The 57,671-nt window shown below is 42.7% G+C and carries 46 protein-coding genes and 1 tRNA gene (1 of these 47 cut by a window edge); 35 read left to right on the forward strand and 12 right to left on the reverse strand.

Annotated elements, in window-relative coordinates; translation table 11 throughout:
- Positions 1–6: 6 nt before the first annotated feature.
- From QVO88_RS01055 to QVO88_RS01065, 3 genes are read left to right on the forward strand one after another with little or no spacing between them, the layout of a single operon-like run.
- Positions 7–8,892: a hypothetical protein gene (locus tag QVO88_RS01055; RefSeq protein WP_022286679.1), complete on the forward strand. Its 8,886-nt coding sequence runs from the start codon at positions 7–9 to the stop codon at positions 8,890–8,892.
- A 26-nt stretch (positions 8,893–8,918) separates the two neighbouring features.
- The gene (locus tag QVO88_RS01060) at positions 8,919–9,614 is read left to right on the forward strand and encodes a hypothetical protein (RefSeq protein WP_022286680.1); all 696 of its coding nucleotides are present in this window, start codon (positions 8,919–8,921) and stop codon (positions 9,612–9,614) included.
- 32 nt (positions 9,615–9,646) lie between these two features.
- Positions 9,647–10,621 (forward strand): hypothetical protein, encoded by a 975-nt coding sequence (locus tag QVO88_RS01065; protein WP_022286681.1) that lies wholly within the window; start codon positions 9,647–9,649, stop codon positions 10,619–10,621.
- Positions 10,622–10,715: 94 nt separating this feature from the next.
- On the opposite strand, the gene QVO88_RS01070 is transcribed toward QVO88_RS01065, so the two are convergent.
- From QVO88_RS01070 to QVO88_RS01090, 5 genes are all read right to left on the reverse strand, one after another.
- Positions 10,716–10,961, reverse strand: a complete 246-nt coding sequence (locus tag QVO88_RS01070; RefSeq protein WP_022286682.1) for a TIGR03905 family TSCPD domain-containing protein — start codon at positions 10,959–10,961, stop codon at positions 10,716–10,718.
- A gap of 12 nt (positions 10,962–10,973) precedes the next feature.
- Entirely contained in the window at positions 10,974–12,146 is a 1,173-nt protein-coding gene (locus QVO88_RS01075) for an NADP-dependent malic enzyme (RefSeq protein ID WP_022286683.1), read from the reverse strand.
- Positions 12,147–12,237: 91 nt separating this feature from the next.
- Entirely contained in the window at positions 12,238–13,110 is an 873-nt protein-coding gene (locus QVO88_RS01080; protein ID WP_022286684.1) for a PHP domain-containing protein, read from the reverse strand.
- 206 nt (positions 13,111–13,316) lie between these two features.
- Complete coding sequence (locus tag QVO88_RS01085) at positions 13,317–14,288, reverse strand: RluA family pseudouridine synthase (protein WP_022286685.1); 972 nt, start codon at positions 14,286–14,288, stop codon at positions 13,317–13,319.
- 8 nt (positions 14,289–14,296) lie between these two features.
- Positions 14,297–14,713 carry a hypothetical protein gene (locus tag QVO88_RS01090; RefSeq protein WP_022286686.1) on the reverse strand — a complete coding sequence of 139 codons (417 nt, stop codon included), beginning with the start codon at positions 14,711–14,713 and terminating at the stop codon, positions 14,297–14,299.
- 586 nt (positions 14,714–15,299) lie between these two features.
- Here QVO88_RS01090 and uvrB point away from each other — a divergent pair.
- The 13 genes from uvrB (at position 15,300) to thrC (ending at position 30,665) form a co-directional block, all read left to right on the forward strand.
- On the forward strand, positions 15,300–17,270 hold the full coding sequence (gene uvrB, locus QVO88_RS01095; RefSeq protein ID WP_022286687.1) for an excinuclease ABC subunit UvrB: 1,971 nt from the start codon (positions 15,300–15,302) through the stop codon (positions 17,268–17,270).
- Between the two features lie 106 nt (positions 17,271–17,376).
- Positions 17,377–20,199: an excinuclease ABC subunit UvrA gene (gene uvrA / locus QVO88_RS01100; RefSeq protein WP_022286688.1), complete on the forward strand. Its 2,823-nt coding sequence runs from the start codon at positions 17,377–17,379 to the stop codon at positions 20,197–20,199.
- Positions 20,200–20,816: 617 nt separating this feature from the next.
- Positions 20,817–21,269: a peptidase M50 gene (locus QVO88_RS01105; RefSeq protein WP_022286689.1), complete on the forward strand. Its 453-nt coding sequence runs from the start codon at positions 20,817–20,819 to the stop codon at positions 21,267–21,269.
- Positions 21,270–21,434: 165 nt separating this feature from the next.
- Positions 21,435–23,288 carry a TIGR03960 family B12-binding radical SAM protein gene (locus QVO88_RS01110; RefSeq protein ID WP_022286690.1) on the forward strand — a complete coding sequence of 618 codons (1,854 nt, stop codon included), beginning with the start codon at positions 21,435–21,437 and terminating at the stop codon, positions 23,286–23,288.
- Positions 23,275–23,976 carry a TIGR03936 family radical SAM-associated protein gene (locus tag QVO88_RS01115; protein ID WP_022286691.1) on the forward strand — a complete coding sequence of 234 codons (702 nt, stop codon included), beginning with the start codon at positions 23,275–23,277 and terminating at the stop codon, positions 23,974–23,976. Before QVO88_RS01110 ends, QVO88_RS01115 begins: the two co-directional genes overlap by 14 nt.
- Before the next feature lie 191 nt (positions 23,977–24,167).
- Positions 24,168–24,512: a 50S ribosomal protein L19 gene (gene rplS / locus QVO88_RS01120; RefSeq protein ID WP_022286692.1), complete on the forward strand. Its 345-nt coding sequence runs from the start codon at positions 24,168–24,170 to the stop codon at positions 24,510–24,512.
- Positions 24,513–24,960: 448 nt separating this feature from the next.
- Positions 24,961–25,803 (forward strand): DUF6291 domain-containing protein, encoded by an 843-nt coding sequence (locus tag QVO88_RS01125; protein WP_022286693.1) that lies wholly within the window; start codon positions 24,961–24,963, stop codon positions 25,801–25,803.
- Positions 25,804–25,921: 118 nt separating this feature from the next.
- Positions 25,922–26,557: a signal peptidase I gene (gene lepB, locus QVO88_RS01130; protein WP_022286694.1), complete on the forward strand. Its 636-nt coding sequence runs from the start codon at positions 25,922–25,924 to the stop codon at positions 26,555–26,557.
- A complete protein-coding gene (gene lepB / locus QVO88_RS01135) occupies positions 26,554–27,123 on the forward strand; it encodes a signal peptidase I (RefSeq protein ID WP_022286695.1) in 570 nt (189 codons plus the stop codon). Before lepB (QVO88_RS01130) ends, lepB (QVO88_RS01135) begins: the two co-directional genes overlap by 4 nt.
- Before the next feature lie 20 nt (positions 27,124–27,143).
- Positions 27,144–28,040: a ribosome biogenesis GTPase YlqF gene (ylqF, locus tag QVO88_RS01140; protein WP_022286696.1), complete on the forward strand. Its 897-nt coding sequence runs from the start codon at positions 27,144–27,146 to the stop codon at positions 28,038–28,040.
- Position 28,041: 1 nt separating this feature from the next.
- Positions 28,042–28,656 carry a ribonuclease HII gene (locus QVO88_RS01145; protein WP_022286697.1) on the forward strand — a complete coding sequence of 205 codons (615 nt, stop codon included), beginning with the start codon at positions 28,042–28,044 and terminating at the stop codon, positions 28,654–28,656.
- Complete coding sequence (locus QVO88_RS01150; RefSeq protein ID WP_242991939.1) at positions 28,634–29,026, forward strand: YraN family protein; 393 nt, start codon at positions 28,634–28,636, stop codon at positions 29,024–29,026. The genes QVO88_RS01145 and QVO88_RS01150 overlap by 23 nt, the downstream gene beginning before the upstream one ends.
- A gap of 148 nt (positions 29,027–29,174) precedes the next feature.
- Entirely contained in the window at positions 29,175–30,665 is a 1,491-nt protein-coding gene (gene thrC / locus QVO88_RS01155) for a threonine synthase (RefSeq protein ID WP_022286699.1), read from the forward strand.
- A 72-nt stretch (positions 30,666–30,737) separates the two neighbouring features.
- Here thrC and QVO88_RS01160 read toward each other — a convergent pair whose 3' ends face one another.
- Positions 30,738–30,902 carry a DUF1540 domain-containing protein gene (locus QVO88_RS01160; protein WP_022286700.1) on the reverse strand — a complete coding sequence of 55 codons (165 nt, stop codon included), beginning with the start codon at positions 30,900–30,902 and terminating at the stop codon, positions 30,738–30,740.
- A gap of 96 nt (positions 30,903–30,998) precedes the next feature.
- Here QVO88_RS01160 and QVO88_RS01165 point away from each other — a divergent pair, with 96 nt between their 5' ends.
- From QVO88_RS01165 to QVO88_RS01225, 13 genes are all read left to right on the forward strand, one after another.
- Positions 30,999–31,709, forward strand: coding sequence for a metallophosphoesterase (locus QVO88_RS01165; RefSeq protein ID WP_022286701.1), 711 nt, complete (start codon positions 30,999–31,001; stop codon positions 31,707–31,709).
- 72 nt (positions 31,710–31,781) lie between these two features.
- Entirely contained in the window at positions 31,782–33,062 is a 1,281-nt protein-coding gene (gene tig / locus QVO88_RS01170) for a trigger factor (RefSeq protein ID WP_022286702.1), read from the forward strand.
- Positions 33,063–33,125: 63 nt separating this feature from the next.
- Positions 33,126–33,716: an ATP-dependent Clp endopeptidase proteolytic subunit ClpP gene (gene clpP / locus QVO88_RS01175; protein ID WP_022286703.1), complete on the forward strand. Its 591-nt coding sequence runs from the start codon at positions 33,126–33,128 to the stop codon at positions 33,714–33,716.
- A gap of 14 nt (positions 33,717–33,730) precedes the next feature.
- A complete protein-coding gene (gene clpX, locus QVO88_RS01180) occupies positions 33,731–34,993 on the forward strand; it encodes an ATP-dependent Clp protease ATP-binding subunit ClpX (RefSeq protein ID WP_022286704.1) in 1,263 nt (420 codons plus the stop codon).
- A 424-nt stretch (positions 34,994–35,417) separates the two neighbouring features.
- Complete coding sequence (locus QVO88_RS01185; protein ID WP_022286705.1) at positions 35,418–35,708, forward strand: hypothetical protein; 291 nt, start codon at positions 35,418–35,420, stop codon at positions 35,706–35,708.
- A 23-nt stretch (positions 35,709–35,731) separates the two neighbouring features.
- Positions 35,732–36,994, forward strand: a complete 1,263-nt coding sequence (locus tag QVO88_RS01190; RefSeq protein ID WP_022286706.1) for a replication-associated recombination protein A — start codon at positions 35,732–35,734, stop codon at positions 36,992–36,994.
- 218 nt (positions 36,995–37,212) lie between these two features.
- A complete protein-coding gene (gene glyA, locus QVO88_RS01195) occupies positions 37,213–38,460 on the forward strand; it encodes a serine hydroxymethyltransferase (RefSeq protein ID WP_022286707.1) in 1,248 nt (415 codons plus the stop codon).
- A 156-nt stretch (positions 38,461–38,616) separates the two neighbouring features.
- On the forward strand, positions 38,617–39,552 hold the full coding sequence (gene metA / locus QVO88_RS01200) for a homoserine O-succinyltransferase (protein WP_022286708.1): 936 nt from the start codon (positions 38,617–38,619) through the stop codon (positions 39,550–39,552).
- Positions 39,549–40,229 (forward strand): YoaK family protein, encoded by a 681-nt coding sequence (locus tag QVO88_RS01205; RefSeq protein WP_022286709.1) that lies wholly within the window; start codon positions 39,549–39,551, stop codon positions 40,227–40,229. Before metA ends, QVO88_RS01205 begins: the two co-directional genes overlap by 4 nt.
- 431 nt (positions 40,230–40,660) lie before the next feature.
- A complete protein-coding gene (locus QVO88_RS01210) occupies positions 40,661–41,410 on the forward strand; it encodes a DeoR/GlpR family DNA-binding transcription regulator (protein WP_022286710.1) in 750 nt (249 codons plus the stop codon).
- A 1-nt stretch (position 41,411) separates the two neighbouring features.
- On the forward strand, positions 41,412–42,311 hold the full coding sequence (pfkB, locus tag QVO88_RS01215; protein ID WP_022286711.1) for a 1-phosphofructokinase: 900 nt from the start codon (positions 41,412–41,414) through the stop codon (positions 42,309–42,311).
- Between the two features lie 205 nt (positions 42,312–42,516).
- Positions 42,517–42,783 (forward strand): HPr family phosphocarrier protein, encoded by a 267-nt coding sequence (locus QVO88_RS01220; RefSeq protein WP_022286713.1) that lies wholly within the window; start codon positions 42,517–42,519, stop codon positions 42,781–42,783.
- A gap of 101 nt (positions 42,784–42,884) precedes the next feature.
- The gene (locus tag QVO88_RS01225) at positions 42,885–44,822 is read left to right on the forward strand and encodes a fructose-bisphosphatase class III (protein WP_022286714.1); all 1,938 of its coding nucleotides are present in this window, start codon (positions 42,885–42,887) and stop codon (positions 44,820–44,822) included.
- 273 nt (positions 44,823–45,095) lie between these two features.
- On the opposite strand, the gene QVO88_RS01230 is transcribed toward QVO88_RS01225, so the two are convergent.
- On the reverse strand, positions 45,096–46,016 hold the full coding sequence (locus QVO88_RS01230) for a S1 RNA-binding domain-containing protein (protein ID WP_022286716.1): 921 nt from the start codon (positions 46,014–46,016) through the stop codon (positions 45,096–45,098).
- 424 nt (positions 46,017–46,440) lie between these two features.
- Here QVO88_RS01230 and QVO88_RS01235 point away from each other — a divergent pair, with 424 nt between their 5' ends.
- The gene (locus QVO88_RS01235; RefSeq protein ID WP_022286717.1) at positions 46,441–47,319 is read left to right on the forward strand and encodes a fibronectin type III domain-containing protein; all 879 of its coding nucleotides are present in this window, start codon (positions 46,441–46,443) and stop codon (positions 47,317–47,319) included.
- Positions 47,320–47,439: 120 nt separating this feature from the next.
- Positions 47,440–48,222 carry an AraC family transcriptional regulator gene (locus tag QVO88_RS01240; protein ID WP_022286718.1) on the forward strand — a complete coding sequence of 261 codons (783 nt, stop codon included), beginning with the start codon at positions 47,440–47,442 and terminating at the stop codon, positions 48,220–48,222.
- 80 nt (positions 48,223–48,302) lie between these two features.
- Here the strand turns inward: QVO88_RS01240 and QVO88_RS01245 are convergent, their stop codons facing one another.
- Together QVO88_RS01245 and QVO88_RS01250 are read right to left on the reverse strand one after the other, a co-directional pair.
- Positions 48,303–49,841: an alpha-amylase family glycosyl hydrolase gene (locus QVO88_RS01245; RefSeq protein ID WP_022286719.1), complete on the reverse strand. Its 1,539-nt coding sequence runs from the start codon at positions 49,839–49,841 to the stop codon at positions 48,303–48,305.
- Positions 49,842–49,876: 35 nt separating this feature from the next.
- The gene (locus tag QVO88_RS01250; protein WP_038671682.1) at positions 49,877–51,067 is read right to left on the reverse strand and encodes an ATP-binding protein; all 1,191 of its coding nucleotides are present in this window, start codon (positions 51,065–51,067) and stop codon (positions 49,877–49,879) included.
- A gap of 215 nt (positions 51,068–51,282) precedes the next feature.
- On the opposite strand from QVO88_RS01250, the gene QVO88_RS01255 reads away from it, so the two are divergent.
- From QVO88_RS01255 to QVO88_RS01265, 3 genes are all read left to right on the forward strand, one after another.
- Positions 51,283–52,389 (forward strand): SGNH/GDSL hydrolase family protein, encoded by a 1,107-nt coding sequence (locus tag QVO88_RS01255; RefSeq protein ID WP_022286721.1) that lies wholly within the window; start codon positions 51,283–51,285, stop codon positions 52,387–52,389.
- Between the two features lie 98 nt (positions 52,390–52,487).
- Entirely contained in the window at positions 52,488–52,859 is a 372-nt protein-coding gene (locus QVO88_RS01260; RefSeq protein ID WP_022286722.1) for a zinc-ribbon domain-containing protein, read from the forward strand.
- 185 nt (positions 52,860–53,044) lie between these two features.
- A tRNA-Lys gene (locus QVO88_RS01265) sits at positions 53,045–53,120 on the forward strand.
- 208 nt (positions 53,121–53,328) lie between these two features.
- Here the strand turns inward: QVO88_RS01265 and eno are convergent.
- From eno to QVO88_RS01280, 3 genes are all read right to left on the reverse strand, one after another.
- Positions 53,329–54,624: a phosphopyruvate hydratase gene (gene eno / locus QVO88_RS01270; protein ID WP_022286723.1), complete on the reverse strand. Its 1,296-nt coding sequence runs from the start codon at positions 54,622–54,624 to the stop codon at positions 53,329–53,331.
- A 412-nt stretch (positions 54,625–55,036) separates the two neighbouring features.
- The gene (locus QVO88_RS01275; protein WP_022286724.1) at positions 55,037–55,744 is read right to left on the reverse strand and encodes a 2-C-methyl-D-erythritol 4-phosphate cytidylyltransferase; all 708 of its coding nucleotides are present in this window, start codon (positions 55,742–55,744) and stop codon (positions 55,037–55,039) included.
- 72 nt (positions 55,745–55,816) lie between these two features.
- Positions 55,817–56,962: a ribose-phosphate pyrophosphokinase gene (locus tag QVO88_RS01280; protein WP_022286725.1), complete on the reverse strand. Its 1,146-nt coding sequence runs from the start codon at positions 56,960–56,962 to the stop codon at positions 55,817–55,819.
- A 335-nt stretch (positions 56,963–57,297) separates the two neighbouring features.
- On the opposite strand from QVO88_RS01280, the gene murD reads away from it, so the two are divergent.
- On the forward strand, positions 57,298–57,671 hold the 5' portion of the coding sequence (murD, locus tag QVO88_RS01285) for a UDP-N-acetylmuramoyl-L-alanine--D-glutamate ligase (protein WP_022286726.1). The gene runs 1,018 nt beyond the window's last position; only the first 374 of its 1,392 coding nucleotides appear in the window; the start codon lies at positions 57,298–57,300; the stop codon falls past the right edge of the window.

The following is a 57,671-nucleotide window of genomic DNA, read 5'->3' on the forward strand; positions in this document are numbered from 1 at the left end:
GGAAAAATGAGTGATAGTGCAACGCTGAACATTGACAAGTGCAACACCTTGACAGATGTAAATGTATCCGCAAAAAACGCGGGTGGACTTGTGGGTAGTGCAGAGAATGCAGAAATAAATGTTGGCGAAGGTGTCACCCTTACCATGACCGGATGCGTTACAGGCTCTGTAACTGCGGGCGGTCTTTTCGGCTCTTATACATACAGTAAAGACAACGAAAAGACATTTGACATTTCAAAATTCAGTGGCATGAAAATGGCACTTGCTTGTTCATCAGGAGATACCGCTGACAGTGCGGCTGTTGGTTCTGTTTTCGGAGTGCTGACAAACAGCGCAGATAGTGCAAAAATTAGTATCACAGGCACCGCTAATGATATTATTACTTCAAACTTCAATGGCACTGTCAGGGCAGGCTTTTATGGTGGTATTGTCGGAAGATATTCTGCCAATGCTCTTAGCTCTGAACTAGCGCTAAGTGATATCACTGTAAATGTGACTGGCTTATGCAATGCCCTTGATTTTGGCGGCCTTATTGGTAAGATAGGTGATAACAGTAAGGCTTATGTAAGCGTCAAGAATACCACTATAAGTATTAATAATCCCACATCCTCACAAAATAATTATGGCGGACTTGTGGGCTATGCAGATCAGGCTTTTATTAATGTTGGCGGCAATGTTACAGTTACGGCAGCTGATGTTTCTGCAAACCAGAGCGTAGGTGGCATTGTTGGCAAATTTAATAAAAATGGCGTTGTAAGGCTTGGCGGTGAAACAGACCTTTCAGACTTTTATCCTAAAGACCCTAACAAAAACAGATGTCAGATAGTAGGAAATAGAGGCAATGCTTTGATCTATAGCTTAAGCGGCTGGTCATTTAAAAGGACATCTTCAAAAGTCATAGACGATATGGATTGGGGCGGAGTGCTTCGCCTTAATGATTCCGATCTGCTTGAGAGTGCTGACAGTGTTCTGTCTTTTGATGGATCGGGGCATACTGTTACAATAAATGGATTTCCTAATAATAATATAACCATAAGCAATAGGGCAGATTTTGCCCGTGCAGCTTTGATAATGCAGCATGAAAGCAATGATTTTGTTAAGTATAGCGGTGCTAGCAGGGCAGATATGCTTGCGGCAAATATCAGCCTTAGTGCAGATGTTGATATAAGCGACACAGGTCTAACCGGCTTTATGCGTGATAATGATGAGGGTACATTCACAGGCACTCTGAATGGCACTAGTCATAAACTTACCATGACAGTGGGAACAGAAAATGATAAGATAGTTTTCCATACTCACAACGGACTTTTTGCAAAGACAAGCGGTGCAAAAATAAGCAATATAATGCTTGTTTCAAACTTTAATATTGTCGGTGATAATGTTTCTGGCGGTGATGCTTGTTATATTGGTTCTGTATCTGCATACAACAGCGGAGCTTTGACTATTGACAGCGTGACCGCTGATGTGACCGCATCTCCAAGTGGTGCGTATACTAATTTTGTCGGAGGTCTGGTTGGATATGTTGCTGACGCCACAAGTGAAGTTTCGTTCACTAATTCTGCTGTAACAGCAAATCTTACATACGATAATAGCACAACAAAGGTAGATTGTACTTGTCTTGGCGGAGTTATCGGAATGGTAGGCGCTGTTACATCAACGCCTACAACCGGTATTAAGTTTGATAATGTCACTGTTGGCGGAAATATAACTGACAAACACACAGGAAGTAACTCTAGAGTTGGTGGACTTATTGCAGAGGTCGGTGCTAAGGATAATTCAGCTTCTGTTGTACCTAATAAGATATCTATCACCAATGTTAATATTAATGCTTTAACAATAAATTCTAGTGGTAAATCAAATAGCGGTGGATTTTTAGGGCATAACTGGTATAGAGTAGAAATTGATCTGAATAGTTTGAATGTAAACAATTCAAGATTAACAGTGAACAATGGCACAGAACTGGGCGGTCTTGTACTTTCCACAACAGGTTATTGGAGCATAAAAGATGTTAGCTTTGACGGTGTGACAGTGAAAGCAACAAAATGTATAAATTTCGGCATGCTTGCCTCAACTCTTTTTGGTAGAGATTATGACTCTTATGGCTTTGACTATTTTAAAGGTGAAAATGTCAATAATTACAGAAGCTCACGAGATGCAACTTATTTTGAACTTACTAAACCTAATGGATATAAGATCTCACAAGATACTAAGATAAATATAAGCCCAAGCTATTCGTATTTTGATGAGATAGCTCGTTGTAGTATTTATGCTTCAAATAGTCCTGTTTGCAATCGTCAAGCCATAATTTCAATTCCTGCTGTTACAGCGGACGGAGAGCGTTTGCTGTATATGGACGGAAAGAACTGCAATACCTATCAAAATCAAACAACAAATAATGGTGCTGTGTGGAAAAATAATTCTTGGGCAAGATATTATTATAACCTTGATGTATATAAAAACGGTAAAGCCACCACAGGCGGAGCTAAGGCTGTTGAGTGGAGTGCAAAGCTTTTTGCGGCAAATAATATAAAAGCATATATTAATAGTACAAATATAGATTTTCCAACAGATCCAGAAATAGATTTGACAGGATATTCATTTTATCCAGTTGATACAAATGGTTGTAATATAAAATCAAATTCAACTATTACTTTTGAAAATAATGGCTTTAATCAGTCTGAAATGGTATCAAGCAGTAATAGTGACAATTATGCCCGTACAACTGACGGCATAGATGGAACAAATTTAACTAATTACCATAATCAACATTACATGATGCAATGCGGACTTTTCAGAAATGAAAATGGAGCTGTTACCATAAGCGGCAAACTGACCTTTAAGGGAAATATCGGTAAGGTGAATGGTGGTTCAGGTGCATTGGTTTGCGGCTCGGTTGCTGACGACACCAATACTTCAAAAAAATCTGTCAAAATTACCGGCAGTATCGTTCTTGACGATTTGTATGTGAATGATACTTCTTTAAGTTTAAATGGTGAAAATTCTTACGCCCCTTTGCTTATAAATAAGATAGGCAACATGACAGAGATCACTATACAGAATGTGTCACAGAAAAAACACAGTATGACTACTGCTAAATATGATAAAGGCGGTCAGGATTATGCTGCAACAAGCCTTATAGGCGATGTAGGAAGCAAAAAGGGTCAAAATATATCTCTGACTTTCTCAAATATCAAGCTTGACGCAAGTAATGAAAATTCAATTTTCAAAAATGCTACTTTGCTTGAAAGCTTTCAGCATTCTGACGGAGCAGGCTCTTCTGCAATATACAACTATAAATGGGACGACGATTGGGGTAAAGACTCAGCTGGCAATATTAAGCATAATGTAACCTACGGAAAAGAAGTGTCTGACACCAAAAAGAATCGTGTAGATGATGTGAGCAGGCAGAATAAGTATCATGGCGATTGGAGTAGAGATGACAGGTATACTTCCCCTGTCAAAAATAACGCAACAGAGAAATATAGCTTTGCTGAATACAAGCCATATGTTGCTATATCGTATAATAAGGCTCAAAACTATGATGAGATAGACGTAAACCTTGAGCGACCATATCTTGACAAGGGTTGCGGAACATACTCTGATCCATATATCCTTGACGCTTCTACACTTGCAGAGGTCGCACGAGTTATCAATACAGCCGCACCTACAAATGGCTGGGAAGTAAACTATAATGCAAATGTTTCTGCCGATAAATCGACTGTTAATGCTAATAGTGCTTTTTGTAAAGGCACTAATCATAAAACTTATACTTATGATGGAACAGGCAATTTCGTAAGCGGAAAGGAAAAAGTTTCAAAAGATAACATGATCAAATATCTTTGCGAGGCTTATTACAAGATAAATGATGATATAGTTCTCGGCAGTTCTTTTGCAGGTCTTGGCGGAACATCAAACAGTTTCGTTTTCAGGGGCGTTATTGTTGGACAGCAGAGATCCGACGGAACATATCCAACTATCACCAATAATTCTGCAAGCCCTCTCATCAGGTTCAGCAGCGGAAGTGTTGTAAAAGATATCAATATAGTATATACCAATGAAGTAACGCTTTCAAAAAACAATAATAATAAATTAAACTATAGTACCAAAAAGACGGAGTATTATGGCGGTGTTATGGGCGTTGTGTTCGGTGGAGATAATATCATTGATAATGTCAAGGTAACAAATCCTAATATAAAATTTGCAAATAACGATAACAGCAAACAACATCTCATTACTGCAGGCGGATATGTTGGTGCCATAGTTTACGGCGGCGTTATTTTCAGAAATATGGGCAACGTTGCCAAATATAGTGCGCTTACAACCAACAATACTGAGGCAGTGGGTGAAGACGTATATACCAATCTTTTTATCAATCCATATATAGGCAGAGTTGTAAACGGCTTTGCTATCGAAGAGGGAACAACGTTTGGTAAGTCAACTAACCTTAACAATGGCAGGAAAAATTATCTCATCACGCAGTTTAAGAGTGAGCTAAGTGATGGTGAGAAATTAAATGTTATTGCCGGCACGACCAATACCATTGAAGTGCCTAATGCACAGGCGTTGTTTATGCTGTCTATCATATCACAGTCTGGTATGGGATATACAGACCGTAGAAACAATACTTGCGGATATGGTCACTATACTTTTACTCGAAATGCAGACTATTCAAAAGTTGGCACAGCTACATTGACTTCTGATGATAAAGATTACAAAACTGCGATCTCAGATTATCAAAGACTTGAAAAGGCTACAAGCAGGGAATATGAAAAGAAAAATTCTGTAATGCTAAAAAAATATACAAAGCCAAGTGAAAAAGGTCTTTATGAAGCAAAGTGGGCACACGAATTAAATAAGAACTTTACTGTTAAACTCACAGGAAATGGAACCTATGACCTCACCGGAACCGGTTTTCGTGGTATAAATCAGTTGTTTGATGCAACAAATAGTAACTTGGGCGACATTAAATGTGATTATACTTTGTCTTTGACAGCTATCGAGGGAAATGATCAGACTATAAAGCTCGATACAGATATAAAAGCCTATGCTGTGAAAATAACGGATAACAAGAGCGGTAACACTATTGAATTTCAAGATGTGGATAACTATAAATATCGTACCGCATTTGCCTCCGTAAAAGGAGTTGGGTTGATAAACTGTTCAACGTATGCTTTAACTGTAAATAACCTTAAGCTTTCCGGCAAGATCAGCGTTAAGACGTATAACAACGATGGACAATCGTATGTTAATGAAGACCTTTCTACAGGTGGTATCGTTGGCGGAGTACAGAGTTCTTGCAAGTTTATCGGAATAACATTGACTGATCTTGAAATATATGGTGCATATACTGTGGGAGGACTTATAGGAAAGTCAACAAATGATATCAATATAAGTAACGTTAAGTCTGAAAACAGTGGCGTTTATGTGTATGGCGGATTTGAAACAGGCGGTCTTGTGGGAAATTCTCAGAAAGGCAACGAATTCGCTGTTAAGGATTCTAAGATAAAAATTAATAAAGTTGAATTTGCTAATCTTGATAAAGGCACAAAAACTTGGTTTGGCGTAGGTGGAATCGCAGGTTCTGCAAATATCAAAACGACAATAAGCAATGTTCAGCTTACAGCCTATAATAAAGACAGCTTTATCGGTTCAAAAAAAGACAATAAACCCCTTGCAACCCAGACAATGAACGAGGGCGGTCTTATAGGACTGTCTAACGGAGCCTGCACAATAACAAACACAAGCGTCAGCGTCGATGTTTATGGTAGTAATGCCGGTGGATTCGTTGGAATAAACAAAAACCAGTTGTCTATCAAAGACTGTTACTATGGAGGAACATCTGAAACATCAGCTTGCGGTGTTTATGGCTATACAAGTTCAGGCGGAATGGTCGGCACACAGAATGCGGCTGCGACCTTATCAAAGTCTGCTGTAAAAAATGCAACGATAGGTATACCAATTGCTAAAACTGGTGATGCAGGTATCGGAGGTTATGTTGGTATAAAAGCTAATGGTGATCTGAAGATATCTGATTGTGAAGTCAACAATGTTACTCTGTCAGCAGAAGATAAGTCCAATGGTGCAGGTGCAGGCGGTGTGATCGGTCATAATGACCGTGGAAACACATATGCTTATGATATTCTCATAAATAAATTAGGCTATGTAAGAGGCAACAACAGCGTGTCTGTTTCTAACTTGATAGGTTGGAACAAGGATAAAAATCTATCATCTAAATTTATTGGAGTATCGGTAAATAACACGGATTGTTTACCTGATATACAGTATAATGCTTCACAGATACCTGCCAGCTTCACCGCAGTTCATGCTGACTATAACGGCGATCAGAATAATACTCAAAATATCGGTGATGGAAGCAGGACACACGTTGATATCTATTCACCTTATGTCAATATAAACCCAAGCGTTACTGTCGGCGGTAAGACTTTCGCAGGCGATCTTGTTGGCGGAAATATGCAGACTATCATCAGTGACGCTGCTTCTTATACGAATGGCACAAAGAAAAAATCCTATGGCATAAACAGTACCATAAAGACATATGCAGAGGATCTGGCTAATTCAAAGCTTACAACATTTCGTCAGGCCTCTGAGCTTGATGTTCAGGAGCTGAATGATCTTCCAGTTTTGCTTATAGATGATAACTCATCGTTGAATATCACACAAATGCTCGCAAAGTATATCTCAGTTCTGACAAATTGTGATGTTTGCGACAGCAGTTCAAATAAGCTGAAAACAACAGATCTTATGAATGTAAGCACAGCAACTTATGTGTATGATAACGACGTTTTGAAAAAATCAGACAAAAGCACTCTTACGTTTAACAGCAAGACAGGATATTTCAAGGTCACAGACGGTCAGTATGACAATGACGGCACAAACAGATTTACTGTCATTACTCTTGATTATATCGACCAAACGGGAAGTGGCAAAACTGCTCTTAGACTTCATATTCCTGTTTTTGTAAGAAAGGTGCTTGATTTCAGCTTTCAATCTTACGTTATCTCAGGCACAGACTTTAACCATTCTCACTATACGGATAAAACAAAGCTTGCTTTTGAGAGCTTTGATGCACCTGTTACTACTTATTTTAAGTATTCCTATTACAAATCCGCTAACGAATGGGAAAAAATGCTCAATAACGGTGACGGTCTGCTTTGGAGCTTTGATAAAAAGCTTTATCTTATTGGTGATAATGCCACTGACAGTGGTGTGCTTACCGATGATACAAAGCTAACTCTTGTTGATGCAAATAACAATGACAAGACTTATCATTCTACCGCAAGTGATGCTAAGTTTAATAAAACAACCGGTGAGCTTGACTTGACAAATATAAGTGGCTTTAAACCGGTTACAATGAATGATGTACTGTTAAGATATGCGTCGGTAACAGCTATAGAAGCATCTGACGGAACTCTTGTTGAAGCTGATGAAGCTACAGCTACTGTAAAAACGAGCGACGGCAAGTATTATAGACCTGCTGGTGAGAATGAAACAGGCACTTATAAGATAACTGTTTCAGCGAATAGTAATACACCAAAAAATGATAATGACGAAATGATAATAAGCGAGAACTATTATCTCACTATCAATATTCCGGAAACGGGAAGCACAAAAAAAGTCATCAAAAACTTTGTGAATTATTATAGCGGTAATAAGCCAAGAAAGCTCAATGGCAATATTCCTACAAATCTTGTCCAAGTGACAAATAATGACACTGGTGCATATGTTATTGCAAACTTTTTTACACAGCTAGTAAGTGTGACGGCTCATGACCCAGAGGAGATAACAGCGTCAAATAATTTTGTCCGTGCGACAATGACGTCAAAGATAAGCATTGATCAGAGCCTTAGAGATACATTTAATGGCTATAAGAGTGACGATTTCAATATGTATCAGGCGTTTAAATTCTCTATGAAGAACTTTGATGAAAACGATGCGGGAGCTAATGCAAAGATCATTGCAGGAACTTCGGTGAATGTTGATTACAGCATTTTAAACAGTTCAGACACAGAGTTATCAAACGCAAAAATAAGCAAGACTGAGACACTTTCAGAAGCTAAAGACAGCTATATGCTGATGTATCCCGATTCGGTCTACGATTATATCAATAGTGACACAAATGGCTCTATAACTGTCAAGGCTGATATCAGCTTAACTTATGGTACTGCAGGGATCATAGATCAGTTTCCTGAGCGTAAGGACGGGGATACCAAAACCGGTATAGGAGTAAATGCGGCGTCTTATGTTGCATATAGCCAGAACAATATTGAGAACAGCTCTATCTCTGCAAGTGGAGTTATGCCTGCCAGACGCTACTATAGAAAGGCAATGACGGTGGCACAGCTAAACTATAACGTTGCAGAGTCAACGGTTCTTGAGTCGAAGGATTCACCATTTTCGCAGCTTGGTATCAATGCCAAAGATATGACTACAGGAGAAATGGCAATAACAGCAAATGCTATCTATGATCTGTCTGCTTTGAGTCGATCAACAAAGGACAGCGGCAAAAAAATACAGTATACAATGAGGTTGTATGTTAAGGACAATAGTGGCGATTATAAGCAGACAAACGATATTAGTAAATACCTCAGTAGCTTTACTTTGGAAAACGCCACATCAAGCAGCGGCCTGAATGGTAAGGAGTGCGTTTTTACCGCTGACTATAATGGCGAAGAACAAAACACAGCCGTTACGAAATTTACAGTAAAAACAGGCAAGGCTTTTGAGGAGCAGGGACTTACCTATGCGAACTATAGAGTTGAGCTTACCGCAGTATTGCTTAATGACAACAACTCAGTTGTTAATGGAACTACCTCAAGCGACTATGTTGTTTACACAAACGCAAAAATAGAAACAGGCTTTATAAATTCATAATAAGCAGGCATTTTCAGGAGAAAATTATGACAAAAAGCATTTTTGGAAAATTCAGAAAATTAGAAAAAAAGAAGAAGCTCCAGCTAGTCATAGCAGTATCCATCTCGGTGGTACTGCTTGTGGCACTGCCTGTTTATGCGTGGTTTACTCACAAACGTTCTATTGCTCTTACAACAAAAATAAATGCCCCTACTCAGCTTTATATCACCGCAGGAAACAAAGAATCTGTGGCAAATCTTGAAATGGCAGATATAGACGTTGAGAACGGCAGTTATAAAGACTTTGTTTTCGGCATAGGCGGGGCAGACGTGCAACAATATCAAATACAGCTTGCACATACAACGAATATCCCTTTTGAGTATGAGATATATCGTGCGAAAAGCGTCAGTGAAACTGAAAAATCAGAAGCTGTCGTTTATGTTTCAGATAGTGACGGCACGTTTTATTATGATAAGTCAGGCGATAGTCCAATAAGCGGAAAGTATCTTAATAGAGACGGCTCGGAGATACTTGCTAACAGCACACTTCACGAAAAGTCCTATGACAGCTACGGCAATGTTCAGAAAAATTCCGAAGCACTTTATTGGCAATCGGATACACTGACGGTAATTGACAATAAAGATCCGTTTTGCGATTATTTTATAATCAGAGTAAAATGGAATAAAAACGTCCAAAACAATAAAGAAACTGATATGGTCTACCTGACAGTTCAGAGAAAGTAATAAATCACAAAATAGAGAGGAGGGTGGCTGTTATGAAAGACAAATTTATAAAAAAGCTTAAAAGATCGTGGCTTGCAATATGGATAGCTTTTGCGGCAGCCGCACTCAGTACTATTGGCGTCCTGGCGGCTTATACCAGCGTTTCAAGTGTAAAGCGAGTTGTGTCCACACAAAAGGGAGCTGGTATGCTGTTTTCATCTAATTATCTTACAACAGATGAAAATGATCTTCCAAGGACGATAACTTTTAGCAGTATGGAAAACTCGCCTTGTGTTACAGTCAATGTGTGCAACTATCCGCAAACATTGATAAAGCATAATGACAAGGATATCACATACACTTTGAAAGTCGAGCTTGTGGACAGCAACGGAAATGCCGTTACCGGAGAAGAAACTGCAAAATATTCAGTTGAATATAACGGTGAAAAAAAGACTTTTGGAAGCAATTCAAAAATAGAGTTTTCACTTCTGAAACTTATGGCTGACGATTTCAACAAGCATGAATTTGTGCTGACTTTTGATAAGTCACAGCTCACAAAGTCTGACATATACATGAGAGTGACAGCCACTCCTACAAATCAGGCAGAGTTGAAACCGCTCTCCGCAAAGCTTGGCGTTATTTATATAAATAATAACACATCAGCAACATGGACAGGCACATTCATCGACAATGCTACCTCGCCTAAAGATCTTGACAGCTTCAACTACCGCCTGTCAGGCAGTGGCGAGGGTACTGTCACCCTGACTTGGAATACGAACTATGTTGATATCAGCCCATGGTTTAAGAATACTTATGATCTGACTATTTCAAAGGACAGTTCTGGCATAGCCACTGCAACTTTGAAAGTCAATTCTGCTGAAAAAAATCAATATGACATTCAGTTCTATCGAACGAACGGCATTAACAGTGCAGAGCAGTGGTCTGACGGTAATCATACCAATATTACGGTGACTGGTACGGGATTTGTTTCAATGAGTTTCACTCAAAGCACAGCGACTGAAAATTAGAATATGTACAAAAAAACGGACTGCAAACAAAATGCAGTCCGTTTCCTTTTGTAGGGGCGAACAGTGTTCGCCCGTTTCTTGGTTTGGTGTTAAATTAGAGTGCAGACTTCAAAGCCTCAGCAAGCTGGGCAGGACATGATGTGCCACGTCCGTTGCAGTCGATGCCCTCAAGTCTGTCAATAACGTCTTGAACCTTCATGCCCTCAACAAGCTTTGATACACCCTGTGTGTTGCCGTTACAGCCACCTGTGAAATGCACTTTCTTTACGATACCGTCCTCGACCTCGATATCAATTTTTCTTGAACATACTCCCTTTGGAGTGTAGCTGATAGTTGCCATTTGAAAAACCTCCTAAATTCTTGCTACGCCTGTTTCTCTTGCAGCCTTTGCCACAGCCTCAGCCACAGCGACAGGTACTGACCTGTCAAAAGAGTTAGGCAGAATAAATTCCGCACTGAGCTTGTCCTCAGGCACACAGCCTGCGATAGCCTTTGCGGCAGCCATTTTCATTTCCTCGTTGATGTCAGAAGCCCTTACCGCAAGCGCACCCTTGAAAATGCCAGGGAATGCGATAACGTTGTTTATCTGGTTAGGGAAGTCTGAACGTCCTGTGCCCACGATAAACGCACCTGCCGCCTTTGCTTCGTCAGGCATTATCTCAGGAGTCGGGTTAGCCATTGCGAAAAGTATAGGCTTATCATTCATGGATTTAACCATGTCAGCGGTCACAAGCTTTGGCTTGGAAACGCCCACGAAAGCGTCTGCACCCTTGAGTGCGTCAGCAAGAGAGCCGTGGAGCTTGTTCTTGTTTGTGACCTTAGCCATTTCAGCGTGAGCCTCGTTAAGATAATCATCGCCCTCGCAGATTATTCCCTCACGGTCTACCATGATAAGGTTGCCGATACCAAGAGAAAGCAAAAGCTTTCCGATAGCACAGCCGGCCGCACCTGCGCCGTTTATAACAAGCGTGATATCCTCTATCTTCTTGTTTGCTACCTTGCAGGCATTCATAAGTGCCGCACCGACAACGATAGCAGTTCCGTGCTGATCGTCATGGAAAACAGGAATATCAACTTTCTCTTTAAGCTTAGCCTCTATCTCAAAGCACCTTGGAGCGGCGATATCTTCAAGATTTATACCACCGAAACTGTCTGATATCATAGCGATAGTGTTTACTATCTCGTCAACGTCATTGGACTTTATGCAAAGTGGAAAAGCGTCAACGTCTGCGAACTCCTTGAAAAGTGCGCATTTTCCCTCCATAACAGGCATACCTGCCAGACCGCCAATATTGCCAAGACCAAGCACAGCAGAGCCGTCTGTGATAACAGCCACAAGATTTGCACGTCTTGTAAGCTCATATGAAAGGTCAGGATCTTTCTGTATCTCAAGGCAAGGCTGTGCAACGCCTGGTGTGTAAGCCAGCGTCAGGTCTTTTGCATTGTTTACCTTTGCTCTTGAGCAGACCTCTATCTTGCCTTTCCATTCTCTGTGTTTCTGTAGGGATTCTTCCATTACGTTCATTTTATACAGTCCTCTCTATTACAGCCAAACTAGGCTTTGTTACGCATTAAAGGAACATTACCGCATGATAATGTCCCTTTATTATACCATATTATTTCTCTGTTTTCACAGCCGCTTTGTTAGCTTTTTGTGAATTTATATGAATGAGCTTGAACAGCTTATCAAGATTTTCCTTGTCAGTGGTCATGCTTCCGATATGTGTCATAGTCTCATTATACAGACCATGGAAGTCAGAGCCACCAGTCACTATAAGGTCATGTTCCTTTGCGATATCCACAAGCTTCTGCTGTTGAGTTGGAGTAGCAGAGTAATGATAAGCTTCAATTCCGTCAAGCTTGCCTGCCTCAATAAGTTCAAGAAGCAGCTCGGTGTTGTTGAACATAACAGGGTGTGCCATAACAGCAATGCCCTTTGCGGAGTGTATAAGGTCAAGCACAAAGTTTACGTCAGGATATTCACGGGTAACAAGACATTCGCCGTTTGGATATGCAAAAAGCTTGTCGTTCACAGAGCCGTAAAGCTCAGTGGCATAGCCGTAATTCACTAATGCTCTCATGATATGCTGCTTGAAAATGCTCTTTGAGCTTTTTGTGTAGTGCAGTACAGCATCGGCAGGGATAGGATATCTTGCCATTACCTTTTCTATCATTTCCTTTGCACAGTCTTTTCTTATCTGGCATGACTTCAGGCAAAGACCTTCCAGCCTGTCTGGCTTCTGCGGTGCATAGCAAAGAATGTGTACTTTTGAATTGCGCTTCTTGTCCCATGCGGAAAGCTCTACCGCAGGAATGACCTTGACCCCATAACGTTCGCCAAGTATTTGCGCTCTGTTTGATGATGAAAGAGTGTCATGGTCTGTTATCGCAAGAAAGTCAAGTCCCATTCTTTTTGCCTGAACAATGACCTCTTCTATACCAAGCGAGCCGTCAGACAGTGTTGTGTGACAATGCAGATCTCCTGTCATACCTTTGTTCCTCCAAATCTATAAAATATATCTGTCATTTTCTGTATATATAGTACAGCCGTTAAATTTGACTAAATAATTATAACATATTTTATATACATTTGCAAGCACTTTTGAACAATTTACACAAAATTTGCACGAAAATTATATTATTTTGTCGTATATGACAAATCCACAGTGTCGAAATAGTGCGATTTAACGAAACATCAGAGCTTATATCCGAAGAATTTTTCGCAAAACCATACGTCTTTAACCTGAAAGCTCTTGCCGTTTAGATATTCAAGTATACCTGCGTCAGTGGTGAATTTAAAGGTGAGCTTGTACGAATAAAGTGCCTGCGTTTTCACATTGTATGCACGGTTGACTTTATTTATTCCGTATTTGCCGTCACCAAGGAGAGGATGACCAATGTGAGCAAGGTGCGCCCTTATCTGATGCGTCCTGCCTGTGACAAGGTCAACTTCGAGAAGTGCAAGGTTATCAGCCTTGTTTTCCGCAAGCACACGATAAGAGGTTATCATGGTGCGGCTGCCCTCAAATTTCTTGTCAGATACCTTGACGGTCTTTGTCGCCTCGTCCTTTTGATGATAAGCCGTGAGCCGTGCAGACTTTTCCTTTGGTATGCCAACGGTCACGCAAAGATAAAGCTTTTCAAGCTCTCTGTCTTTAACTTTCTGATTAAGCACACGCAAACTTTCAGCATTTTTCGCACATATTACAATGCCGCCTGTGTTGCGGTCGATCCTGTTGCAAAGGGCAGGAGCAAAAGACAGCTCCTCCTCAGGACGGTATTCACCCTTTTCATAAAGATAGTGCTGTATCCTGTTTATAAGTGTGTCCGCCGAACCGCTTTCGTCCTCATGTACCACAAGTCCGCACTTTTTGTCGCAGAGGATAATATTCTCGTCCTCGTAAATAATATTCAAAGACGTTGGCGCACTGAGAAAAGCAGGTCTGTCAGCAACTTCGCCCTCGAAAAATTCGTCATTGATGTAAAGCTGCATAACGTCACCGCAAGCAAGCCGTGTGGATATCTCACAGCGTTTGCCGTTGACCTTGATACGCTTTAGGCGCAGATATTTGTACAGCAGATTTTTAGGCAGCTTCGGCACAGCCTTTGTGAGAAACTTGTCAACACGCTGACCTGCGTCATTCTGATTTATTATAAATTCTCTCATGTCATACCTCAGAGCTTCACACGAGCTGAGAATCCTCCGTCAATAAGCTCGTCAAGACCGGTGCTGTCAGCACCGCTTTCACGGAGAAGCAGAAGAATTTCTGACATATCGCAGGCTTTGCCTTTACGGCGAGATATCTCCTCTTCACATTTGATAGCATATTGTAAAGGCTTTTTGTCAGCAGGGAAGTTCACATCTGATCCTTGAGCGATGAGCCATTTAATGAAATCAACACTTCGTTTGTCGGGCTTGAGAACACCATCCTGCTCAACAAAGTCAGCACTTTCGATAGCAGTGAGCAGGAAAGTAAGCCCGTTGCTGTCAGTGTCGTTGTAGTCCACATCGTCAGAGATGAATAAGAATTTAAGCTCTTCCAGTTCACGCTTTGAGAGGGTGTAGTTGTATTCGTCATATGATCTATTCATGTTACGTCCTCCTGAAATTATTACTATAGTGATATTATAACCTAAAGTGTGGGAGAATGCAAGAGGGGGAGCGGTATTAAGTGAGGAGTGAGAAATGAGGAATGGGCAAAGCTGAACAGAGATGTGGACAAGCACCGAGCATAGCGATTTTGCGGCAGAAGAACCTCTCCAGAACAATCTGTAGGGGCGAACAGTGTTCGCCCGTGCTCAGGATTTGCTGTAAATTCAGAATTGTCGGGGAGAATTTTTTGCTGCCGAACCTTGTTGTTGCCGTGGGTTTATTACTTCGACGAGCGAACAGTGTTCGCCCGTGTTCAGGATTTGCTGTAAATTCTGAATTGTAGGGGTGCGGTGGGATAATTTTGTTTCTATATCAAAATGTTGTTACCGTGGGTTTGTTTCTTCGACGGGCGAACGGTGTTCGCCCCTACACATACATCGAGCTGATACCGCAGGTTGAGTAACAATACCAGTCCGAAAAATCGTACATATACGCAAATTAAAAAAATATTGATAAAAAAGCCTTTACAATTAAAAATAAATGTAATATAATAATTAAAACAACTGTTCGATTGAGGAGGCATTTATGGATAAGTTTCAGCTTGTTTCAGATTATAAGCTTTCAGGCGATCAGCCCGAAGCAGTGGATGCTTTAGTAAAGGGTATCGAAAGCGGTATGAGAGAGCAGACCCTTATGGGCGTTACAGGTTCCGGCAAGACCTTTACTATGGCAAACGTTATTGCTAGGATAAACCGTCCAACGCTCGTGCTTGCCCATAATAAGATACTTGCCGCTCAGCTTTGCTCTGAGTTCAAGGAGTTTTTTCCGAACAATGCCGTGGAATATTTCGTGTCCTACTATGACTATTATCAGCCTGAAGCCTATGTGCCTAGCAAGGACGTTTATATCGAAAAGGACAGCTCCGTTAATGACGAGATAGATAAGCTCCGCCATTCCGCTACATCCGCTATCGCCGAACGCCGTGACGTTATCATCGTCGCCAGCGTTTCTTGTATCTACTCCCTTGGTGACCCTGAGGAGTATAAGTCCATGGTGGTGTCTATACGTCGTGGTATGGAGAAATCCCGTGACAGACTTATCGCTGACCTTGTGGGTATCCAGTATGAGCGTAACGATATAAATTTCGTGAGAAACAAGTTTCGTGTCAGGGGAGATGTGGTGGAGATATTCCCTGCAAATTCTACAGACACTGCCATAAGAGTGGAGTTCTTCGGAGATGAGATAGACCGTATCACTGAAATAAACGTAGTGACTGGCGAGGTGCTTTGCTCACTTGCTCACGCTGCAATTTTCCCTGCTTCCCATTATATTGTCAGCCGTGATAAAATGCATGACGCTATCGAGGAGATAAAGCAGGAGCTTGACGAGCGTATCAAGTATTTCAAAGACAACGATATGCTTATCGAAGCTCAGCGTATCGCACAGCGCACCAACTATGATATTGAGATGTTGGAAGAGATAGGCTTTTGCAGCGGTATCGAGAACTATTCCCGTGTGCTTGCAAGACGTCCCGCAGGCTCTACGCCGTTCACTTTGCTTGACTTCCTACCTGAGGATTTTGTGCTTTTCGTGGACGAGTCACACGTTTCTCTGCCGCAGGTAAGAGGTATGTATGCAGGCGACAGAGCACGAAAACAGACCCTAGTTGACTATGGCTTCCGCCTGCCGTCAGCAATGGATAACAGACCGCTGACCTTTGATGAGTTTTATTCTCATATCAATCAGGCGGTGTTCGTGTCAGCTACCCCAGGACCTATTGAGCAGGAAAAGTCACAGCAGATAGTGGAGCAGGTCATAAGACCGACAGGTCTGCTTGACCCTGAGATAATCGTAAAGCCGACTGAGGGTCAGATAGAGGATTTGCTCAGCGAGATAAATATGCGTACCGCTAAAAATCAGCGTGTGCTTGTTACTACTCTTACAAAGAAAATGGCTGAGGATCTCACAAATTATCTCAAGAGCTTTGACGTAAAGGTGAGATATATGCACCACGATATCGACACTATCGAGCGTATGGAGATAATCCGTGACCTGCGACTGGGCGAGTTTGATGTGCTCGTTGGTATCAACCTTTTGCGTGAGGGTCTTGACCTGCCTGAGGTAACTCTTGTGGCTATACTTGATGCTGATAAAGAGGGCTTCCTGCGTTCTGAAAGCGCACTTATACAGACCATTGGCAGAGCCGCTCGAAACGCCGAGGGCAAGGTAATAATGTATGCCGACACCGTGACACGCTCAATGGAAAAGGCTATCACCGAAACGGAGCGCCGTCGTGCAATACAGATGAAGTTCAACGAAGAACACGGCATAGTTCCGAAAACTATCGTCAAGGATATAAGAGATGTAATAGAGATATCCACCAAGGAAGAGGTGGAATACGAGGCAAGGCAGAAAACAAAGCTTTCAAAGCAGGAAACTGCAAAGCTCATAGAAAAGCTCACCAAGGAAATGAAAGAGGCGGCAAAGCTGCTTGAATTTGAGCACGCCGCATTCTTGCGTGATAAAATTGCGGAGTTAAAGGGTGAGAAGAAATAAAAAGCCTTGCGAAACATAAAACGGATATATATCCACAAAACGTGTGTAGCCCGCCTGCATACCAATATGTGATTTTTCAATACCAAAAGGAGAGTAAAGAATACCAATGCCAATTAACGAGATAGTTATAAAAGGTGCAAGAGAGCATAATCTCAAAAATGTTGATGTTACCATACCGAGAGATAAGCTTGTTGTTATGACAGGTCTTTCGGGTTCGGGTAAATCTTCTCTTGCATTCGATACCATATACGCTGACGGACAAAGACGTTATGTTGAGTCGCTGTCATCTTATGCGAGAATGTTTTTGGGTCAAATGGATAAGCCTGATGTTGACAGCATAGAGGGACTTTCACCTGCTATATCCATAGATCAAAAGACTACCTCCAAAAATCCACGTTCAACTGTTGGAACAGTCACCGAGATATACGACTATCTCAGATTGCTTTACGCCCGTATAGGCGTGCCACATTGTCCTGTCTGCGGAAGAGAGATACGTCAGCAGACTGTTGACCAGATAGTGGATAAGATAATGGAGCTTGAAGAGGGTACAAAGATTCAGCTTTTAGCTCCTATCATCAGAGGACGCAAGGGCGAGCATACAAAAGAGCTTGACCGTGCAAGAAAGTCGGGCTATGTGAGAGTGCGTATCGACGGCATAACCTATGACCTTTCAGAAGAGATAAAAATAGAGAAAAATAAAAAGCACACTATCGAGATAGTCGTTGACCGACTTGTTATCAAAGAGGGCATAAAGTCCCGTCTTACCGACAGTATCGAAACTGTTTCATCGCTTACAGGGGGACTTGTAGGAGTTGACGTTATCGGCGGAGAGGAAATGCTTTTTTCACAGAATTATGCCTGCCCTGAGCATGGTGTTTCTATCGACGAGCTGACACCGAGAATGTTCTCATTCAACAATCCTTTCGGTGCTTGCGAAAAGTGTACAGGTCTTGGCGTGTTCAAGAAGATAGACCCTGAGCTTATTATCCCTAACAAGGACCTTTCCATAAGGCAAGGCGCAATCAAAGCCAGTGGCTGGAACAGCCTTGAAGAAGGCTCTATCGCCATGATGTATTTCAACGCAATTTCTGAGACCTACGGCATATCCCTTGACGAGCCTGTGAAAAATCTCGACAAGGACGCTATAGACATTTTCCTTTACGGCACGCAGGGTCAGAAGCTTCACCTAAAGCGTGGCAATAAGTTCTATAAGGCTGACTATCAGGCAGAATTTGAGGGCGTTATACCAAACCTTGAAAGGCGTTACAAGGAATCCAACAGCGATTGGGCAAAGGCTGATATAGAAGCTTATATGAGCGATGAGAAGTGTCCTGCCTGCCATGGTGAAAGGCTGAAAAAAGAAAGCCTGAGCGTTACAGTTGGCGGAATAAATATCGCAGAGCTTTGTCACAAATCGGTTGCAAAAGCCCTTGAATTTTTCGAAAACCTTGAGATAAGCGACCGTGACAAGCTTATCGGTGAGCAGATAATAAAAGAGATAAAGTCACGCCTTGGCTTTCTCAAAAGCGTTGGACTTGAATATCTCACCCTGTCACGTTCCGCAGGCACACTCTCAGGCGGTGAGAGCCAGCGTATAAGGCTTGCAACGCAGATAGGCTCATCACTTGTGGGTGTGCTGTATATCCTTGACGAGCCGTCTATCGGTCTGCACCAGCGTGACAATGACAAGCTTATCGCAACCTTAAAAAGGCTTCGTGATCTTGGCAATACCCTCATAGTGGTAGAGCATGACGAGGACACAATGCGTGCGGCAGATTTCGTGGTTGACGTTGGACCAGGGGCAGGCATTCACGGCGGCGAGATAGTCTGCGCAGGAACTGTTGACGATATAATGAAGTGCAAGCGTTCTATCACAGGACAGTATCTCAGCGGTGCAAAGAAAATACCTGTCCCTGAAACACGCAGACAGGGCAACGGCAAGTATCTGAAAGTTATCGGTGCAACACAGAACAATCTAAAAAACATAGATGTTGAGATACCACTGGGCACTTTCACCTGCGTAACAGGTGTGTCAGGCTCAGGCAAATCATCACTTGTGAACGAGATAATCTATAAGGAGCTTGCGGGCAGATTAAACCGTGCGAAGATACGCTCTGGAGCATTCAAGGAAATGCAGGGGATAGAGCATCTTGATAAGGTAATAGATATCGACCAGTCGCCTATCGGTAGAACGCCAAGGTCTAATCCTGCCACCTATACAGGCGTTTTCACTGATATCAGAGAACTTTTCGCTCAGACCGCTGACGCAAAGATGAAAGGCTACGGTGCAGGACGTTTCTCATTCAACGTCAAAGGCGGAAGATGTGAAGCCTGTGAGGGCGACGGTATAATCAAGATAGAAATGCACTTTTTGCCTGACGTGTATGTACCGTGCGAGGTATGCGGCGGAATGAGATACAACCGTGAAACGCTGGAGGTAAGATACAAGGGAAAGAACATCTATGACGTGCTTGAAATGACAGTGGAAGAGGGCGTTGAGTTTTTCAGTGCTATCCCTAAAATAAGCCGTAAGCTTGAAACACTGTATGAAGTTGGTCTTGGCTATGTGAAGATAGGGCAGGCGGCTACAACGCTTTCAGGCGGTGAAGCACAAAGAGTCAAGCTTGCCACAGAGCTTTCAAAAAGAGCCACAGGCAGGACGATATACATTCTTGACGAGCCGACTACAGGACTTCATACTGCTGACGTGCATAAGCTTATAGAGGTATTGCAGAAGCTTGCAGACGGGGGAAATACAGTGCTTGTTATAGAGCATAATCTTGATGTAATAAAGACCGCAGACCACATTATAGACCTTGGTCCTGAGGGTGGCGACGGCGGCGGAACTATCGTTTGCACAGGAACGCCTGAGGAAATTGCGGCTTGCGACAGGTCTTATACGGGACAGTATTTGAGGAAGATGCTGTAACAAATGAGGAATGAGGAGTGAGGAATGAGGAATTGGCATAGCTACACCTTGCGGCTCTTCAGCACGAGGTAAATGTATGCACTTTGTTTGTTCTGCTATATGGTGCAGAGGGGTGCAGAAATGAAACTACCAAACAAAAAATAATCAAAGCGGTGTCGAGAAATAAAACTCGCACCGCTTTTTCTATAACTCAAACAAAGCACCAGCAAAGAGCGTAGCGATTTTGCGGCAGTAGAACCTTTCCCGAATAAAATGTAGGGGACGACGCCCTCGGCGTCCCGCTATCCCTCGCCTGCGGAATTATTGGCAAACGTCACAATAATGTATCCCGAATAATTCGGCATCAGGGGTGTGATAATCACAGCGTTGCCCCTCCATTTAGCAACCAAAAAATCCCAATATCGAAGATATAACAGTTATGGTGTTATCTCTCCGAGCGGGACGTCGAGGGCGCCGTCCCCTACACATTATTTTAGCAAATACCGAATATAAATATCTCGGTGATGAACTTGTTTAAGCTAAAAATCAAAAATACGACTTATGGAATTTCATTCAGCTTTTTCTTTGTTATAGCCCTCGTGACGATATGCTCTGCGACCCAAACGGAAAAATTGCTCATGACCCTTGTTAGTTGCGCACTCCACGAACTTGGTCACCTCGTACTTATGACCGCTTTCGGAAGCTCACCGCAAGAAATTGTTGTCTATGGAGGCGGTATCCGCATTACTCCTGATAATAAACAGCTTTCTAAAAATCACGAGCTTGCTGTGCTTTTCGGTGGTGCAGCAGTAAATTTTGCTCTCTGCCTGCTGTCATATCTAACAAGTGGCGGTGGCTTTTTCTGTCAGGTGAATTTTCTTCTTGGTGTGCTGAACCTATTGCCATTTCGCTATTTTGACGGTGGCAGGATACTCGCCTTGCTTGCCAATGGCAAGGTCTGCGAGTTTTTCAGAGCGGTGTTTATACTGCTTACAGCGGTGGCTATGATACATATGATCCTCCACGGCACTGTGAGCGTTTCTTTTGCCGCAACTTTCTGCTTTATCGTCCTCTCCGAAGTCATATATTAACACTTTGCTTATTGCTTTTGTAATAAATTTTTGGTATAATAATATGAAATGCTTATGTATCTGTAGGGGCGAACAGTTCGCCCGTTTCACCTCACTTTGTGTATTGCTTTCGCTTTGCTGGGTGCGGTGAGATAGTACAGACATTCAATATCGGAGGATAAAACTTTGGAAGAATTAAAAAAGAAAATAGAAAAGTTGTTGCTTAAAGTGCAGCGTCCGTCTAGGTATATAGGCGGCGAGGTGGGCAGCGTTGTAAAGGATAAGGATAAGGTGGACGTGCGGTTCGCTTTCTGTTTTCCTGATACTTATGAGGTTGGTATGTCACACCTCGGCATGAAGATACTTTACGGTCTGAAAAATGCCCGTGAAAATTGGTGGTGCGAGCGTGTTTTCATGCCTGAGGAGGACTATAACAAACTCATGCGTGAGAACGATATCCCTCTTTACGCACTGGAGAGCCTTGACCCTATAAAGGATTTCGACTTCATCGGCTTTACGCTCATGTATGAGCTTTCTTATAATAATGTGCTTGAAATGCTCGACCTTGCAGGTGTGCCGGTGCTTGCAAAGGATAGAACTGAGCTTACACCACTTGTTATCGCAGGCGGTCCGTGTGCCTGCAACCCTGAGCCTATGGCTGACTTTTTCGACCTGTTCATTCTTGGCGAGGGTGAGGAAGTCAACGTTGAGCTTCTTGAACTTTATGAGAGAATGAAGCCTTTGAAGCCTACTAAGCAGGAGTTTCTAAGAGAAGCCGCAAAGCTGGAGGGTGTTTATGTTCCGTCTTTCTATGACGTGGATTACAATGAGGACGGTACTGTGAAGTCTATCACGCCAAACGTCCCTGAGGCACCTGCTAGGGTCAAAAAGCGTGTTATAAAGGATTTTGATAAGGTATATTACCCTGAGGGTTTTGTTGTGCCGTTCACTCAGATAGTCCATGACAGAGCGGTGGTTGAGGTACTGAGAGGGTGCATAAGAGGCTGTCGATTCTGTCAGGCAGGCTTTATCTACCGACCTTTCAGAGAGAAAAGCATCGACACCATAAAGAACGAAACAAAGTCCCTTTGTGAGCAGACAGGCTATGAGGAAGTTTCTCTTTCGTCACTGTCAACAAGCGACTATACAGAGATAAACAAGCTTTTGGAAAATCTTGTGGAATATACCGACGGCGAGCAGATAAACCTTTCACTGCCGTCGCTGCGAATAGACAATTTCAGTGAAGAGCTTTTGGAGAAAATAAAGTCCGTAAGAAAAAGCGGTCTGACCTTTGCTCCAGAAGCAGGCACTCAGCGTCTGCGTGACGTCATAAACAAAAACATCACCGAAGAGGAGATAATGCGTACCTGTCGCACTGCCTTTGAGGGCGGATACAGCACTGTGAAGCTTTATTTCATGCTTGGTCTGCCAGAGGAAACGCTGGAGGACGTTGAGGGTATCGCAAAGCTTGCGCAGAAAGTTCTTGACCTTTATTACGAAACACCAAAAGAAAAGCGTGGCAAGAGCGTGCAGATATCAGTTTCTACTGCAACATTCGTACCAAAGCCTTTTACTCCGTTCGAGTTCGAGCCACAGGCAACTCCCGAGGAGATAAAAGAGAAACAGGAACATCTTTTCAAAAGTCTTACAAGCCGTAAGATACGCCTTAGCACTCACCAATCCTATACATCTATATTGGAAGCAGTTCTTGCAAGGGGTGACAGACGCCTTGGTAAGGCGATATACACCGCATGGAAAAAGGGTTGCTATCTTGACGGCTGGGACGAGCATTTCAAGGCTGACAAGTGGCAGGAAGCATTTGAGGAGTGCGGGCTTGATACAAGCTTCTATGCTCACCGCAGACGTTCTTATGACGAGATAGCGCCATGGTCGCACCTTGATTATCTTGTGAGCCACGAGTTTTTCGTTCGTGAGAACAAGAAAGCACATCAGGCAGTGACTACACGAAACTGCAAAGAGGGCTGTTCAGGCTGTGGCATAAAATGCGAATACGGAGGTGTTTACTGTGGCAAACGCTGAGCCGAAGAATGTAAATCTCCGTTTGGAGAGATTTGAATACAGAGCGGTATTTTCAAAAACAGGCAGGGCGAAATACATTTCCCACCTTGACCTTATGAGAGCCTTTCAGCGAGTGTTCAAAAGGGCGCACCTGCCAATATGGCACACTCAGGGTTTCAATCCCCATGTGTATATAATGTTCCCGCTTGCATTGCCCCTTGGCACTGACAGCAGGGTAGAGATAATGGACTTTGCTCTCACCGAGGATATCCCATACAGCGAGGTTTTGGAGCGAATGAATGCACAAACGCCTGTTGGTCTGGAGATAGTGAGCGTTTCAAAGCCTGAGCATAAGCATACCGACATTACAGCGGCGGAGTATGTGGCAAGGCTGAAAACGGATAAGAGCGTACATGAAGTGGCGGAGCTTTTCGGCAACTTCATAGCACTTGACAAGATAGAGATAGAAAAGCGAACCAAGAAAAAGACTATCAATCTTGTGGATATAAAGCCACATATCACAGTGCTTGACAGCAAAGAGCTAGAGGACAGCTTTGAGGTGACATTAAGGCTGCCGTGCGGAAGCTCTTTCAATCTTAATGTGAACGTAGTCATAGACACGTTCTGTGAGCGTTATGGTATAGAAATATCGGAAATTTATACAGAACGTACAAAAATACTCATGACAAATGGCGAAAATTTTATATAAATATCCTTGCAAAAGGTTTTGAGATGTGGTATAATATTAAAGCATTTGAATTACCGTCGGTTCTTCCGACGAGAGTTAATGCCACGCCTTTGAACGAAAGGCACGACATTAAAGCGGGCAGTCCTCTGGCTTTGCAGCGATAGCTGCTATAAAGCGAATGAATGTCTGAAAATATTAAGGAGGAATTTAAAGTGGACGCTTTAAAGCAGATTTCTAATTCAAGCCTTAAATCCGAGGCACCTGTTATCAATGTTGGTGATACAGTAAAGGTACACGTAAGAATTACAGAGGGTGACAAGTCCAGAATCCAGGTATTCGAGGGCACAGTTATCGCTAAGAAGCACGGTGGAATCCACGAGACATTCACAGTTCGTAGAGTAGCTCACGGCTGTGGAATCGAGAGAGTTTTCCCTGTTCATTCACCTGTAGTTGAAAAGGTAGAGGTTGTACGTAGCGGTAAGGTTCGCCGTGCTAAGCTCTATTATCTCCGTGACAGAGTTGGTAAGGCAGCTAAGGTCAAGGAAGCTATCAGATAATTCTTTCTATAAAAAACGAGTCGGCTTTGGTCGGCTCTTTTTTTTATATCCACGACTGAGTTGTTCGCACGATATACGGTAGGGGCGAACAGCGTTCGCCTGCATATATCGCCCGACAATTTTATGATATTCGTACATTCGTTATATTTTCACAAACCATGTAGGGCGTCGTCCCTACAGTTCTGAATTTGTACAAGTTCTGAGCATGGGCGAACACTGTTCGCCCCTACAGATTATTTGGGATAGTTTGTCTTGCCGCAAAATCGCATGACATTTCACCGTCACATTGCACAAAATGTCGGTATTCGATTTGTGCAAACAAATGATTTATATTTTAATTTGGCAACATTTCTGCAATTGTTGCATTTTTTATGCAACAAAACGCCTTTTTTTCTGGATAAGTAGAGGGGGATAATTTCCTCTGCTTCACAGAGAAAGGACGATAAAAATGGCAAAGAATTTTCACACAGACAACAAAGCGTTCATGCTTTACAAAGACTGGGAGGACATTTTTCAGGCGCTTGACAGCAGCGAAGAGATAGGCGAGCTTGTCATGGCGCTGTTTGCTTATGCAAAGAGGGGAGAAACACCAAAGCTGTCAGGCGGAACAAAGATAGCGTTTCTTATGATGAGGGCCGCTATCGAGCGTGACGGCATTGCATGGGAAGAGATGTGTGCTCAAAGGAGCGAGTGCGGTAAAAAGGGCGGCAGACCTAAAAAGTCTGATGAGTCAGGGAATACTGATGAAAAAGCTGAGCAGACAGCTGCATCAGCAGATAATGCAGAAGAAAAACCTCAGGGTATAAATGATACCGCAGAAAAACCAAAAGCTTTTTCACAAACCAAAAGGTTTTCAGAAAAAGCAAAAAAAGCTGATAAAGATATAGATATAGATAAAGACAAAGATACAGATATAGATATAGACAAAGATACAGATAAAGACAAAGATAAAGCTATAGATAAAGAGAAAAAGAAAGACGCAGGGACAGCGAAGTCTGTCGTCAGGTCTTTCGGCACACACAAAAATATAATGCTCACATCAGAGCAGTATAACGAGCTTGAAAGCAGGTGTCGGTCTGTCGGTCTGTCTTTAGAGAGCTATATATCTAAATTATCTCAATGGCTGTTTACCAAGGGCAGGCACTGCACAGACCCATACCGCATAATCTCAGGCTGGCTTGACAATGATTCAAAGAGAAAGACTGCGGCAAAGCCCAAAGAAAGACAAGGCTGCGATCTGTCGTGGTATGATGACTTTGCCATGAATTTTGATCTGTCAAAGTTTTTTTAGGCAATATCAAAAAGAAATTTATCTCACCCCCTTGTAATTTGTTTTGAAATTTGATATAATAAATCTATATGAGTATTTGACGGCTTTTGCCGCCTTTGGATAAAGGATCGAGGCTTTTATGGACGATAATAAAAAATTCGGCGACGTTTCTCAGGAGGATATTGACAAGGCTAAAAAAGCCGCCCCTGACGACCTAAAGGAAAAACAGCCCGTGAATGTTATGGACGAGGTCTTTGAATGGGCTGAATCTTTCGTGTTCGCTATGTTTGTGGTGATCCTGATATTTACTTTTTTCTTCAGGATAGTTCTTGTTCAGGGTCCTTCTATGCGTGAGACCTTGCAGGATCAGGACAGACTTATAATCACTCACATAAATTATACACCCAAAAAGGGCGATATCGTTGTTATCAACAGCGAAAAGCTCGGCAAAACTATAATCAAGCGTGTTATCGGCACCGGTGGAGATAAGGTTGTCGTTGATTATAATAACAACACCGTTACAGTAAACGGTAAGGTCATTTCAAATGACAATATCAGGGAAGCTATGTATAACACAAATCTCTTTGATGAGAAATATGAAGTGGAAGAAAATGTTTTTGAGTATGACGTGCCTGAGGGCAAGCTGTTTGTCATGGGTGATAACAGAAATAATTCCACAGACAGCAGAAGGATAGGCTTTATCGACCCGTCTGACGTGCTTGGTAAGGCAGTTTTAAGGCTTTATCCATTTGACAGCTTTGGTAAGGTAAGTTGAAAAAGCAGGGTAAAAGAGCTGTTGATAATCTGTTCGACTTTCTTGAGATCATAGTCATGGCAATGTTCGTGGTCGTGCTTGTTTTTACTTTTGTGTTTAGAACAGTGAATGTACAAGGACAGTCAATGCAGGACACTCTTTTTGAAAATGATTCTCTTGTTATATCAAAACTGCTTTATACGCCAAAGCAGGGTGATATAGTTGTGGTCAACTCGTCTGTTCTTGACAATAGGATAATCAAACGTATCATTGCCTTAGAAGGGCAAAAGGTCGAGATAGACAACAAGTCGGCTATAGTCAAGGTCAACGGAGCAGTGCTTGATGAGAGCTATATTAAGTGCGACGGCAGCTTTGATGACGAGTATTTTGATGAAAGATACTATAATAAAGAAAGTGAAGTTTATGAATATGAAGTGCCTGCAGGATGTTGCTTTGTAATGGGCGATAACCGAAATCATTCCACAGACAGCCGTGTAATAGGATATGTGCCTTATGACGAGATAGTCGGCAGAGTTCTGTTTCGATTTGCGGCAGGCAATGATGAGGGCATTGGTAAGGTAGATTGAGTTAGAGTAAGGAGGAAGATATGAGCGAAGTATCTCACGTTCAGTGGTTTCCTGGACATATGGCAAAAACACGCCGCATAATGGCGTCAAATCTAAAGCTTGTGGACGCAGTTGTGGAAATAACTGACGCTCGTATCCCGTTTTCAAGCAGAAACCCTGAAATGAAGCGTATCGTAGGCTCAAAGCCAAGGCTTGTGCTTCTCAACAAGGCTGATTCAGCCGATCCGGAAGTAACGGCAATGTGGCTCGACTATTATGCAAAACAGGGGATCACAGCACTTGCTACAGATTGTAGGAGCGGCAAAAACGTAAGCAAGTTTTATGGAAAGCTCAAAGAGCTTTTAAAGGACGATATTGAGAAATGGAATGCCAAGGGTATGTCTGGCAGACCTATAAGAATAATGATAGTCGGTATACCAAACGTTGGTAAGTCGTCATTTATAAACAGACTTGCAGGGTCAAGGCTTGCAAAAGTTGAGGACAGACCCGGTGTTACAAGAGGTAAACAGTGGGTGAAGCTTGACGAGGGCTTTGAACTTTTGGATATGCCAGGTGTGCTGTGGCCTAAGTTTGAGGATAAGCTTGTTGGCGAAAGGCTCGCATTTACAGGTGCAGTCAAGGACGATATCATGGACATGGAATATCTTGCCTGTCGTCTGCTTGAGTTTTTGAAAGAGAACTATCCTGAGCTTATCGAGAAACGTTATGGCATCAGAACAGATGATATAGAGCCTGCTGACGAGGAAACCATCGGCTGTGTGGTAGGCTTTGAGCTTCTTGAAAGAATAGGCAGAAAGCGTGGCTTTTTAGTTTCTGGCGGAGAGATAAATACCGAAAGGGCAGCCATTACAGTTATGGACGAGTTCAGAAACGGTACTCTCGGCAGACTTACTCTTGAAAAGCCAAAGGGGTATTGATATGACGCTCAGCGAGTTTGACAACGAGATAAGAAAAGATCATAACGTGGTGTGCGGCTGCGATGAAGCCGGCAGAGGTCCTCTTGCAGGAGATGTGTTTGCAGCGGCTGTGATATTTGATAAGGACACAGTTATAGAGGGGATAAACGACAGCAAAAAGCTTACAGCGAAAAAGCGTGAGGAGCTTTTTGATGAGATAATGGAAAAAGCAGTTGACTTTTCTATACAGACCGCAACAGTGGAAGAGATAGAGGATATAAATATACTTAACGCCGCAATGCTTGCAATGAAAAGAGCGGTGGAGGATATGGACACAAAGCCTGACGTTTGCCTTATCGACGGGAACAAGACCCCTGAGGGGCTTGAATGTCCTGCCATAGCGGTGGTAAAGGGAGATGCCAAAAGTCAGGCAGTGGCGGCGGCTTCAATTCTTGCAAAGGTCGCAAGGGACAGGTATATGGAGCAAATGGCTGAACAATATCCTGAGTATCGGTTTGAGAAGCATAAGGGCTATGGCACAAAGCTCCACTATCAGATGATAGACCAGTATGGACCATGCGGTATACATAGAATGAGTTTTCTCAAAAAGTATTATGCAAAGAAAAATGGGCATTGACCATACCCAGCGCCGAAAGGCGGGCAATATCGGGGAGGACGCAGTTTGCGGCTTTCTTGTAAGACACGGGTATGAGATAATAAAGAGGAATTTTACCGTCAGAGGCGGTGAAATAGATATAATCGCAGAGAAAGCGGATATCATAGCCTTCGTGGAGGTCAAAACTAGGGAGCATGGCTCTCTTACCTCCGCTGAAGAGGCTGTTGATCCGGTCAAGCAGCGGCGTATCGTTCAGACAGCACAGGCTTTTTGTAAGGGGATTTTAGAGCCTGTGTGCTGTCGGTTCGATGTTGCGGCGGTGGAGCTGGAGAACGGCAGAGTCAAAAAGCTGAGATATTATGTGAACGCTTTTGATGCAAGTATGAAATAAAGACCATGGGTCGGATATGCCGAACGAACTGTGTCTGTAGGGGCGAACACTGTTCGCCCGTGACGTGGAATGTTAGACGTTATCTGAACAAATGGTCTGTAAATAGCCGACACCTGTCGGACATCTAAAACAAGAAGGGTTGTTGTTTATGTTTTACAAAAGTACAAGAAACAGCGAAGTAAAGGTTTCGTCTGCACAGGCGATAGCACAGGGCATTTCTGAGGACGGCGGTCTTTTCGTTCCGTCTGAGATACCTGCCATAACACTTGATGATATCAAGGCTCTTGGCGAAAAAAGCTACGCTGAGAGAGCATTTTTCGTTTTCTCAAAGTACCTCACAGATTTCACAGAGGCTGAGATACGCTACTGTGTAGAGGGTGCTTACAACACAAAGAATTTCGATACTGACAATATTGCAGAGCTTGCTCACCTTTTTGACGGCACTTATATGCTCGAACTGTGGCATGGTCCAACTTGTGCATTTAAGGATATGGCTCTCCAGATACTTCCATATCTGCTCACAACTTCTATCAAGAAGCTTGGCGTTGACAAGAAGGTAGTTATCCTCGTTGCTACATCAGGCGACACTGGCAAGGCTGCTCTCGAGGGCTTCAAGGACGTTGAGGGTACAGAGATACTCGTGTTCTATCCTGAGGACGGCGTTTCAGCTATGCAGAAAAAGCAGATGACAACTCAGGAGGGCGGCAACGTCGGCGTTTGCGCTATCAAGGGCAACTTTGACGACGCTCAGACAGGTGTTAAGACTATCTTCACAAGCAAGGAAACTGCCGACAAGCTTGCTGAGAACGGCATGATGTTCTCCTCTGCAAACTCTATCAACTGGGGCAGACTTGCACCACAGATAATCTATTATGTATCTACATACGCTCAGCTTGTTGCTGACGGCGAGATCGAGCTTGGCGACAAGATAAATATAGTTGTTCCAACAGGCAACTTCGGTAATATCCTTGCAGGCTACTATGCAAAGCATATGGGCGTTCCTGTTAATAAGCTTATCTGCGCTTCAAACGCAAATAACGTCCTCACAGACTTTATAAAGACAGGTATTTATGACAGAAATCGTCCGTTCCATACAACTATCTCACCTTCTATGGATATCCTTATCTCTTCAAACCTTGAAAGACTTCTCTATCACCTTAGTGGCTCTGATGACGCTCAGATAAGAGAGTGGTTCGGCAGCCTTTCTAAGACTGGCAGATATGAGGTAACAGACGAAGTGAAGAAGGCTATCGCTGACGAGTTCTATGCAGGCTGCTGCGACGATGAGCAGACAAAGGCTTGCATTAAGGAGATCTATGACGAGTATTCATACACTTGCGACACTCACACAGCCGTTGCAGTGAAGGTGTACAAGGACTATGCGGCTGCTACAGGCGACAAGACAAAGACTGTTATCGCTTCAACAGCAAGCCCATATAAGTTCTCAGGCTCTGTTCTCGCAGCTATCGGTAAGGATACAAACGCTGACGAGTTCGGTCTTGTTGACGAGCTTGCCGAGGTTTCAAAGATACCTGTCCCTGCTTCACTTGCTGCACTTAAGGATAAGGAAGTAAGATTCACAAAGGTAATCGACAAGGCTGATATGAAGGACTACATCTACTCAGCTCTGGGTATTTGATATGTACCCGTCCGACTATTGTCGGGCGGAGGTCAGCGCACAGCGTATGTCCACTGACCATGGCGAGGGGAATTAGCCTCTTGCCTTGAATGTCTTGCACTCTGTTTCGTCACAGCAGTTAGGGTCGGTGCAGGTACAGCCTACATTGATCTTGCCTGCGGTACATTCGCAGTTGTTGCTGTTGTAAACGCAGTTGTCTACGTTGCAGTGGATACCGTAAATTCTATCCTTCTCCATTTGTACATCGCTCCTTCTGCAGCTTTTTGCTGCAAAAGTAGTATGTGCATGAGTGGTCGGGATAATACATGAAGTTTCTGGAATGGAGGAAAAACCGTGAGCCTATTTGCCATTGCCGACTTGCATTTGTCGCTGGGTACAGATAAACCAATGGATATATTCGGTGGCTGGTCTGACTATGTGACAAAGCTTGAAACAAACTGGCAGAACAAAGTTCGTCCTGAGGATACTGTGGTGATACCGGGTGATATCTCGTGGGGAATGAATTTTGAGCAGTCGAAAAAAGACTTCGAGTTCATAAATAAGCTCAACGGCAGAAAAATAATATCCAAGGGCAATCATGATTATTGGTGGAACACCAAGAATAAAATGGATAAATTTTTCGCAGAAAACGGTTTTGATACCATAAATATCCTGCATAATAATCATTACAGCTATGATGGCTACGGCATATGCGGAACGAGAGGCTGGATAAGCGATAATGGTGAACCTGCAGATCAGAAGGTTCTGGCAAGGGAAGCAGGCAGACTTGCACTCTCTATCGAGTCTGCGCAAAAGGCAGGCTTAGAGCCTGTGGTGTTTTTGCATTATCCGCCGCTTTTCGGCAATAGCTGCAATTATGATATGCTTGAAGTGCTTCATAAATACGGCATAAAAAAGTGTTTTTACGGACACCTTCACGGAAGAGCCCACGCTTATGCAATAAACGGCACTCGTGACGGAGTGGAATATCGGCTTATAGCTAGTGATTTCTTGCATTTTGACCCATTGGACATAACGAAAATTGTGCAAAGTGACAATTTATAAAAAAATGCTGGAAATGACAATATATTTGTGCTATAATGTATAAGATACATTTATATAATGGAGGAATAATAAATGAGTTTAAAAGCTACAAACAATGTTGAAACCAATAAGTACGAGCTTGAGATCGAGATCTCTGCTGAGGATTTTGAGGCTGCAATAGAGAAAGCTTATCTTAAAGCAAGAAAGAATATCGCTATGCCTGGCTTCCGTAAGGGCAAGGCTCCTAGAAAGCTTATCGAAAAGGAATATGGCGAGCAGGTATTTTTTGAGGACGCTGTAAATCTTCTGTACGCTCCTGTTGTAAACGGCGCAGTTGAAGAGTCAGGTCTGGAACTTGTTACTCGCCCAGAGGTAGAGGTAACTGAGATCAGCAAGGAAAACGGTGTAAAGCTCAAGGCAACTTGCATCACAAAGCCTGAGGTTGAAGTTAAGGACTATAAGGGTATAGAAGTTGAAAAAGTTGTCAATCCTGTAACTGATGAGGATATCAACAAGCAGCTTGACGCTCTCAGAGAGAAGAATGTAACAGTTGAAACTGTTGACGACAGAGCTGCCGAGAACGGTGACGACGTTGTTATAGACTTCGAGGGCTTCAAGGACGATGTTGCTTTCGAGGGTGGTAAGGCAGAAGATTTCACACTGTCACTTGGAAGCGGTCAGTTCATTCCTGGCTTTGAGGATCAGATCGTTGGTCACAACGCCGGTGAGGATTTCGACATCAACGTAACATTCCCTGAGGAGTATCAGGTAAAGGAACTTGCAGGCGCACCTGCTGTATTCAAGATCAAGCTCAAGAGCATATCAAAGAAGGTTATGCCTGAGCTGGACGATGATATGGTAAAGGATTCAACAGAGTTCGATACAGTTGACGAATACAAGGCTGACGTTAAGAAGAAGCTTGAGGAAGCTAACGAGAAGCACGCTGATTCTGAGGTAGAGGCTAAGATATTCGATAAGGTCATCGAGAACATGACAGCAGAGATCCCACAGGTTATGTTTGACAACAGAGTAAACGAGATGATCAGCGAGCTGGAGCAGAGACTTGCACCACAGGGCATCTCACTTGATCTCTATATGCAGTATACAGGTCAGACTATCGACACTGTAAAGAAGGCATATGCTGAGCAGGCTGAGAAGCAGGTCAAGCTCAGACTTGCACTTGAAAAGATCGCAAAGCTTGAGAATATCGAGGTAACTGAGGACGAGCTTAAGGCTGAGTTCGATAAGCTTGCTGAGGCTTACAAGCTTGACGTTGACCAGATCAAGCAGTTTATCCATGATGACGACCTTAAGAAGGATATTGCAGTTGGCAAGGCTGTTGACATTATCAAGGACGCAGCAGTTATAAAGTAAGATAATTTATGCTTTCGCCCGCATGACCTTATGCGGGCGAAAATAGATTAAGGAGGCAATTTTATGGCATTGGTACCTTATGTAGTGGAACAGACAAGCAGAGGCGAGAGAAGCTATGACATTTATTCCCGCCTGCTCAATGACAGAATAATCATGCTCTGCGACCAGATAGATGACGCAGTGGCAAGCGTAGTAGTGGCACAGTTGCTTTATCTTGAGGGACAGGATCCTGAAAAGGATATCGACCTTTATATAAACAGCCCTGGAGGAGTAATCACTGCCGGCATGGCTATCTATGATACTATCCAGTATATCAAGTGTGACGTGTCAACTATATGCATGGGTATGGCTGCTTCAATGGGTTCATTCCTGCTTTCAAGCGGCACAAAGGGTAAGAGATTTGCTCTGCCAAACAGTGAGATACTCATTCATCAGCCTCTTATCGCAGGCGGCGGAATTTCTGGTCAGTGTACAGATATCAAGATACATTCTGACCACATGGTAAAGACCAGAGAGAAGCTCAACAGGATACTTGCCCAGAACACAGGCAAGCCTATCGAGCAGATCAACATCGACACTGAGCGTGACAATTATATGACAGCTCAGGAGGCTCTTGAATACGGTCTTATCGACAAGGTAATAACTAACAGATAGGTTCGGTGAAATAAATGGCTAATGATACAATAAGAAAATGCTCGTTCTGCGGCAAGCCTGAGGACAAGGTTAGAACACTTTTTTCAGCAGGCACGAGCCACATTTGTGACGAGTGTGTACTTTATTGCTATAATGTTCTGGCTGAGCAGGAGGGACTTCCTACAACTAAGCAGCGTGGCAAGGGTAAAAATGCAGCTGACAGCGGTATAACCCTTAAGAAGCCTGCGGAGATAAAGGCAGTTCTTGATGAGTATGTTATCGGGCAGGAGGAAGCAAAGATAGCGCTTTCTGTTGCGGTATACAATCATTACAAGAGAATCTTGTCACTTAATGACGATGATGATGTAGAGATACAGAAAAGTAACGTTTTGCTTCTTGGACCAACAGGAACAGGAAAGACTTTGCTTGCACAGACTTTGGCAAGGCTTCTGAACGTGCCTTTTGCTATTGCTGATGCTACTACGCTCACAGAGGCAGGCTATGTAGGTGACGATGTTGAAAACGTGCTTACAAGGCTTATTCAGGCGGCAGATTATAATGTTGAAGCGGCTCAGAACGGTATTATTTATATCGACGAGATAGATAAGATATCAAGAAAATCGGAGAACGTTTCTATCACAAGAGATGTAAGCGGTGAGGGCGTACAGCAGGCGCTTCTTAAGATAGTAGAGGGCTGTGTGTCCAATGTGCCTCCACAGGGTGGCAGAAAGCACCCGCATCAGGAGTTCATACAGATAGATACTAAAAACATTCTGTTTATCTGTGGCGGAGCTTTTGAGGGACTTGACAGTGTTATCAAGAAGCGTACAGAGTCATCATCACTTGGTTTTGGCGGAAAGGTCAAGAGCAAGGAAGATGATAACAATGTGATGAAGAGGGTAGTACCACACGACCTTGTGAAGTTCGGTATCGTACCGGAGCTTGTGGGCAGACTTCCTGTTATCACGGTCCTTGACGAGCTTGATGAGGACGCACTTTGCAGGATCTTGACAGAGCCAAAGAACTCGCTTATCAAGCAATACACGAAGCTTTTCAAGCTTGACAACATCGATTTTGAGATCACAGAGGACGCAAAGCGAGAGATAGCCAAGAGGACTATTGAAGAAAAGACAGGAGCAAGAGGACTTAGGGCGATAGTTGAGAAGATACTCACAAAGCTCATGTTTGAAGCGCCATCTGATGATGAGATAGTTGGCATAAAGATTACGGCTGAATGTGTTCGTGGCGAAGCAGAGCCTGAGATAACTCGTGCGGTAAGCTCGGCCAGAAAGAAATAATAGTACAAATCTTTGTACAGATAAATGAGAGGTGGAGTATTCTGCCTCTTTTTTTGTTGCATTTCTGCATTATCCGCACATTATTTATTTGTTTAACAAACCATGTAGGGGCTGGCGCCCTCGACAGCCCGCTTTTTGGACGTTACATCTTGTGATTTATTACACAAACTTTGAGAAAACGCTCAAATTGTGGTAGGGACGAGCATTGTTCGCTCGTTTCGGTCGCTTGCATAAATTTGTCACAATCAAAAAAATTCGACACTTCGATATCGGGACGTCGGGGGCGCCGTCCCCTACATTTTGTTGTTTACGATACGAGTTCATGAAGCTAATGGGCGACACTCCCCACTTTGACCGCTTTTTCCCTTGAATTATGCGGAAATATGTGCTATACTAAAGAAAATACACTATAGGGGGTATCCATATGAATGAACTTATCCAACAGTTTATTACTGACGAAGTCACTGCTCTCACTTACTCCGACCTTTGGAACTTCGTCAACTCCAACTCCATTTGCCGTGGTACTTTCGAGGGCAATAATCACATTATCATGAAAATCTCCTCTAATCAATTCATTATTTATCGCATTTGCCTTGGTATGGAAAACACCAAATATCAGGAAGCTGTTCTTGTTGCAAAAACCTACCTGCTTAAAAAGATAAACAGCATGGCTTATCAGCTTCATTTAGAGGATATTCAGAACATTTTAGACTAATTGCTTTTTAAGGAGATCATAAAATGAGTGTGCCTTTGGCTGAACGAATTAGACCCAAAACCCTTGATGATATTGTGGGACAGACCCACCTGTTAGGCGAAAATAAACCTCTCAGGCGTATTATCGAAAGCGGTAAAATACCGAATATGATTTTTTATGGTCCGTCAGGTGTTGGCAAAACTACGGTCGCAAGAATGATAGCAAATAATGCTAATATGACTATGCATAAGCTTAACGGCACAAGTGCTTCTATTGCTGATATCAAGCAGATAGTTGCTGAAACTGAAACGCTCAGCGGCATTAATGGTATCTTGCTTTATCTTGACGAGATACAGTATCTTAACAAAAAACAACAGCAATCGCTTCTTGAATACATTGAAAACGGCAAGATAACTCTTATCGCTTCTACCACTGAAAATCCGTATTTTTATGTGTACAATGCTATAATCAGCCGTTCAACTGTGTTTGAGTTCAAGCCGCTGACTTCGGAGGAGATCTTGCCTGCAATAAAGCGTGCTTTTCAGCTTATGGCTGATGAGTTGGGGCTGAAACTGCGTCTTGAAAATGGTGTGTTGGAGCATATCGCAAGGGGCTGTGGTGGTGATGTGAGAAAGTCAATAAATACAGTGGAGCTTTGCATACTTTCGGCAGATAATGACGGTGAAAAGCTCACCGTGAACCTTGATAATGTGAAGCTTCTTACTCAGCGTAGCAATATGCGCTATGACCGTGCAGGCGATGAGCATTATGATATTCTGTCGGCTTTGCAGAAGTCCATAAGAGGTTCTGACGAGAACGCCGCACTTCATTATGCCGCACGGCTTATTGAAGCAGGGGATATCATTTCTCTGTGCAGACGGCTGCTTGTTATCGCAAGTGAGGATATAGGACTTGCGTATCCTATGGCGGCGGTAGTGACGAAATCCTGCGTTGATTCGGCATTGCAGTTGGGACTGCCTGAAGCAAGGATACCATTGGCGGAAGCTGTGGTTCTTCTTGCCACTGCTCCAAAATCAAATTCTGCTGAATCAGCAATAGACGCAGCTTTAGCAGATGTTAGAAATGGTGATTTTGGAGATTATCCACGGCATTTGCAGAATAAACATTTTGACGGCGAGGGCGCAAAAGTGAAAGGACAGCACTATCTTTATCCTCATGACTATCCAAACCATTGGGTAAAACAGCAGTATCTGCCTGATAAGCTTGTGGGGAGGACTTATTATCAGTATGGTGAGAATAAGACGGAGCAAATGGCGAAAGCGTATTGGGAGAAGATAAAGAAGTGAGAAATGGAAAAAAACGAAAAGAGCGAAGCAATTTTGCGGCAGTAAAACCTATTCTCCACAAAAATTAATCGCCGCAGGCGATACCTTAATTCCTCACTCCTCACTCCTCATTCCTCACATTCCTCACTATAAAAAATTTTCGTTGACATCAAAAGAAAAATACGCTATAATAAAAGAGAACGGAATGTCCGTAAAATTTTATGATGGGAGTAATTTCGATGAAAATAATGGATACTATCGGCTTTGTTGAAAATGTCGATAAAGAAGTCGGCGAAGCAATGGAAGCCGAGCTGGCAAGACAGAGAAGAAATCTTGAGCTTATCGCAAGCGAAAATATCGTTTCACCTGCCGTTATGGCTGCAATGGGTTCTGTGCTTACTAATAAGTATGCTGAGGGATATTCTGGTAAGAGATATTATGGCGGCTGTCAGTGCGTTGACGTTGTGGAGGATATAGCTGTTGAAAGAGCCTGCAAGCTTTTCGGCGCTAAGTATGCTAACGTTCAGCCACATTCCGGCGCTCAGGCTAACACTGCTGTCTATTTTGCTCTTCTTAAGCCAGGTGACACTGTTATGGGTATGAGCCTTGACGCTGGCGGACACCTTACACACGGCTCACCTGTAAACCTTTCAGGTAAGTATTTTAATTTTGTTCCTTACGGCGTAAATGACGAGGGCTATATCGACTACGAGGCTCTCTACAAGCAGGCTAACAAGTGCAGACCTAGACTTATTGTTGCCGGTGCAAGTGCTTATCCAAGAGCTATCGACTTCGAGAAGCTTTCTGAGATAGCAAAGGCTGTCGGTGCATATCTTATGGTAGATATGGCACATATTGCAGGACTTGTTGCTGCAGGCTGTCATCAGTCACCAGTACCATATGCTGACATTGTTACAACAACAACACATAAAACTCTGAGAGGACCAAGAGGAGGACTTATACTCACAAACAACGAGTATATAGCTAAGAAGATAAATTCTGCTATTTTCCCAGGCACACAGGGCGGTCCTCTTATGCACGTTATCGCTGCAAAGGCAGTTTGCTTTGGCGAGGCTCTCAAGCCTGAGTTCAAGGCGTACGGTGAGCAGATCGTAAAGAATGCACAGGCTCTTGCAAAGGGACTTCTTGACAGAGGATTCAATCTCGTATCAGGCGGCACAGACAATCACCTTATGCTTGTTGACCTCAGACCTTTCCACATTACAGGCAAAGAGTTTGAGAAGAAACTTGACGAGGTTTACATCACTGTAAACAAAAATGCTATCCCTAACGACCCTGAGAAGCCATTTGTAACAAGCGGTGTAAGAGTTGGTACAGCGGCAGTTACCACAAGGGGACTTGTTGAGGAGGACATGGACGTTATTGCAGAGTGTATGTATCTCACAGCAACAGACTTTGACAATAAGGCTGATGAGATCAGAGAAAAGGTAAACGCTATCTGCAAGAAATATCCACTTTACGAATAATTGTACGGATCTATATACTGTTGATACACAAAGGGAGCGGCTTAGGCCGCTCCCTTTTTCTCAATAATATATGAATAAATCTCTCTTTTGGTTGATTTTTAACAGAGATCGTGTTATAATAATCTTTTAGAGTATAATTAAAAGGTGGGATATACTTTGCCAATTAAAATACCAAATGACCTTCCTGCGTTTCAAACGTTGGAAAATGAGAATATATTCGTTATTCCCGATGACAGAGCCGCTCATCAGGACATTCGTGCCTTGAAGATCGCTATTGTCAATCTCATGCCTGACAAAATTGCGACAGAAACGCAGCTTCTGCGTCTTTTGAGCAACACACCTCTTCATGTTGACATCGACCTTATTCAGATGAGCAGTCATATGTCAAAAAACACCTCTTTGGAGCATATGCTCGCTTTCTACAAGAACTTTGACGAGGTGAGTGATAATCGTTATGATGGTCTTATAATCACTGGTGCGCCTGTTGAGCAAATGGAGTATGAAGACGTTGATTACTGGGACGAGCTTTGCAGAGTTTTTGAATGGTCAAAGACCAATGTTTTCTCAACTATCCACATATGTTGGGGCGCTCAGGCTGGACTTTATTATCATTATGGCGTTCCAAAATATCCTTTGAAAGAGAAGATGTTTGGCAATTTCAAGCACCATATCGACTATCCCGAAAGCATTATTCTTAAAGGCTTTGGAGATGTTTTCCATTGTCCGCACTCACGCCATACTGAGGTGCGTCGTGAAGACATCGAAAAGGTGGACGACCTTATAGTGGTGGCAGTGTCAAACGAGGCGGGTGTGCATCTTGTTTCAGATAAGACGCAAAGACAGTTTTTTCTGTTCGGCCACTGGGAATATGATCGTGAGACCCTTGCAAAAGAGTATTTCAGAGATAAGGAAAAGGGGTTGCCTATACAGATACCATATAGCTATTTTCCTGACGATGATCCGGAAAACAAGCCTATTTTCAATTGGAGCTGTTCGGCTAATCTGCTTTATTCAAACTGGCTCAACTACTGCATTTATCAGAAAACGCCATATGATCTTAACGAACTTGAGCCACTGGGGACTGCACAATGAAGAACGGAAGACATATAGCTGAGTTTTACGGTGTCGGAGTAATGCTCGCAATAGTGGGTGGCTATCTTGACGCTTATACCTACATCAGTCGTGACCACGTTTTTGCAAATGCACAGACAGGTAACATGGTGTTGTTGGCTATCAATATCAAAGAGGGAAGCTGGCTGAAGGTCTTTCTTTATCTCATGCCTATACTGTCCTTTATGCTTGGCGTGCTGATAGTGGAAGCTGTGAAGCTGAAATTCAATGAACACCCGAGGATACATTGGCATAGGATCATAATCGGTGTGGAGCTTGTGGTGCTGACTATTGTGGGATTTATCCCTGCCGGTACGCTTAACACATTGGCGAATATCCTAGTTTCTTTTACCTGTGCAATGCAGGTCGAGGGTTTTAGGAAAATGGACGGAAAGCCTTTCGCTACCACGATGTGTACTGGCAATCTTAGAAGCGGTACGGATAATCTGTTTCAGTATTTGAAAACTAAGGATAAGCAAAAGCTTAGTAATGCAATGCAGTATTATGGTATAATCCTTTGCTTTATAGGTGGAGCGGCAGTGGGTGCATTTGTCACAGAATTGCTTGAAACTAAAGCGGTGTTTGTTGCTTTGACAGGTCTTGTTATCGCACTCTGCATTTTAAGAAGCGACGACGATAAATTAGCAGAAGGTAAGTGACAATCACCGAGCGAAGCCTTGTCAGGGCTTGAGGCATAGATTGAATATGCGTAAGCCAGACAGTAAAATAAGAAAATCAAAAAATAAAGCAAAGCAGTGCTTGAGAAAAATCTCAGCACTGCTTTTTTCTATTTCATTTTGCAAAATATCTTGCAAGGAACAAGGTGATATGGATATCCAAATAATAATTGCAAAAAATATAACGTCACAAAAGCGAAACTGATGTTATCTGACTGCTTTTGATTGAATGTTGTTAAAACTCACAAACATCTTATTCATAATTTAAAAAACGGCTCAAAATAATGCTGCGTGAATGATTTTGAACGGAATTGCTTGACTTTTGGTGTGCGATATGTTACTTTATTATCAGAAACAATCAATATCGTTCAATTGACGTCAAAAACATTTTTGAAATTTGAAAAGGTGATAAAATGCTTACAGAGGAAAGGTACTCTATTATATTAGAGAGAGTCAAGCAGAATAAAAGTGTGAAGCTTCTGGAGTTGTTCGAGCTTTTAAAAGCTTCTGAATCAACGATACGCCGTGACTTGACGGTGCTTGATGAAAGGGGTCTTTTGAAAAAAGTTCATGGTGGTGCTATATCTGCCGAGGAACATTCTTTCAATCCGGAGGAACAGGACGTTGAGTCAAAGTCAAAGCTTTTTACCGATGAAAAGCTTGCAATTGCGAGGTTTTCAGCATCTCTTGTGGATGACGGTGATTTCATTTTTATCGACGCCGGAACGACTACAGGCTATATGATAGACTTTCTGCCAGATAAGAAAATTACCTTTGTGACTAACGCTTTCGTTCATGCCAAAAAGCTTGCTCAGCGTGGCTTTAAGGTCTATATGCCGGCAGGGGAGATAAAGCTCACAACGGAGGCTATCGTTGGTGCTGAATGTGTCAGCAGTCTGCAAAGCTACAATTTCACCAAAAGCTTTCTTGGAGCAAACGGAATTTCGTTGTCAGGTGGTATAACAACACCGGACAGAAACGAGGCAAGAGTGAAGTCTACCGTGGTGTTAAACAGTCAGACTGTTTATATTCTTGCAGATCACTCTAAATTCGATCAGATATCTGCGGTCACTTTCGCTCAGCTTGGACGTGTGAAGATAATCACCGACAAGCTTCAAGACAAAAAATATCTTACAAAAGCAAATATCAAGGAGGTAATGTAAAATGGTATATACTGTAACATTCAATCCTGCTATCGACTATGTTGTTCATACAGGGGAAATGAAGCTTGGGTCTACCAACCGCTCAGATAGGGAAGAGATGTATTTCGGTGGCAAGGGTATAAATGTGTCTATAGTTCTTAGAGAGCTGGACATTCAGTCAAAGGCACTTGGCTTCACTGCAGGCTTCACAGGTGAAGCTATCGAGAACGGATTAGCGGAAATGGGAATTGATACAGATTTTGTTCATCTTAAAAACGGTAATTCCCGTATAAATGTGAAAATAAAATCTGCTGAGGAAACAGAGCTAAATGGTCAGGGTCCTGATATAGATGATGAGGCTGTGAATAAGCTTTTTGCAAAGCTTGATAAGCTTCAGGACGGAGATACGCTTATACTCGCAGGAAGCATACCTGCCTCGCTGCCTTCAGATATCTATGAGAAGATACTCGAAAGGCTCGCGCACAAGAATATCAGAACAGTAGTGGACGCAACAAAAGACCTGCTTCTCAATGTGCTTAAATATAAACCTTTCCTTATCAAGCCTAACAACCACGAGCTTGGCGAGATGTTCGGAGTGACACTCACTAATGATGAGGAGATAGAAAAATACGCACGTAAGCTTAAAGAAATGGGTGCTGTGAACGTGCTTATCTCAATGGCAGGGGACGGCGCAATGCTTATTGACGAAAACGGTGAAATACATCGCTGTGGAGTATGTAATGGTAAGGTGAAAAATTCCGTTGGTGCAGGCGATTCAATGGTGGCAGGCTTTACCGCTGGTATATTGCATGGCGATTATGAATATGCTCTTAAACTTGGCACAGCCGCTGGCGGTGCGACTGCTTTTTCTGATGGGCTTGCTCAAAAAGAAAAAATCGCAGAGCTTCTTGAAACGCTATGAAAAAATATAGGAACGCGGAGCAATGGCAGTTTCAGGTGCAACTTTTGCTGCTCCTGTCGGAAATGTTCCATCAGGCTTTCTTGGCGCATTGCCTGCAGGTTTCCTTAGGAAAGTTACAGAATAGTCTTTACAAATATAAGAAAATATAATATAATAATGTTAACAATCATAAATAAATTAAGTTTCAGAAAAGGAGGGATTTATTATGGTATCAAAGGTCGTAAAAGTAGTAAATGCAGAGGGACTTCATATGCGTCCGGCAGGTATCGTTGCAAAGGCTGCTAAGGAGCATCCTGAGTGCGAGATCATGATGAAAGCAAACGGCAAGAACATCAAGGCTAAGGCTGTTATGCAGATAATGGCAGCAGGTATCAAGAAGGACACTGAGGTAGAGATAATCGTAACAGGCGAAAACGAGCAGGCTGTGCTTGACGAGTTCGTTAAAATGTTTGAGGACGGTTTCGGCGAATAATTCCTTATATCTCCCAAAAAAATTCAGACAAGACCGTAGCGTAAACTGCGGTCTTTCTGAGTAATATGACGTTGTAAAAAATCCAAAAGAGAGAAATACATATGGACAAAAAATATCTTTTACTACTTGCACAAAAATTTCCTACTATAGACAGTGCCGCCAGCGAGATAGTAAATCTATCTGCAATACGCAGTATGCCAAAGGGTACGGAATACTTTTTCAGCGATATCCACGGGGAGTATGAAGCCTTTTTGCATATGCTAAAAAGCGCATCGGGCATGATAAAAAACAAGATAGACCTGACCTTAGGAAAAACAGTTTCCTCGGCAGAGCGTGAAGCCCTTGCCTATCTTATCTATTATCCCGACAAGCAACTAAAGCGTTTGCGGGATAAAAACAGGCTTTCAGACGAGTGGCGCAGACTTACTATCTATCGTCTGATACTTGTTTGCGAGGCGGTGTCGGCAAAGTATACACGTTCGAGAGTGCGAAAGAGCATACCAAAGGATATGGTCTATATACTTGACGAACTGCTTAACGTCACTGATGATGTGGTAAAGGAATATTACTATGACGAGATAATCACCACAATTCTTGACACTGGAATCGCAGACCGCTTTATAAAGTCCCTTTGTGAGCTTATACAATCTCTTGCTATCGACAAGCTGCATATTATCGGAGATATATATGACCGTGGTCCAAGAGCAGATATTATTATGGACGAGCTTATGAAAATGCACGATGTCGATATACAGTGGGGCAATCATGACATTTCGTGGATGGGTGCGGCTTCAGGTAATCTCGCTCTTATTGCAAATGTTATCCGTATCTCCATGCGATACAATAACTTTGACGTTCTCGAGGACGGCTATGGATTAAATCTTCGTGCGCTGGCGGTCTTTGCAGGAGAAACATATAAAAACGATGAGTGCGCAATTTTCATGCCACAGACACTTGATGATAATATCTATGACCCGGTTGATGCAAAGCTTGTGGCAAAAATGCACAAGGCTATCACAGTTATACAGCTAAAGCTAGAGGGGCAGCTTATCAGGCGGCACCCTGAATGGAAACTATCTCACCGTGACCTTTTCAGCATGGTGGACTTCGCAAATGGCACTATAACAATAGACGGGCAAGCTCATAAGCTTCTTGACGGCAATTTTCCTACAGTTGATCCTGCCGATCCTCTTGCGCTTACCGAAGGCGAAAATGAGCTTATGACGATTCTTGCAAACTCGTTTATGCACAGCGACAGGCTCAACACACATATGCGTTTTTTATATTCAAAAGGCTCAATGTATAAGACCATAAACGGCAATTTGCTTTTCCACGGCTGTATCCCTCTTGATGAAAATGGAAAGCTTCTGAGCTTAAGTATAGCAGGAGAGCAGTATTCGGGTAAGGCAATGCTAGATAAGCTTGACGAAATAGCCAACAAGGCGTATTTCTTACAGCCTTGTGAGGAGAAAAGCAACTGTGCAGACCATTTGTGGTATCTGTGGAGCGGCGCACGTTCGCCTCTTTACGGCAAGGACAAAATGGCGTTTTTTGAGCGATATTTCCTTGAAGATAAAAAGCTTCACAAGGAAAATTATAATGCCTATTATCACTTCTCAGAGAAGCCTGAGATATGCGGAAAGATACTTGAAATGTTTGGGCTTGACCCACAGCGTGGTCATATCATAAACGGTCATGTACCTGTTAAGATAAAAAATGGCGAAAGCCCTGTCAAGGCAGACGGCAGGCTGTTCGTTATTGACGGTGGTATCTCAAAGGCTTATCAAAAAGCCACCGGTATCGCAGGCTACACTCTTATTTATGATTCCCACAGCCTTAATCTTGCGGAGCATAAGCCGTTTATTGCAGGAGAGAGTGAGCATACTCCTGAGATACATATGGTGGAAAGACTTGACCGTCGGGCAAACATTTCAGATACCGACAAGGGAAGGGAACTGCTTTTGCAGATAAACGATCTCCGTGACCTGTTGGACGCTTATCGCTCTGGAGATATCAAAGAAGGTTATAAGGTATTTTAGACGTTCTGAAAGGAGCTTAACACATGGAAAAGGGAGAACTGAACTGGGCTGTTATCGGCTGTGGCGTTATCGCAAACGAAATGACAAAGCTTAGGAAAGAATGGGGACTTAAATATCCTAAGGAGATATGGTGATATCCACATAATGATATAACAAACCAAAAGGCACTGACTTCAATTGGAAGCCAATGCCTTTTTTATCTCTTGTTTTGCTGTGAAAACAAGTACAAATTATAGTACAAATAAATTACAAGTACAAAAATATGTACGTTTATCACACGAATTCAGAGCATATATTTTTGTAACATTCATTGGTGGAATAGACCCATTTTGTGAGCCTGCCGCTGGTGATGAAATAGTTTATCTTTGAGGGAAAAACGCTGTTTTCAAATACGTCTACGATAATGAGCTTGACTTTCATTTTTTCGGGGATAAGAGCTTTTATGTAAACACTTGCTGCCTGCCCCACACGCACATTTTCTCTTGGTTCAGCAAGTCCTGCAAGGTTCGGAGCAAGCTCTATAAAAATACCGTATGGTTCAATGGAGCGTACTATCCCACCTACAGTTTCTCCTGTGGAGAACAATGCTGCATTTTCTTCCCATGTGCCTAAAAGTTCCTTGTGAGAAAGGCATATCCTGTCCTCGTCACAGCTTTTTACCACAGCATATATGTCCTGACCGTTGAAAAATCTGTCGTTTGGGTGGGTGATGCGTGAGACGGATATGGCGTCTATTGGTATAAGTGAAGGAAGACCACAGCCTATGTCAACAAAGCACCCGAAAGGCTCAAGGTGTGTTACCTTTGCCGGTATAACGTCCCCTGATGTGAGGGTACTTATATATCGTTCAATGCACTCTTCTTGTGCAAGACGCCTTGACAACCTGCATATGACCTCGCCCTTTTCGTGAACAATATCTGTCACCTTGAAGCATACCGTTTTGTTTACCCTAGAAAGTAATGCTATGTCTTTTGTTTTGCCTTCTTGTATTCCGATCGCTCCCTCTGATCTTGGGATTATTCCTTTGCCAAAGGGAAGCTCTACTATTATGTTGTGTTCGCTGTCACAAAGCACAGCATGACCCTCCAGTATCAATCCCTGAGCCATTGCCTCAGCCATTGTTCGTTCGCTTTGAAGATAATATCGGTTTTCAGGGCTATTGAAGATCTTGCCCTCAGGTAAATATTTTTTCATTATTTTGCCTCTTTCCCCACAGATTTTTTTAAAACAGCAGGATCTCTGTGGTTGATCCATTGATTTTGTTCATATTCTGCACATATTTTATTTGTGATAATTGTGCGTGAACTCTTGCTGATACAGTAAATTAATATTCAATGTGCTGAAATATTAGTACAATTTTTATATTCTTTGCTTCAAATTATAAACAAAAATCAAAAAAACTATAAAAAAGCTTGACAAATGCAATTGTGCGTGTTACAATAGTGTAGTAATTTGTAATCAGTTTGTAACTTTCTTAACCGTTATCGTTACAGATTGATACATAATTTTAATCGACCGTAATAAAATTAAATAGCGGCACAGACATGACCGCCGCTAATTAAAAGAAAGGGTGTGAATTGGCAATGCAGCGTGTATGCGTTGTAAAGCCGTATTATTAATGGATCATTCAACAAGTTTTATTTCAGCAAAGAATAAGTCACTGAAAGTTATAGTGATGTTTATTGCAGCGCTTATGACATTTTTGGTAATGACAGAGGGATTTAGTGCCGATGCTGCTGCGGCAAAGCTTTCGACTCCTAAGATGACCGCTCAGATAAACTATGGAAGTGAGTTCACTCATCCGTATAACAAGCAGACAAACACTATCAAGGTGCATTGGAGCAAGGTAAAAGGTGCTTCAAAATATGAGCTATACATCAAGGGTGGCAAATATAAGAGTTGGAAGAAATACAAGACAGTCAAGAACACGAACTGCACTGTTACAGGTCTTCAGAGAACGACTTCATATCAGTTCAGAGTAAAGGCTGTAAATGGCTCTGCCGCTTCTGCTTACTCAAAGACACAGACAATAAAGACAGCAAGAATGGACTTCAATAAGGCAGGCTGGGAAGCAATGTGCCGTATAGTTTATCATGAGGTTGGTAAGATGTCAGGTTCAGAGTGGGATAAGCCTATCGTTTATGTTGCAGATTGTGTTGCAAACCAGTATGTTGCCGCAAAGTACACAAAGAATGCAATGTGGAAGTCCTACTATGCAAGATATAACAATGTTCAGGATATTATTTATAGGAGCGGCGGATTTATGTCATCTGCACAGCTTTCAAGGGACGGAGCAAATTATTCAAACGTTTCCAGAAGAGTAAAGCAGGCTGTTTTTGGTGCAGTATATGGCAAAACTCACCTTAACGGTATTGCTAATGACTATAATGTTTACTTCTGGTGCAACAGAAGCTACAAGACAAACAGCAGTAAGATAGCCTACTCGTTTAAAATTCCTTGGGGTTATTTCAATGTTTGGAGAACCTATTGGGGATAATTGTAATACTATTATAGAATTATGTGAAAGAAGAGCAGAACAAAGCGTCTGCTCTTTTTTCGTTGACAAGAATGTAGCGGTGTGGTAAAATAAAGTTGATAAAAGCAGGGAGGGATCAGAATGCTTGTGGGTGCGGTCGGCTATAATTATCGCCATAGAAAAGATTTTATTATGGATTGCCCTCACGGGGTGGGCTGTCCCCTTATATTGCTCATAAAAGAACCATCGGTGTTCGTTATAAATGGTATCGAGCATAGGGCAGAGAAAAATTCTTTTATCCTGCTTTCGCCAGATACCCCTGTGAAATACCATGCCGCAGAAGAGTTTTATACCGATGATTGGCTGTATTTCAATTATGAGCAGGGCGATAATGAAAAATTTGAAAGGCTTGATGTTCCAAAAGACACACTGGTATACCTTGGAAATATCGATGAGCTTAGTCAGATAATGCGTTCGGTAGCATATGAGTATCAGCTCATGAAAGAGGGGCATGAGGAAGTAACACGGTGCTATATGGAGATCTTTTTGTTAAAGCTTGCAAGACAGCTAAAGTGTACAGACAAGAAGTCCTGCATTATTACTGACAGGAACAGCCGCTTTATGCAGCTCAGAGCATACATATACGCAATGCCTGAGGACATTGCAGACGTAGGCAGCATGGCATGGGATATGGGTATAAGCAGGTCAAGTTTTCAGCATATGTATAAGAAAATGTTTGGAGTGAGCGTCATGACAGACGTTATAAGCGCACGAATGGAAAGAGCCAGTCAGCTTCTTGCAACGACAAATCTCAGCGTAAGGGAAGTGGCTGAGAGGTGCGGTTATACTAATGAATATGGTTTTATGAAGCGGTTTAAAATGCACTTTGGAAAAACTCCAACGGAGTTTCGGAGTATGCTCTGACAACAGCGGATAAACTTTAGACGGCATAACAAAAGAGGTCAAGGAATGTGAAATGTGTCCTTGACCTCTTTTATGTTATTTTATTCTTCAACAAATACAGCGGCCGAGCCTTTAATAATGAGCTTTCCGTTTTCAAGGCTTGCGCCATGACCTACTGTATAAATTATCTTGCCATTGACGTTTTTGATCTCTGTCGTTTCGTCCTTTGGATTTATGACCGCAAGTATGCTCTGTCCCTCGCCCTTACGTCTGTATACCAGAGGATATCCGCTTGACAAAAACTCTATCTCGCCCCTGCTTTGCAGTGCAGGATTTTTCTGCCTGAAGCTTATAAGCCCTTTGACTTCGCTTCTAAGTGATGTGCTGTCCTTGGATTGGCTTTCAGCGTCAGGTCTGTCTTTACTGCTGTCCAGCGGTACATAGAGCATTTCAGCCTTAGCTGATGAGAAGCCTGCATTAAGCCCCTTGTTCCACTGCATAGGCGAACGTGAGCCAGTTCTGCCATAGCCACCCTCAACTGATGTCAGATTCTCCACATATCTCATGCCTATTTCGTCACCATAGTAGATAAATGGTGCGCCCGGCATTGTGAGCAGGAAAGCAAATGCAACACGCATTTCGTCTGTATCAAGGGTTCTTGCAAGTCTGTCCATATCGTGGTTGCCTGACGGGATACAGATAAGACCCTTGCCGTCTGTCTTGGCATAATTGGTTTTGTATGCTTCAACAAATTCTTTAGCCGAACCCTTGCCACGCTTTGAGAAATAAGGCTCTTCACAGCGGAAAAGGTCATTATAATGTGACGGACCAAAGTGCAACAGAAAGTCCATATGGAAGCCACCAATTATTGACTTGTCAGGTTCTCCCCACTCTGATACCATAGCGGCATATGGGAACTCCTTGTCAAGAAATTCTCTTACGTTTTGCCAAAGTGCGATAGTGCCTTTGCCGTTCTCGTCATTCTTTACAAGAGAGCCTGCCATATCCACTCTGAATCCGTCTGCACCGGCACTGAGCCAAAAACGCATTATATCCTTGAGAGCCTCAAGTGTAGCTCTTGGACCTTCGTCATTCATAGACTGCTGCCACTTTTTATCAGGATCAGGCTTATAATAGCCGTAGTTAAGTGCAGGCTGATGTGAGAAGAAATTCACGGCACAAGAGCCGTCCCTGTCGGAGATACCACGGATACTAGCCATGCCGTCAGGCTCTACCCATATGCTGTCTGTCCACACATAGCGGTCTGTGAACTCGTTTCTCTCGGCTTTCATTGATTCCTTAAACCACTTGTGGGTAACGGCAGTATGACCAGGTACAAGGTCGAGGAGGACGTGCATATCACGCTTGTGAGCTTCATTAAAAAGCTCAACCAAGTCCTCATTAGTGCCATAACGTGGAGCGACTGTGTAATAGTCCTCAACGTCATAGCCTGCATCGCCAAAAGGTGATTTGAAGCATGGGTTTATCCAAATAGCGTTACACCCCAGCTCGCAGATATAGTCAAGCTTTTCTGTAATACCCTTGATATCACCGATACCATCTGAGTTTGTGTCATTGAACGATTGTGGATAGATCTCGTAGAAAACTGCGTTGTCAAGCCACTGTGGCTGCTTTGTCATGATAATTCCTCCTGAATATCGTCAGAATATATTTATTAGTCTTCCATGCCCTTCATGTATTCCACGAACTGCTTTGCAACTCTCGGTGAACGTCCTGCTCTCGAAAGCGCATAAGCCTCAGCCTTTTGAAGCACCTCATCAATAGGAGTTTTAAGCTCATATTGCTTTGCAAGTTTCTCAACTACATCAAGGTAAATCTTCTTGTCAGGCTTCTGATATGTGACAGTAAGTCCAAAACGGTCTGACAGTGAAAGAAGCTCCTGCATAGTGTCTTTGAAGTGTATCTCGTCACCTTCTCGTGAGGAGAACGTCTCGTGTACAAGATGTCTTCTGTTTGAGGTAGCATAAATGCAGAGATTGTCCGCAGTTGATGAAACGCTTCCTTCGAGGATAGCTTTCAGTGCCGCAAAATCATCATCGTCTTCTGTGAATGAAAGGTCGTCTATGAAGATAATGAACTTCAATGGATTTTTGCTTACCGTTTCTACAATGGCTGGTATCTCATGGAGCTGCTTCTTTTTAAGCTCGATAAGTCTGAGACCCTTGCAGGCATATTCGTTTGCTATGGCCTTGACAGTTGAGGACTTGCCTGTACCGCAGTCACCATAAAGCAGAACGTTGTTGGCAGGCTTGCCTTTCAAAAGCGCAAGAGTATTGTTGATGACCTCCTGACGCTCACGTTCGTAATTGTGCAGGTCGGAAAGCTTTATATCGTCAGGATACTCCACCGGAACTATCTTGCCGTCTTTTATGACAAATACATGATACTGAGAATAGATGCCGTAACCGTACTGACCGATAGCGTGTATCCTGTCGGCATATATCTGCGAGAAGTCAAGCTTTTGTGTAGCATATCTCGGCAGAAAGCCGTCATAGTCTATCTTTGAGATTATTTCGTCACTTGGTATCTGTGAAAGCTCCTCGATAACGGCAAGCTCGTTTGCAAGACATTCCTCCAAAAGCGCACCTGTCTCCTTGCCTTCTCCCTTTTTAAGCATAAAAAGGTTTTCATTTTCAAGAACCAGCTTGAGCATATATTCTGTAAGATTATCCGAATATGCAAAAAGCTCAGCCACAAAATCTGAGTATTTTTCTATAGCCATGTCGCTGTCAGATTCGCATACAGCAAGTGTTTCAAGTAGCTTTTCAAAGACAGGAACTTCATGTAAGCTCTTGAATATTACTAATGTGTGTGCCTGACGGCAGAGTGCCTTAAAATCGTGCATTATGAACACTTCTTTCTTCATATTTTATATTTATTCTTTATTATACAACATATCATTACTTTTCGTCAACATCTACATTGCACGATTTTAACAAAAATCATTACCGCTTTTTGTAGCTTAAAGCAAAATATTTTTGCCCGTTATGATTTACTTTTGTTTTAAAAAATGCTATAATATTATAATAGACCATTATAGAAATAAAAGGAGAAATGGATATGACGGACAAAAACGTATCTATCATGAATATCGGCAGTATGGGTTATCTTCCACAGGTATTCAAAAAGATAGAGAATGAAAAAAAGCTTAACATTGTTTATTTGGGTGGCTCGATAACAATGGGCTGTAATGCTACAAAGACTGAGTTAAGATATGTTGACCGCAGTGCAAAATGGTGGCAGACGAATTTTCCTGACGCTGAGATAAGCTACTTCAATGCTGGTATTGGTGCAACTACCTCGCAGTTTGGGGTGGCAAGAGTGCAGGAACACGTCCTTGACAAACAGCCAGACCTTGTTTTCGTTGAGTTTTCGGTAAACGACAGCAGTTCGCCCCTATTTATGGAAACATACGAGAGCCTTGTAAGACGTCTGCTGAAAGCTGAGAGCGTCAAGGCGGTTGTGCTTATAAACAATCTTTTTTACGATACAGGCACAAATGCACAGGGTATACATAACGCTATCGGTCTGCACTATGACCTGCCTATCGTCAGTGTAAGAAACTACATTTTCCCTGAGATACAGCTTGGAAACGTTTGTCTTGCAGACTACACAGCGGATATGCTCCACCCTACAGACTTAGGTCACAAGATGATAGCTGATCTTATCTGCAATCTGCTTGATACAGAATATTCATACTATAAGAAGCTTGGTGCAGAGAAGAAGCCTTCACTCCCTGAGCCATTTACAGCAAGCAGATATGAGGACGCACAGCGTTTTCAGAACTATAGCTGTTCGCCCGTTATGGAGGGCTTTGAGCCTGATACTCATGCGGCAGAGCAGTGGAGCGATCCATTCAAGGGCGGTTGGATAGCTCACAAGCAGGGAAGTTGTATTAAATTCAACGTGAGTGGAAGTATTATAATGCTGCAATACAGAAAGACTATCAACAAGCCTGCGCCTGTTGCATATGCTGTCATAGACGGTGACAGGCAGAACAAGGTTCTTCTTGACGCAAACTTTGACGAGGATTGGGGAGACCTTTGCTGTCTTGATGAGATATACAGCGGAGCAAAGGGAGAACACACCGTTGAGATAGTTATTGACACAGAGGGTAAAGAAAATAGCGATTTTATGCTTATTTCTGTCATTACAGCAAACAAATAGAAACGTAAACAAGTGAAAAATTTTACTCGAATCTATTGACTTTATGACATAACGATTGTATAATAAATATATATTATTAAATTAGGAGGCATTCTCTAATGAACGATTTTTTCAAAATTGCTGACAAGTACCTCAAGCCGGTAACTACTGGTGCAGGTGTTGTTCTGGGTCTTGCAGTTACATATGCAGCAGGAAGCTATCTTTCAGGTATGAGCAAGCTGTATGGCGGTTTCTACACATTCATGTATGTACTGTTCTGGATAGCATTTGTTCTTCTTGTTATCTGCGGTATCTATGCACTTTTCAAGAAGTATGCAGGTTCTGTTCCACAGCAGAACGCTCCACAGCAGACATATGCACAGCCACAGGCTCAGGCCGCACCACAGGGTGAAAAGTTCTGCCCTACTTGCGGAGGCAAAGTTCCGGCTGGAAATCAGTTCTGCCCTAACTGCGGCAACAAGATAAACTGATCTTAAAGTTTTGCAGATAAAACGCCCTTGATTTTCAGGGGCGTTTTTTTTGTTAGAAAACGCATAAAAGTATGCCAAATGGGGAATAAATATGTGCAGTTTGGAAAAAGTGAAAAAATCTCACGAAAACACTTGACAAACTGATAGGAATTTGATATAATAATTAAGTCGTTGCAGGACGATATGAGTTATTAGCTCAGTTGGCAGAGCATTTGACTTTTAATCAAAGGGTCCGGGGTTCGAATCCCCGATAGCTCACCACTAGGGAAATATCCTTAGTCAAGATCACGCCTTACTTTGTTAGGGCGTGATTTTTTATGTCTGTTATATGTGATGATAAATGGACAAGCAAGTGGTGATGAGCGAGCGACATCAGGACGCCACTACACTGCATTTATCCAACAAAAAAAGCAGCCCCTGTGGACTGCTTTTTTTCAAGCTTTTAGCTTGATTCATATATGACAAAAAACTATCTGGTTACGTTAAATGCGCCCATTTGTGGATAAACAGCGCTTTCGCCAAGTTCTTCCTCAATTCTGAGAAGCTGATTGTACTTTGCAACACGCTCACTTCTGCTTGGTGCGCCTGTCTTTATCTGACAAGTGTTAAGAGCAACTGCAAGGTCAGCGATAGTTGTGTCTGATGTTTCACCTGAACGGTGTGAAGAAATCGCAGTGTAGCCTGCCTTATGAGCCATTTTGATAGCCTCAAGTGTTTCAGAAACTGAGCCTATCTGATTGAGCTTGATAAGGATAGAGTTACCGCAGCCAAGGCTGATGCCCTTTGCAAGTCTTTCTGTATTTGTTACGAACAGGTCGTCGCCAACGAGCTGCACCTTGCCGCCAAGCTCCTTAGTGAGAAGCTGCCAGCCCTCCCAATCTTCTTCGTCGAGAGCGTCCTCGATAGAGATGATAGGGTATTTTTCAACGAGTTTCTTCCAGTGTTCGATAAGCTCAGCAGATGTGAACTTTGTTCCGGCCTTTGGAAGAACGTACTCGCCCTTCTTTGAGCCTTTCCACTCGCTTGAAGCAGCGTCCATTGCTATCATGAAGTCCTTACCCGGCTCATAGCCTGCGTTCTTAACAGCTTCGAGTATATACTGGATAGCTTCCTCGTCGCTTGCAAGGTCAGGAGCGAAGCCACCCTCGTCGCCTACAGAAGTAGCAAGTCCCTTTGATTTAAGCAGTGCAGCCAGAGCGTGGAAAACCTCAGCGCACCAGCGGAGCGCTTCCTTAAAGCTTGGTGCACCAACGGGCATTATCATAAATTCCTGAACGTCAACAGTGTTTGCAGCATGAGCGCCACCGTTAAGAATGTTCATCATAGGAACAGGAAGTCTGTTTCCTGAAATGCCGCCGAGAAATCTGTAGAGAGGGATATCAAGAGAGATAGAAGCCGCTCTTGCAGCAGCGATAGAAACAGCGAGGATAGCGTTAGCACCAAGCTTTGACTTATCCTTAGTGCCGTCAGCCTTTATCATAGCCTTATCAACGGCATAGATGTCAGAAGCGTCAAGTCCGCAGACAGCGTCATTGATAGCAGTGTTGATGTTCTCAACTGCCTTTGTTACGCCCTTTCCGCCATATCTGCCCTTATCGCCGTCACGAAGCTCAAGGGCCTCAAACTCGCCTGTTGACGCACCGCTTGGTGCAGTGCCTCTGCCCACTGTTCCGTCTGCGAGATATACCTCAGCTTCAACGGTTGGGTTTCCTCTGGAATCCAGAATTTCACGTCCGATTACTTTTACGATCTCAAGATAGTTCATAATATAAGCTCCTTTTTAATATTATGCAGACTACCCGAACGCACCACCATTCGGGCTGATGACATTTCGCTCTTGTCATCATAGAGAAGTCTGCATGATCTATTCTCACGAGGTTAGTAGCTACTAACCACATTTATTTTACCACGCGCGAAGCCGTATGTCAATCTTAGTTAGGCATATCTAATATATTTTATAGGTATGCACAAAAGGTGTACTGCCTGCAGGCATGGCTATTGACTTTTTGAACAACAGATAAGCTTTGCGAAACTTTTCGTTTGTTATTATTGACAAGCTTTGTGAGAATATTCGTTTTGGACGTGATCTTATTTATGCTGAAAACAGCACAAAGCATGGTAGGGTATAGAAAAAAGCGGTGCAGAGATTGTTCTCCAACACCGCCTTGATTTATTTCTCATTTCTCATTTAACTCTGCAAGTGCATTCGCCATTTTTAAATCGCTATCTGTGGTTATCTTGAAATTCAATGCGTCCCCGACGACAAGGTATATATCCTCATTACAAGCTGTAAACACAGAACAAGTGTCCGTCAGCTTTTTATTTTGCTCCTCGCTAAGCGAATAATAATTCCTTCTCAGATCCCCAAGTCTGAAAGTTTGCGGAGTTTGCGCCTGATAAAGCTCGCTTCTGTTAAGCGTTTCCCTGACCTTTTCACCGTCAGATCTTATTATGGTATCAGCCGCAGGCATATAAGTTCCGCAGGCGGAATGTTCCCTCATCGCCTCGATATTGTCCTTTATTATTTTCTCCGTCACAAATGGTCTTACAGCGTCATGGGTGAGTATTATGTCCCCCTCATTCTCACCATGTTCAGCGACTATTGCCTCAGCTATGTTCATTACAGTGCCGTTTCTGTCAGGTCCGCCGTCTATGACTCTTATACGCTCTTTGTCTATCCCGAAGCGTTCAAAAAGCTCGTTAGTGTATTCGTGCCAGTCAGGTTTTATGCCTACATAAACCATATCTATCTCTTCCACTGCAAGAAACGCTCTCACTGTTCTGACGATAACAGGCACTCCGCCTATCTCTATAAACTGCTTTGGTATAACCGCACTTTTTACCCTAGAGCCACAGCCTCCTGCAACTATCCCTGCAAATATCATTTTATCTTCTCCTCATATAAAAAAAAGTTCGGGACAGCCGTCCGCCCCGAACTTTATCGTTGTGTATTGAATTTACTTTATGCCGTATTTTTTCAGCAGAGCTTCGATCTTTGTGTGTGGGTCGATGACCTGTGAGATAGACTTGTCATGATTGAGTGATGCAATGAAGTAAGCAATGTACTTAGAGCAGTCTACCTCGTAGAACCATGGGCTTGAAAGCAGCTCAGGAGTTCTGTATGTGAGGTTCGTACCGAATACGCCGTCGATGATGCCGTCAGCATAAGCCTTGTTGAATGACTCAAGACCGTTTGTGAAAATAGGATAAGTAGCATAGCAGTAGATCTTGTTAGCCTTGCGCTTTTTAAGCTCTACAGCGATATCCAGCATAGACTCGCCTGATGAGATGATGTCGTCAGCAATGAAAACGTCCTTGCCGGCAACGTCATTACCCATATACTCGTGAGCAACGATAGGGTTTCTTCCGTCGATGATAGTTGAATAATCTCTTCTCTTATAGAACATACCGAGGTTTACGCCCAGAACAGAAGCGTAGTACATATTTCTGTTGATAGCGCCCTCGTCAGGAGAGATTATCATGAAGTGATCTTTGTCAGGTCTGAAATCTGAAAGGTTTTTAAACATTGCCTTGAGAACCTGATAGGAAGGGATTATGTTGTCAAGACCCATGAGCGGAACAGCGTTCTGTACTCTTGGATCGTGAGCGTCAAAAGTAAGGATATTTGAAACGCCCATAGACTGAAGCTCCTGAAGAGCAACTGCACAGTCAAGAGATTCTCTGTAGTTTCTTCTGTGCTGTCTGCCGCCGTAAAGGGAAGGCATGATGATGTTTATTCTGTGAGCCTTACCGCCTGCAGCCTGAATTATTCTTTTAAGATCCTGATAATGATCGTCAGGTGACATACAGTTTTCCCTGCCGAAATAGTTGTATGTGCAGCTATAGTTTCCTACGTCGCAGAGAATGAAAAGATCGTCGCCTCTGATAGATGACTTGATAAGGCCCTTGCCGTCGCCGGAAGAAAATCTAGGACAAACAGCCTCAACAAGGAAAGTATCCTTAACAAATTCGTTTTCATTAGCCCATTTTGTAAGATAACCGTCTACCTTCTTGCCAAGCTCGGAAGCGCCTGCCATAGCAATAAGACCAAGCGGTGCAACTCTTGAGTCATTGTCGAACAATACATTGTCAGCATTACCCATTATTATCATATCCTCCAATACTAATTGTTGTCTGACCTCAGGTCAGTACGAAACATACCAATATACATATATTATACTTTATAAATCCCGATTTTACAATAGCTTTTTTGCAAATAATAAATTTTTCTCACTTTTCACAAAAAACACACTGTTACTGCGGCACATTTAGACACAAAAATCAAGTAAACGTTTGCTGACTGCACGACAGGTAAACTTTTTTTGCATATATAAAAAAGTCCTTGCGTTTTTGGATAAAATGATATATAATAAAATAGAATAGGTATGTGTGCAGTATATTGCACACAACTGACAGAATTATTGAAGGAGTTAATGATATGACAAAAGCACAAAGATATTTCATGGAAATAAAAGATAAGAGAGTAGCGTTCATAGGCACGGGCGTAAGTCACCTTGAGCTTATAAAGCTTTTTCTCTCAAAGGGCATAAGATGCGTTGTCTGCGACAAAAAGACAGAGGACGAATTTGATGAGCTTATCTATGAGGAGCTTTCCGCAAAGGGCTGTGAGTTCTCATTGGGCGAGCATTATCTTGATATCATCTTCAACTGCGATATAGTTTTCAGAACACCTGGTATGTACTATAATGATGAAACTATCACAAAGGCAAGAAAAGCAGGCGTTGCCATTACATCAGAAATGGAAACTTTCTTTGACCTCTGCCCATGCAAGATATACGGCGTAACAGGTTC

Origin of the sequence: Ruminococcus sp. CAG:57 (assembly GCF_000435935.1) — a bacterium.
GTDB classification, from domain to species: Bacteria; Bacillota; Clostridia; order Oscillospirales; family Ruminococcaceae; genus Hominimerdicola; species Hominimerdicola aceti.

Excerpts from the sequence above, each read along its gene's own strand:
- QVO88_RS01275 (WP_022286724.1), bottom strand. The coding sequence starts at position 55,744 with ATGATATTTGCAGGGATAGTTGCAGGAGGCTGTGGCTCTAGGGTAAAA.
- QVO88_RS01280 (WP_022286725.1), bottom strand. The coding sequence starts at position 56,962 with ATGGGTAATGCTGACAATGTATTGTTCGACAATGACTCAAGAGTTGCA.
- eno (WP_022286723.1), bottom strand. The coding sequence starts at position 54,624 with ATGAACTATCTTGAGATCGTAAAAGTAATCGGACGTGAAATTCTGGAT.
- uvrA (WP_022286688.1), top strand. The coding sequence starts at position 17,377 with ATGCCAATTAACGAGATAGTTATAAAAGGTGCAAGAGAGCATAATCTC.
- QVO88_RS01190 (WP_022286706.1), top strand. The coding sequence starts at position 35,732 with ATGAGTGTGCCTTTGGCTGAACGAATTAGACCCAAAACCCTTGATGAT.
- glyA (WP_022286707.1), top strand. The coding sequence starts at position 37,213 with ATGAAAATAATGGATACTATCGGCTTTGTTGAAAATGTCGATAAAGAA.
- QVO88_RS01205 (WP_022286709.1), top strand. The coding sequence starts at position 39,549 with ATGAAGAACGGAAGACATATAGCTGAGTTTTACGGTGTCGGAGTAATG.
- uvrB (WP_022286687.1), top strand. The coding sequence starts at position 15,300 with ATGGATAAGTTTCAGCTTGTTTCAGATTATAAGCTTTCAGGCGATCAG.
- QVO88_RS01255 (WP_022286721.1), top strand. The coding sequence starts at position 51,283 with ATGACGGACAAAAACGTATCTATCATGAATATCGGCAGTATGGGTTAT.
- QVO88_RS01220 (WP_022286713.1), top strand. The coding sequence starts at position 42,517 with ATGGTATCAAAGGTCGTAAAAGTAGTAAATGCAGAGGGACTTCATATG.
- ylqF (WP_022286696.1), top strand. The coding sequence starts at position 27,144 with ATGAGCGAAGTATCTCACGTTCAGTGGTTTCCTGGACATATGGCAAAA.
- QVO88_RS01105 (WP_022286689.1), top strand. The coding sequence starts at position 20,817 with ATGACCCTTGTTAGTTGCGCACTCCACGAACTTGGTCACCTCGTACTT.
- QVO88_RS01125 (WP_022286693.1), top strand. The coding sequence starts at position 24,961 with ATGGCAAAGAATTTTCACACAGACAACAAAGCGTTCATGCTTTACAAA.
- QVO88_RS01160 (WP_022286700.1), bottom strand. The coding sequence starts at position 30,902 with ATGGAGAAGGATAGAATTTACGGTATCCACTGCAACGTAGACAACTGC.
- clpP (WP_022286703.1), top strand. The coding sequence starts at position 33,126 with ATGGCATTGGTACCTTATGTAGTGGAACAGACAAGCAGAGGCGAGAGA.
- clpX (WP_022286704.1), top strand. The coding sequence starts at position 33,731 with ATGGCTAATGATACAATAAGAAAATGCTCGTTCTGCGGCAAGCCTGAG.
- QVO88_RS01185 (WP_022286705.1), top strand. The coding sequence starts at position 35,418 with ATGAATGAACTTATCCAACAGTTTATTACTGACGAAGTCACTGCTCTC.
- QVO88_RS01060 (WP_022286680.1), top strand. The coding sequence starts at position 8,919 with ATGACAAAAAGCATTTTTGGAAAATTCAGAAAATTAGAAAAAAAGAAG.
- lepB (WP_022286694.1), top strand. The coding sequence starts at position 25,922 with ATGGACGATAATAAAAAATTCGGCGACGTTTCTCAGGAGGATATTGAC.
- QVO88_RS01080 (WP_022286684.1), bottom strand. The coding sequence starts at position 13,110 with ATGACAGGAGATCTGCATTGTCACACAACACTGTCTGACGGCTCGCTT.
- QVO88_RS01250 (WP_038671682.1), bottom strand. The coding sequence starts at position 51,067 with ATGCACGATTTTAAGGCACTCTGCCGTCAGGCACACACATTAGTAATA.
- pfkB (WP_022286711.1), top strand. The coding sequence starts at position 41,412 with ATGGTATATACTGTAACATTCAATCCTGCTATCGACTATGTTGTTCAT.
- QVO88_RS01065 (WP_022286681.1), top strand. The coding sequence starts at position 9,647 with ATGAAAGACAAATTTATAAAAAAGCTTAAAAGATCGTGGCTTGCAATA.
- thrC (WP_022286699.1), top strand. The coding sequence starts at position 29,175 with ATGTTTTACAAAAGTACAAGAAACAGCGAAGTAAAGGTTTCGTCTGCA.
- QVO88_RS01240 (WP_022286718.1), top strand. The coding sequence starts at position 47,440 with ATGCTTGTGGGTGCGGTCGGCTATAATTATCGCCATAGAAAAGATTTT.
- QVO88_RS01075 (WP_022286683.1), bottom strand. The coding sequence starts at position 12,146 with ATGAACGTAATGGAAGAATCCCTACAGAAACACAGAGAATGGAAAGGC.
- QVO88_RS01235 (WP_022286717.1), top strand. The coding sequence starts at position 46,441 with ATGGATCATTCAACAAGTTTTATTTCAGCAAAGAATAAGTCACTGAAA.
- QVO88_RS01225 (WP_022286714.1), top strand. The coding sequence starts at position 42,885 with ATGGACAAAAAATATCTTTTACTACTTGCACAAAAATTTCCTACTATA.
- QVO88_RS01070 (WP_022286682.1), bottom strand. The coding sequence starts at position 10,961 with ATGGCAACTATCAGCTACACTCCAAAGGGAGTATGTTCAAGAAAAATT.
- QVO88_RS01150 (WP_242991939.1), top strand. The coding sequence starts at position 28,634 with ATGCAAAGAAAAATGGGCATTGACCATACCCAGCGCCGAAAGGCGGGC.
- QVO88_RS01145 (WP_022286697.1), top strand. The coding sequence starts at position 28,042 with ATGACGCTCAGCGAGTTTGACAACGAGATAAGAAAAGATCATAACGTG.
- QVO88_RS01055 (WP_022286679.1), top strand. The coding sequence starts at position 7 with ATGAGTGATAGTGCAACGCTGAACATTGACAAGTGCAACACCTTGACA.
- tig (WP_022286702.1), top strand. The coding sequence starts at position 31,782 with ATGAGTTTAAAAGCTACAAACAATGTTGAAACCAATAAGTACGAGCTT.
- QVO88_RS01210 (WP_022286710.1), top strand. The coding sequence starts at position 40,661 with ATGCTTACAGAGGAAAGGTACTCTATTATATTAGAGAGAGTCAAGCAG.
- QVO88_RS01260 (WP_022286722.1), top strand. The coding sequence starts at position 52,488 with ATGAACGATTTTTTCAAAATTGCTGACAAGTACCTCAAGCCGGTAACT.
- QVO88_RS01230 (WP_022286716.1), bottom strand. The coding sequence starts at position 46,016 with ATGAAAAAATATTTACCTGAGGGCAAGATCTTCAATAGCCCTGAAAAC.
- QVO88_RS01245 (WP_022286719.1), bottom strand. The coding sequence starts at position 49,841 with ATGACAAAGCAGCCACAGTGGCTTGACAACGCAGTTTTCTACGAGATC.
- QVO88_RS01090 (WP_022286686.1), bottom strand. The coding sequence starts at position 14,713 with ATGAATAGATCATATGACGAATACAACTACACCCTCTCAAAGCGTGAA.
- QVO88_RS01085 (WP_022286685.1), bottom strand. The coding sequence starts at position 14,288 with ATGAGAGAATTTATAATAAATCAGAATGACGCAGGTCAGCGTGTTGAC.